This is a genomic window from [Clostridium] celerecrescens 18A (genome assembly GCF_002797975.1).
GTDB lineage: Bacteria > Bacillota > Clostridia > Lachnospirales > Lachnospiraceae > Lacrimispora > Lacrimispora celerecrescens.
Genome location: NZ_PGET01000001.1, coordinates 1095758 through 1153428 on the forward strand (window position 1 = coordinate 1095758; position 57671 = coordinate 1153428).

Annotated in this window: 51 protein-coding genes and 1 pseudogene (2 of these 52 running past the window's edge); 50 read left to right on the forward strand and 2 right to left on the reverse strand. The window is 44.6% G+C overall.

Annotated features, from left to right (window positions below):
- From H171_RS05125 to H171_RS05295, 36 genes are all read left to right on the forward strand, one after another.
- Nucleotides 1–568, forward strand: the 3' portion of a protein-coding gene (locus tag H171_RS05125; protein ID WP_100304185.1) for a DUF1700 domain-containing protein. It extends 176 nt beyond the left edge of the window; the window shows 568 of its 744 coding nt (coding positions 177–744); the start codon falls outside the window, past its left edge; the stop codon is at nucleotides 566–568.
- Complete coding sequence (locus tag H171_RS05130) at nucleotides 565–1473, forward strand: DUF4097 family beta strand repeat-containing protein (protein ID WP_100304186.1); 909 nt, start codon at nucleotides 565–567, stop codon at nucleotides 1471–1473. Before H171_RS05125 ends, H171_RS05130 begins: the two co-directional genes overlap by 4 nt.
- A gap of 94 nt (nucleotides 1474–1567) precedes the next feature.
- Nucleotides 1568–1756, forward strand: coding sequence for a PspC domain-containing protein (locus H171_RS05135; protein WP_025233585.1), 189 nt, complete (start codon nucleotides 1568–1570; stop codon nucleotides 1754–1756).
- A 153-nt stretch (nucleotides 1757–1909) separates the two neighbouring features.
- Complete coding sequence (locus tag H171_RS05140; protein WP_025233584.1) at nucleotides 1910–2131, forward strand: small, acid-soluble spore protein, alpha/beta type; 222 nt, start codon at nucleotides 1910–1912, stop codon at nucleotides 2129–2131.
- Between the two features lie 246 nt (nucleotides 2132–2377).
- Nucleotides 2378–3571, forward strand: coding sequence for a cobalt-precorrin-5B (C(1))-methyltransferase CbiD (gene cbiD / locus H171_RS05145; RefSeq protein ID WP_242976867.1), 1194 nt, complete (start codon nucleotides 2378–2380; stop codon nucleotides 3569–3571).
- A 3-nt stretch (nucleotides 3572–3574) separates the two neighbouring features.
- A complete protein-coding gene (gene cobI, locus H171_RS05150; protein ID WP_100304188.1) occupies nucleotides 3575–4252 on the forward strand; it encodes a precorrin-2 C(20)-methyltransferase in 678 nt (225 codons plus the stop codon).
- A gap of 2 nt (nucleotides 4253–4254) precedes the next feature.
- The gene (gene cobM / locus H171_RS05155; RefSeq protein ID WP_100304189.1) at nucleotides 4255–5019 is read left to right on the forward strand and encodes a precorrin-4 C(11)-methyltransferase; all 765 of its coding nucleotides are present in this window, start codon (nucleotides 4255–4257) and stop codon (nucleotides 5017–5019) included.
- Nucleotides 5016–6113 (forward strand): cobalt-precorrin 5A hydrolase, encoded by a 1098-nt coding sequence (locus tag H171_RS05160; protein ID WP_242976868.1) that lies wholly within the window; start codon nucleotides 5016–5018, stop codon nucleotides 6111–6113. Before cobM ends, H171_RS05160 begins: the two co-directional genes overlap by 4 nt.
- Nucleotides 6110–6850, forward strand: coding sequence for a precorrin-3B C(17)-methyltransferase (gene cobJ / locus H171_RS05165; RefSeq protein ID WP_100304191.1), 741 nt, complete (start codon nucleotides 6110–6112; stop codon nucleotides 6848–6850). Before H171_RS05160 ends, cobJ begins: the two co-directional genes overlap by 4 nt.
- On the forward strand, nucleotides 6843–8303 hold the full coding sequence (gene cobK, locus H171_RS05170; RefSeq protein WP_100304192.1) for a precorrin-6A reductase: 1461 nt from the start codon (nucleotides 6843–6845) through the stop codon (nucleotides 8301–8303). Before cobJ ends, cobK begins: the two co-directional genes overlap by 8 nt.
- A 50-nt stretch (nucleotides 8304–8353) precedes the next feature.
- The gene (cbiT, locus tag H171_RS05175; RefSeq protein ID WP_100304193.1) at nucleotides 8354–8926 is read left to right on the forward strand and encodes a precorrin-6Y C5,15-methyltransferase (decarboxylating) subunit CbiT; all 573 of its coding nucleotides are present in this window, start codon (nucleotides 8354–8356) and stop codon (nucleotides 8924–8926) included.
- Nucleotides 8919–10307 carry a cobyrinate a,c-diamide synthase gene (locus tag H171_RS05180; RefSeq protein WP_242976869.1) on the forward strand — a complete coding sequence of 463 codons (1389 nt, stop codon included), beginning with the start codon at nucleotides 8919–8921 and terminating at the stop codon, nucleotides 10305–10307. The genes cbiT and H171_RS05180 overlap by 8 nt, the downstream gene beginning before the upstream one ends.
- A 37-nt stretch (nucleotides 10308–10344) precedes the next feature.
- Nucleotides 10345–11424, forward strand: coding sequence for a nicotinate-nucleotide--dimethylbenzimidazole phosphoribosyltransferase (cobT, locus tag H171_RS05185; protein WP_100304194.1), 1080 nt, complete (start codon nucleotides 10345–10347; stop codon nucleotides 11422–11424).
- Nucleotides 11424–11981, forward strand: coding sequence for a bifunctional adenosylcobinamide kinase/adenosylcobinamide-phosphate guanylyltransferase (locus H171_RS05190; protein ID WP_100304195.1), 558 nt, complete (start codon nucleotides 11424–11426; stop codon nucleotides 11979–11981). Before cobT ends, H171_RS05190 begins: the two co-directional genes overlap by 1 nt.
- A gap of 99 nt (nucleotides 11982–12080) precedes the next feature.
- Nucleotides 12081–12539 carry a GNAT family N-acetyltransferase gene (locus tag H171_RS05195; RefSeq protein WP_100304196.1) on the forward strand — a complete coding sequence of 153 codons (459 nt, stop codon included), beginning with the start codon at nucleotides 12081–12083 and terminating at the stop codon, nucleotides 12537–12539.
- Between the two features lie 218 nt (nucleotides 12540–12757).
- Entirely contained in the window at nucleotides 12758–14395 is a 1638-nt protein-coding gene (locus H171_RS05200) for a response regulator transcription factor (protein WP_100304197.1), read from the forward strand.
- Nucleotides 14382–16259: a sensor histidine kinase gene (locus H171_RS24535; protein WP_242976871.1), complete on the forward strand. Its 1878-nt coding sequence runs from the start codon at nucleotides 14382–14384 to the stop codon at nucleotides 16257–16259. Before H171_RS05200 ends, H171_RS24535 begins: the two co-directional genes overlap by 14 nt.
- 146 nt (nucleotides 16260–16405) lie before the next feature.
- A complete protein-coding gene (locus H171_RS05210) occupies nucleotides 16406–17329 on the forward strand; it encodes a carbohydrate ABC transporter permease (protein WP_100304198.1) in 924 nt (307 codons plus the stop codon).
- Between the two features lie 13 nt (nucleotides 17330–17342).
- Complete coding sequence (locus H171_RS05215) at nucleotides 17343–18176, forward strand: carbohydrate ABC transporter permease (RefSeq protein WP_100304199.1); 834 nt, start codon at nucleotides 17343–17345, stop codon at nucleotides 18174–18176.
- A 138-nt stretch (nucleotides 18177–18314) separates the two neighbouring features.
- A complete protein-coding gene (gene gnpA / locus H171_RS05220) occupies nucleotides 18315–20480 on the forward strand; it encodes a 1,3-beta-galactosyl-N-acetylhexosamine phosphorylase (protein ID WP_100304200.1) in 2166 nt (721 codons plus the stop codon).
- A 92-nt stretch (nucleotides 20481–20572) separates the two neighbouring features.
- Complete coding sequence (locus H171_RS05225) at nucleotides 20573–21748, forward strand: glycoside hydrolase family 88 protein (RefSeq protein WP_100304201.1); 1176 nt, start codon at nucleotides 20573–20575, stop codon at nucleotides 21746–21748.
- Nucleotides 21749–21762: 14 nt separating this feature from the next.
- The gene (locus H171_RS05230; RefSeq protein WP_100304202.1) at nucleotides 21763–23172 is read left to right on the forward strand and encodes an alpha-L-fucosidase; all 1410 of its coding nucleotides are present in this window, start codon (nucleotides 21763–21765) and stop codon (nucleotides 23170–23172) included.
- A 129-nt stretch (nucleotides 23173–23301) separates the two neighbouring features.
- Nucleotides 23302–24681 (forward strand): ABC transporter substrate-binding protein, encoded by a 1380-nt coding sequence (locus H171_RS05235; protein WP_100304203.1) that lies wholly within the window; start codon nucleotides 23302–23304, stop codon nucleotides 24679–24681.
- A 78-nt stretch (nucleotides 24682–24759) separates the two neighbouring features.
- Nucleotides 24760–25758: a PHP domain-containing protein gene (locus H171_RS05240; RefSeq protein WP_100304204.1), complete on the forward strand. Its 999-nt coding sequence runs from the start codon at nucleotides 24760–24762 to the stop codon at nucleotides 25756–25758.
- An 11-nt stretch (nucleotides 25759–25769) separates the two neighbouring features.
- On the forward strand, nucleotides 25770–27029 hold the full coding sequence (locus H171_RS05245) for an MFS transporter (protein ID WP_242977074.1): 1260 nt from the start codon (nucleotides 25770–25772) through the stop codon (nucleotides 27027–27029).
- Nucleotides 27030–27048: 19 nt separating this feature from the next.
- Entirely contained in the window at nucleotides 27049–28020 is a 972-nt protein-coding gene (locus H171_RS05250) for a PHP domain-containing protein (protein ID WP_100304206.1), read from the forward strand.
- Nucleotides 28021–28339: 319 nt separating this feature from the next.
- Nucleotides 28340–28780, forward strand: a complete 441-nt coding sequence (locus tag H171_RS05255) for an OsmC family protein (RefSeq protein WP_100304207.1) — start codon at nucleotides 28340–28342, stop codon at nucleotides 28778–28780.
- 69 nt (nucleotides 28781–28849) lie between these two features.
- Nucleotides 28850–30532, forward strand: coding sequence for a dihydrolipoyl dehydrogenase (gene lpdA, locus H171_RS05260; protein ID WP_100304208.1), 1683 nt, complete (start codon nucleotides 28850–28852; stop codon nucleotides 30530–30532).
- Nucleotides 30532–31431, forward strand: a complete 900-nt coding sequence (locus H171_RS05265) for a lipoate--protein ligase (RefSeq protein WP_100304209.1) — start codon at nucleotides 30532–30534, stop codon at nucleotides 31429–31431. Before lpdA ends, H171_RS05265 begins: the two co-directional genes overlap by 1 nt.
- Before the next feature lie 105 nt (nucleotides 31432–31536).
- Nucleotides 31537–31971 (forward strand): MarR family winged helix-turn-helix transcriptional regulator, encoded by a 435-nt coding sequence (locus H171_RS05270; protein WP_157803118.1) that lies wholly within the window; start codon nucleotides 31537–31539, stop codon nucleotides 31969–31971.
- 245 nt (nucleotides 31972–32216) lie between these two features.
- Nucleotides 32217–32468 (forward strand): TM1266 family iron-only hydrogenase system putative regulator, encoded by a 252-nt coding sequence (locus H171_RS05275; RefSeq protein WP_025233559.1) that lies wholly within the window; start codon nucleotides 32217–32219, stop codon nucleotides 32466–32468.
- Nucleotides 32469–32569: 101 nt separating this feature from the next.
- On the forward strand, nucleotides 32570–33985 hold the full coding sequence (hydG, locus tag H171_RS05280) for a [FeFe] hydrogenase H-cluster radical SAM maturase HydG (RefSeq protein WP_100304211.1): 1416 nt from the start codon (nucleotides 32570–32572) through the stop codon (nucleotides 33983–33985).
- Nucleotides 33986–34070: 85 nt separating this feature from the next.
- Nucleotides 34071–35267, forward strand: coding sequence for a [FeFe] hydrogenase H-cluster maturation GTPase HydF (gene hydF, locus H171_RS05285; protein WP_100304212.1), 1197 nt, complete (start codon nucleotides 34071–34073; stop codon nucleotides 35265–35267).
- Between the two features lie 313 nt (nucleotides 35268–35580).
- Nucleotides 35581–36717, forward strand: coding sequence for a sodium ion-translocating decarboxylase subunit beta (locus H171_RS05290; RefSeq protein WP_100304213.1), 1137 nt, complete (start codon nucleotides 35581–35583; stop codon nucleotides 36715–36717).
- A 49-nt stretch (nucleotides 36718–36766) separates the two neighbouring features.
- Nucleotides 36767–36919, forward strand: coding sequence for a hypothetical protein (locus H171_RS24065; RefSeq protein ID WP_157803119.1), 153 nt, complete (start codon nucleotides 36767–36769; stop codon nucleotides 36917–36919).
- Nucleotides 36920–37114: 195 nt separating this feature from the next.
- Nucleotides 37115–38440 (forward strand): MATE family efflux transporter, encoded by a 1326-nt coding sequence (locus tag H171_RS05295; protein ID WP_100304214.1) that lies wholly within the window; start codon nucleotides 37115–37117, stop codon nucleotides 38438–38440.
- Here the strand turns inward: H171_RS05295 and H171_RS05300 are convergent.
- Entirely contained in the window at nucleotides 38422–39954 is a 1533-nt protein-coding gene (locus H171_RS05300; RefSeq protein ID WP_100304215.1) for a response regulator transcription factor, read from the reverse strand. The genes H171_RS05295 and H171_RS05300 overlap by 19 nt on opposite strands.
- Nucleotides 39955–39986: 32 nt before the next feature.
- The gene (locus H171_RS05305) at nucleotides 39987–41618 is read right to left on the reverse strand and encodes a sensor histidine kinase (RefSeq protein ID WP_100304216.1); all 1632 of its coding nucleotides are present in this window, start codon (nucleotides 41616–41618) and stop codon (nucleotides 39987–39989) included.
- A 230-nt stretch (nucleotides 41619–41848) separates the two neighbouring features.
- Between H171_RS05305 and H171_RS05310 the strand changes: the two genes are divergently transcribed.
- From H171_RS05310 to H171_RS05375, 14 genes and pseudogenes are all read left to right on the forward strand, one after another.
- Entirely contained in the window at nucleotides 41849–43162 is a 1314-nt protein-coding gene (locus H171_RS05310) for an ABC transporter substrate-binding protein (protein WP_100304217.1), read from the forward strand.
- A 106-nt stretch (nucleotides 43163–43268) separates the two neighbouring features.
- Nucleotides 43269–44165: a carbohydrate ABC transporter permease gene (locus tag H171_RS05315; protein WP_100304218.1), complete on the forward strand. Its 897-nt coding sequence runs from the start codon at nucleotides 43269–43271 to the stop codon at nucleotides 44163–44165.
- Nucleotides 44162–44992 (forward strand): carbohydrate ABC transporter permease, encoded by an 831-nt coding sequence (locus tag H171_RS05320; RefSeq protein ID WP_100304219.1) that lies wholly within the window; start codon nucleotides 44162–44164, stop codon nucleotides 44990–44992. The genes H171_RS05315 and H171_RS05320 overlap by 4 nt, the downstream gene beginning before the upstream one ends.
- 26 nt (nucleotides 44993–45018) lie before the next feature.
- Nucleotides 45019–46317: an MFS transporter gene (locus H171_RS05325; RefSeq protein ID WP_100304220.1), complete on the forward strand. Its 1299-nt coding sequence runs from the start codon at nucleotides 45019–45021 to the stop codon at nucleotides 46315–46317.
- Entirely contained in the window at nucleotides 46314–47225 is a 912-nt protein-coding gene (locus tag H171_RS05330; RefSeq protein WP_100304221.1) for a sugar phosphate isomerase/epimerase family protein, read from the forward strand. The genes H171_RS05325 and H171_RS05330 overlap by 4 nt, the downstream gene beginning before the upstream one ends.
- A 206-nt stretch (nucleotides 47226–47431) precedes the next feature.
- Nucleotides 47432–48199: an adenosylcobinamide-GDP ribazoletransferase gene (locus tag H171_RS05335; RefSeq protein WP_100304222.1), complete on the forward strand. Its 768-nt coding sequence runs from the start codon at nucleotides 47432–47434 to the stop codon at nucleotides 48197–48199.
- A gap of 47 nt (nucleotides 48200–48246) precedes the next feature.
- Nucleotides 48247–48681, forward strand: coding sequence for a bifunctional adenosylcobinamide kinase/adenosylcobinamide-phosphate guanylyltransferase (locus H171_RS05340; RefSeq protein ID WP_100304223.1), 435 nt, complete (start codon nucleotides 48247–48249; stop codon nucleotides 48679–48681).
- Between the two features lie 23 nt (nucleotides 48682–48704).
- Entirely contained in the window at nucleotides 48705–49700 is a 996-nt protein-coding gene (cbiB, locus tag H171_RS05345) for an adenosylcobinamide-phosphate synthase CbiB (RefSeq protein WP_100304224.1), read from the forward strand.
- Between the two features lie 31 nt (nucleotides 49701–49731).
- Nucleotides 49732–50820, forward strand: coding sequence for a pyridoxal phosphate-dependent aminotransferase (locus tag H171_RS05350; protein ID WP_100304225.1), 1089 nt, complete (start codon nucleotides 49732–49734; stop codon nucleotides 50818–50820).
- Between the two features lie 4 nt (nucleotides 50821–50824).
- Entirely contained in the window at nucleotides 50825–52363 is a 1539-nt protein-coding gene (locus tag H171_RS05355) for a cobyric acid synthase (protein ID WP_100304226.1), read from the forward strand.
- A gap of 182 nt (nucleotides 52364–52545) precedes the next feature.
- Nucleotides 52546–53187, forward strand: a complete 642-nt coding sequence (locus H171_RS05360; RefSeq protein WP_100304227.1) for a precorrin-8X methylmutase — start codon at nucleotides 52546–52548, stop codon at nucleotides 53185–53187.
- A 68-nt stretch (nucleotides 53188–53255) separates the two neighbouring features.
- Nucleotides 53256–54872, forward strand: a pseudogene (locus tag H171_RS05365) (response regulator).
- Nucleotides 54873–54970: 98 nt separating this feature from the next.
- Nucleotides 54971–56746: a sensor histidine kinase gene (locus H171_RS05370; protein ID WP_100304228.1), complete on the forward strand. Its 1776-nt coding sequence runs from the start codon at nucleotides 54971–54973 to the stop codon at nucleotides 56744–56746.
- Between the two features lie 67 nt (nucleotides 56747–56813).
- Nucleotides 56814–57671 carry the 5' portion of a substrate-binding domain-containing protein gene (locus H171_RS05375; protein WP_186802577.1) on the forward strand. 114 nt of this gene lie beyond the right edge of the window, so 858 of the gene's 972 nt are visible here — the first part of the coding sequence; its start codon is at nucleotides 56814–56816; its stop codon lies off the right edge, out of view.

The following is a 57671-nucleotide window of genomic DNA, read 5'->3' on the forward strand; positions in this document are numbered from 1 at the left end:
CTCGGATATATCAGGGAATTTAGATGACGGAGGAGAATTTACGGAGACCGGCTATCGGGATGAGCGGTTTAAAGATCCGAATTACCAGATGGCTAAGCGGTATGATCTTCCGGAAGTATCCGATGACGGCCGATACGGACACGAAGGACAGGAGAAAAAACATAACAGGCGAAGAAGAGGCATGGATGGAAACCGTACCGTAAAAACTGTTTTATGGATCATATTAATTATTGCAGCTTCGCCTATCCTTATGGGAATCGGAGGAGGTATTGCTGGCTTGCTAGGAGGAATTTTAGGATGCCTTGTGGCAGCAGTTGTTGGAGTCGGGGCCTTGACCTTCGCCCTTTTAGCGGCTGGGGTCGGTATGATTTTGGGCAGTGTCGTCTCCATGGTGATTCATCCATTAAGCGGAGCCCTGCTTTTAGGACTGGGAATCCTGTTCCTTGGCTTAGGAATGATTGCTCTGGCCCTCTGCGGTGCTTTTTATGGGAGATTTCTTCCGTTTCTTTTCAGAAGCTGTGTCAACGTCCTTAGCAGGTTATTTCATGGAAGGAGAGGCCGTTTATGAAAAGGTTTATAAAGATATGTTTGATTGCAGGAAGTGTCTGCGCCCTGATCGGCGGGGGGATATCAGCCGTGGCCGCTGTGTTGGGAGGAAACTTATGGGATATCGCCCCTCAAAGAGCCCTTGAGTGGAGAAGGGATATTTCAGGCGTCACTCTGGATGGTTTCTGGGATGAGGTAGATTTTGTAAATTTTGATCTTAGCATTCCAGAGGTTTTTAATAAAGGAGAAAAAGGGCAGGAAATATTTTCTTCTGCGAAAGTTAAAAAAATGGATATAGTAATACGTACAGGAAACGTGGTTTTTGAGGAAGATCCCCAGGGAAGTGAGGTTAAAATTTTCTGCAACAGGGACCAATCCTGTTATACTCTGTACGCAGAAGATGATGATTTAGAGCTTCAGGAATATGATGGCTGGAAAAGAAAGGATGGCCCGGAGCTGCTATTTACGGTCCAGGTGCCAAAGAATTACCGATTTTCCGAAGTTGACTTACAATCAGTACATTCAAACCTTTTTTCAGGAAGTGAGGATTTCGGCCCGGCTATGACATCCCAGGCTCTTTCTGCGGATGAACTGACAATTGAAACAAAGGCCGGCGTCATAAAGATCAATGGCGGCAGCGTAGGAAATCTTCAGGTGAAAAGCAGTGCAGGTGCTGTGGAATTTTTAGGAAGAACTACCGGAGACATTGAGGCAATATGCCAGGCCGGCACCATAAGGCTTGAACTTGCCGGGAAAAAGGAAGATTACAATTACGATATCCAGTGCAAGATGGGAGCTGTCAAGGTTGGAGACGAAGGCACTGCGGCCCTGCAGGGAAAGAAGCAGACGGATAACGGGGCTGGAAAAGATATGGATCTGGATTGTAAGACAGGAGCGATCCAGGTAGATTTTATGAATGAATTATAATGTAACTCCGTCTAACCGATTATCGGAAAGACTTTTGTTTCCGATAATATAATTATAGTATTTACAGGTCAAATAGCAGAAAGGAGATAAACAAATGGAAGACAATCAGAAAAAACTATACCGTTCCGATACAGACAAAATGCTTTGCGGGGTATGCGGCGGAATTGCGGAGTACTTTAACGTGGATTCTACCCTCATCCGGCTTTTGTGGGCAGTGCTGGCCTGCACAGGCACGGGGATTGTGGCCTATTTTATTGCGGCCATTATCATCCCCAGAAGATAAAAGGGCTTTTAAAAGCAGGAAACAAAAAAGCAGGCTGCCGCGGACCAGAGTTCCGCAGCAGCCTGCTTTTTTTAATACTGGAAGAAATTTACGTTTAATTCTCCTGGTAGGGGGCATACTCTCTTTAGATTTAAGAAAAGGAGATTTGAAAATATGTCAAAGGGAAAGAAAAACGAACCATTTGATCCTCGTAATATGAAGCCGGAGGAAATACTTAAATTTGAAATTGCAACAGAGCTTGGCCTTGGTGATAAGGTAATAGAGAGCGGCTGGCGCAGTCTGAGTGCAAAGGAAAGCGGACGTATCGGAGGCCTGATTACAAAAAGAAAAAGAGAAATGAAAAATGAAGCTCTTTTAAAGGGTGAAGAAGTATAGAAAATACCCTGCGGGTATCCCTTGATGTCCGTAAAGCATGGGCAGAAGAAGAAAACTGAGGAATTTTCTTGCACCGTAAGGGAATATATTTTATAATGGACCTCAAAGAGGAAATATCCTGCGGGTATCCCTTTACGTCCGGTAAAGCGGGACAGGCTCTGCACAGAAAGCATTGGCGGGAAAGAGGAGATACGTTTCGGATATTCCGTGATGCCTGGAAAGAATGGGCAGGAAAGATGCAGGACGATGGAAAAACAGGAATTAAGAAGCGGATTCACAACAGGAACCTGTGCCGCTGTTGCTGCCAAGGCAGCAGCGGTCATGCTGTTAACCGGGTGTGAATTACAACATATGACACTTATGACGCCAAAAGGAAGGTCGGCTGATCTTCCTCTTTTTCATGTTATCCTGAGACAGGAAAAGGCGGTATGCGCAGTTAAAAAGGACGCTGGAGATGACCCTGATGTAACACATCAGGCCATGGTGTTTGCCAGTGTTCAATATTCTGATGAAAAGAAAGAAAGGCAGGCCGCGGGAATCTATCACAGAGAGGGGGAGGAGGGAAAAGGCCCTCTTTTTCTCACTGCCGGAGAAGGGATCGGCTGGGTGACAAAACCCGGATTATCCTGTCCCGTAGGCATGCCGGCCATTAATCCTGTTCCCCGTGACATGATCTTTTGCGGGGTGGAGGAAGCCAGAAGGGAAGCAGGCTTTGATGGTTCCTTAACAGTCACCATATGGATGCCGGAAGGAAAAAAACTGGCGGAGAAAACCTTTAATTCCAGGCTGGGAATTGAAGGCGGGCTTTCAATTTTGGGAACAACAGGAATCGTAAAGCCTATGAGTGAAGAGGCGCTGATTGCCACCATACGTCTGGAATTACATATGAAGGCGGTGTCAGGAAAGAAACAGGTGATTCTTGTTCCGGGAAATTATGGTGAAGCTTTTATACAGGAAACACTTGGCCTTGACTTAAAGGATGGTGTGATCTGCAGCAATTTTATCGGGGAAGCTTTACAATCGGCAGGTGAGGAGGGATTTCACCAGATCCTGTTTGCAGGGCATATCGGGAAGCTGATCAAGACTGCAGGGGGTGTACCAAATACCCATTCCAAATATGGGGACCGCCGTATGGAAATATTGTGGGACTGTACTGCCCCTTTCACTGAGGGCAGGGCTGGATTAAAAGATAAGATTCTGACAGCCAACACCATGGAGGAGGCAGCGGGAATCCTTAAAAGCTGTGGGATTCTGGAGCCTGTCATGGAAGAGGTGATGGACAGGATCCAGAGGTATATGACTCTCTGGTCAGGAGGGAGAAAGGTGGAAGTGGTGACATTTTCCACGATGTACGGTATACTGGGAACGAGCCGGGGAGCGATGAAGCTCATCGGGTTGTTTTCCGGTGCAGAGTCTGGACGGAAAGAACAGGAGGAATAAACAATGGCTGGAATCATGTACGGGATCGGTGTAGGGCCGGGAGATCCGGAGCTTATGACTTTAAAAGCGGTAAAAAGGATCAGGGAATTAAAGGTCATTGCCATTCCCCATATAAATAAAGAACAGTGTACGGCATATCAGATTGTAAAACAGGCGGTGCCGGAAATAGAAGAAAAAGAATGCATTCATCTCCACATGCCTATGACAAAAGACGAAAATGTACTTAAGGAAAGCCATGATCTGGCAGCCAGGACAGTAATGGAGTATTTAAACAGGGGGGAAGATGTGGGATTTATCACCCTGGGTGATGTTAGCATTTATTCAACCTTCACCTATCTGATGGAACGGCTTTGGAAGGAAGGCTATGACACCCGCTTAGAAAGCGGAATCCCCTCCTTTTGTGCCGTGGCGGCAAGGCTTGGAATCCCTCTTGCATCAGGAGCAGAGGAGCTTCATATCATACCAGCCTCTTACCAGGTAAGAGATGCCATAAAGCTTCCTGGAGTAAAAGTGCTTATGAAGGCCGGCCGGCAGATGGAAGCGGTGAAGAGAGAACTGAAAGACTGTGGGGCCAGCGCCATGATGGTGGAAAACTGCGGAATGCCGGAGGAACGGATCTATCGTTCTCTGGATGAGATTCCGGAAGATGCCGGCTATTATTCTTTGGTGATTGTGAGGTAAATATGGTACATATTGTAGGAGCAGGTCCGGGAGCGCCGGACTTAATAACAATGAGAGGCAAAGAACTACTTGAGAGGGCGGATGTGATCATTTACGCAGGCTCTTTGGTTAACCCAGCCCTTTTGGAATACAGAAAAACCCAGTGCCAGGTTTATGACAGTGCCAATATGACCCTTGAGGAAGTAATTGCGGTTATGGCTTTAGCGGAACGGGAAGGAAAGATGACGGTAAGGCTCCATACCGGCGATCCATGTATTTATGGCGCTATCAGAGAGCAGATGGATCAACTGGAGGAACGAGGAATCCCTTATGATGTATGTCCGGGAGTCAGCTCTTTTTGCGGTGCAGCCTCCTCCCTTAAAATGGAATATACCCTTCCGAAGGTCACCCAAAGCGTGATCATTACCCGCATGGCAGGCCGGACACCGGTGCCGGAGCGGGAATCCATCGCTTCCTTTGCGGCACATGGAGCTACTATGGTAATCTTTTTAAGCACCGGCATGCTGGATCAGCTGTCAGAGGAATTGATAAAGGGCGGTTATCTTCCGGATACTCCTGCCGCTATCGTCTATAAGGCCACCTGGGAGGACGAGAAAACCATAAACTGTACGGTGGAAAGCTTAGGTGCAAGTGCCAGACGGGAGGACATAAAGAAGACATCCCTGATTCTTGTGGGCAATGCGGTAGCCCAGAACGGCTACGAACGTTCCAAGCTTTATGACCCGGTTTTTACGACGGAATACCGGAAGGGAACGGGGGACGAATGATGAAGCTTTCGATCATCTGCTTTACGGAAGCAGGAGCAAGGCTGAGCGTAAAGCTTTCAAAAGAACTTTTAAAAGCAGGACAGCCTTGTGAAGCTTATGGATCAGAAGGACTTCTTAAGTCCTGCCCTGACGGGGATCTCATGATCCCTGTTTCTACATCCCTTTCAGAATGGACCAGGAAGCAGTTTTTACAAAAGGATGGAATTGTGTTTATTGGAGCTGCCGGCATTGCAGTCCGGGCAATTGCACCCTTTTTAAAAAGTAAGGCAGAAGATCCGGCCGTGGTGGTCATGGATGATATGGGGAGATTTTCCATTTCCCTTTTATCCGGTCATTTGGGAGGAGCCAATGAACTGGCAGAACGGCTGGCAGGATTGGTCGGCGGTCAGGCAGTTATTACCACTGCTACAGACATCCATGGAAGATTTGCAGTAGACCTATTTGCCAAGGAGCAGGGACTGGTCATTACAGATTTAAAAAAGATAAAAATGATTTCCTCCGCTATACTTAAGGGGGAAAATGTAGGATTTCACAGCGATTTTTTGGTTTCAGGAAAGCTCCCGTCCGGGCTTATCCCAGGGGAGGCCTTCGGTGCAAATCTTTGGATCACCATAAAGGAAAGCGGGAACGAGGGGCCCCTTAAAGAATCCTTAAAGCTGGTTCCAAGGCTTCTGGTTCTGGGAATCGGATGCAGAAAAGGGGTTCCCGCCAAAACAATAGAAAAGGTTCTTGACCGGGTTTTTAAGGAATGGGACTTATCCCAGGAAGCACTGGCTGCGTGTGCCAGCATCGATTTAAAGAAGGAAGAAGAGGGTATCTGCCAGTTTGCTGCTTCTAAAGGAATCCCGTTTTACACATATCCGGCGGCCGTGCTTGAAGAAACAGAAGGGGAATTTTCTTCCTCAACCTTTGTCAAGCAGATCACAGGAGTTGATAATGTATGCGAACGGGCGGCCCTTGCCTGTGTTAAGGAATTGGGAGGCGGCAAGCTGCTGGTAAAAAAACAGGCGGCAGACGGGGTGACGGCAGCTGTGGCTGTCCGGGATTGGAAGGTGCAGCTGAAGGCCTGTGATTCTTTAGGAGGTAATTTATGACAAAGTCAGGAAAACTTTACGTAGTAGGAATCGGACCAGGTTCCTATGAGGATATGACCATAAGGGCCATTAAGGCCCTGGAAGAGAGTGCGGTCATTGTTGGGTATACTGTATACATAGACTTGATCAAGAAACATTTTCCGGATAAGGAGATGCTTGCAACGCCGATGCGCAGGGAACAGGAGCGCTGTTTGCTTGCCATCCAGGAAGCAAAAAAGGGTAAAATCGCAGCCATGGTATGCAGCGGAGATTCAGGTGTTTACGGCATGAGCGGATTGATCCTTGAAATGGCCCGGTCAGAAGAAGATCTTGAGATTGAAATCATACCAGGAGTGACTGCGGCATTAAGCGGGGGTGCCGTCTTAGGCGCTCCTCTGGGACATGATTTTTCGGTCATCAGCTTAAGTGATCTGCTCACTCCCATGGAATTAATTGAAGACAGACTCAGGGCTTCCGCCCAGGCTGACATGGTCATCTGTCTTTATAATCCGTCCAGTAAAAAAAGGGCCGGTTATTTGAAAAGGGCCTGTGAGATCGTAATGGAATACAAAAACCGGGAAACAATCTGCGGTCTTGTAAAAAACATTGGCAGGGAAGAGGAAGAAATGGTGGTCATGACTCTGGAAGAACTAAGAGATACCCAGACTGATATGTTTACCACCGTTTATATAGGAAATTCCATGACGAAATTAATCAATGGCAGGATGGTAACACCACGAGGATATAAAAATGTGTAGAGTTCTGATTTTTGGAGGCACCACGGAGGGCCGGATTCTGGCGGAATACTGCCATGAAAAGAAAATAAACGCATGGGTCAGTGTGGCTACCGGATATGGAAGGTCAGTACTTCTGGAAAGTCAGTATCTCCACATTCATGAGAAACCCATGGCTGCCCATGAGATGGAAGGTTTTATCGGGCAAAACGGCATCACTCTTGTACTTGATGCCACTCACCCCTATGCCACGCTGGCAAGTGAAAACATTCGCACCGCCTGCAAACGGGCAGGTACTTCCTGCATAAGGATTGTAAGAGAATCTTCCGGAAATTTAAAGCCGGGAGATCAGGGGGAAGGAAAGATTCTATGGGTCAGTGACTTAGAGGAAGCGGTCCTTGCCTTACACAAAATACCTGGTAATATTCTTGTCACAACAGGAAGCAAGGAGCTTTCCTCCTTTACCAAGCTGGACTCCTGGGAAGAACGGGTTTTTGCCAGAGTCCTTCCTGGCATGTCTGTAATCTCTGCCTGCGAGCAGCTGGGGTTTAAGGGGAAACATTTGATTGCCATGCAAGGCCCTTTTACCGCAGAGATGAACCGGGCTATGATAAGGCAGTATGACATTAGCTGTCTGGTGACAAAAGAAGCCGGGCCGGCGGGGGGCTTCCCGGAAAAGATGGAGGCAGCGGCTGAATGCGGGATAACGGCAGTGGTCATCGGACGACCTGGCAAGGAAGAAGGTATGACTGTCAGGGAGGCTAAGAAGCTTTTAACCGATTATAAAGAGGAGAAGGCCCGGTCTCAGGTAATGCCAGAGCTTCAGGTCCGTACTGAGAAGAGAAAGGTATCCCTGATCGGAACCGGTATGGGCGGAGAGGATCAGATGACCGTTAAGGCATGGAAAGAATTGCAGCAATGCGATGTGATCTTCGGTGCAGAGCGGATGCTCTCCGGCATATCTCCTGCAATTTCCCGTGCCGTTAAAATTCCCTTTTATATGAGTAAGGACATTCTGCCCTGGCTTGAGGAGCATGAGGAGTTTGTCAGAATCGGAATCCTGTATTCCGGTGATACAGGCTTTTACAGCGGGACCAAAAGGATGGCGGAAGCATTGGCCCAGGAACCATATTGCCAAAGATATGACACGGTGGTTCTGCCGGGAATATCATCGGTTTCTTATTTGTGCTCCCGGTTGAAAACGGACTGGGAGGATGTGCGGCTTGTGAGCCTTCATGGGCGGACCTGCGACATTATAAAGGAATTAACTCTTAATCCCAGGGTATTTGCCTTATTGGATGGAATCAATACGGTAAAAAGTCTGTGTCGCCTTCTTAAGGAACAGGGATTTCATGATGTCAGGCTTTCCGTAGGAGAGCGGCTTTCCTATCCGGATGAACGGATAACCGTTGGAACGCCAAAGGAACTGGAAGTGCAGGACTTTGATATGCTGTCAGCTGTATTGATAGAAAGATAAGGTTAACTGGATATGCAGGCATATCCGTATGATTCATTAGGAGGCAATTTATGAGAGATGAACTGTTTATCCGGGGAGATGTGCCCATGACAAAAAGTGAGGTCAGGGCTGTCTCCATATCAAAGCTGGAACTGGAACCGGATTCCGTCCTGTATGATATTGGGGCTGGAACCGGCTCTGTATCCATAGAAGCGTCCCGGTATCTTACAGAGGGCCGGGTTTATGCAATTGAAAAGAAGGCGGAAGCCATAGATCTTATAAAGGCCAATAAGGAAAAATTTGGAGCGAGCCGTCTGGAAATCGTTGAAGGAACCGCACCTGAGATATTAGAAGCTCTTGAAGCCCCTACTCACGTATTCATTGGAGGAACTTCCGGCACCATGGATAGAGTACTATCCCTGGTTTTAAAAAAGAATCCAGGAATCAGGATTGTAATCAATGCAATTGCTTTGGAATCCCTTTCAGAAATTCTTTCCTGGCTGAAACAGCATTCTATTACGGCTGAAATCGTGCAGGTTCAGATATCCAAAGGAAGGGAAGCAGGGGACTATCATCTGATGATGGGACAGAATCCGGTTTATGTGATCTCCTTTGGCGGGGAAGGGAGGAACGGCATTGGATAATTCCTATCCCAGACTGATGCTTGCGGCCCCCAGAAGCGGAAGCGGAAAGACTATGATGACCTGTGGGCTATTAAATGCGTTTCTTTTAAGAAAGCTGTCCTGCCGGTCTTTTAAATGCGGTCCGGATTATATTGATCCCATGTTTCATAAATATGTGCTTGGTATTGACGGTGGAAATCTGGATACATATTTCCTGGATAAAGAGCAGGTAAGGGAACAGTTTTTGGACCAGGCAAGGGGAGCAGGGATTTCCGTCATTGAAGGCGTTATGGGGTATTACGACGGGGTGGGAGGAGACACTACCCAGGCGAGCTCCTATGAGGTGGCATGCACCCTTGATGCGCCGGTGGTCCTGGTATTAGACTGCAAAGGAGCCAGCCTGTCCCTGTCCGCAGTGGTGAAAGGCTTCCTGGAATATAAGGAAGACAGCCACATAAAGGGCGTGATCTTAAACCGGACATCATCTGTCATGGCAGAACGGCTGAAACCGGCCATGGAAGAGCTGGGAGTGCATGTTTACGGATATCTGCCGGAATGTGCGGAAGGGACTTTGGACAGCCGCCACTTAGGTTTGGTTCTGCCAGGAGAACAAAAGGATCTGAAAGATCAGCTTAATCAGCTGGCTATGAAGCTGGAAACCACGATAGACATCAATGGACTGATAAAGCTGGCCCTGGATTCCAGGCCTCTGCCGTCTCTTCAAGGTGGATTAAAAAATCAGGATTCCCAGGCAGCCCAGGGAAAAGAAGTGCTTATAGGACTTGCCTTAGATGAGGCTTTCTGCTTTTATTATCAGGAGAACTTAAGGCTTTTTAATGAGATGGGGGCAAAGCTCATACCCTTTAGCCCGATCCACGATAAGAAACTGCCTCCAGGGGTTTGCGGCCTTTTGCTTGGCGGCGGATATCCGGAGCTTTATTGCCGGGAACTTTCGGAGAATGAATCCATGCTCCGGGAAATAAGGCAGGCATCAGAACGCGGCCTTCCCATACTGGCTGAGTGCGGAGGTTTCCTGTATCTCCATGAACAGCTGGAAACAAAGGACCAAATAGCATATCCCCTGGCCGGTATTATAAAAGGAAAGGCATACCCTACAGAACGGTTGTTAAGATTTGGTTATTTTGAGGCATTTCCCAATGCGGATACCCCATTTTTGAAAAAGGGTGAGTCCATCCGGGGGCATGAATTCCATTATTGGGACAGCACGAATAACGGAGCCTGTATGGAAGCTAAGAAACCAGGCGGGAAAAAAAGCTGGGACTGCGTTCATGGGGACGGAAATCTCCTGGCAGGCTTTCCCCATTTTTATTATCCTTCTAACCCTGCACTGCCAAAGCGTTTTGTGGAGGCCTGCAAAGGATTAAGGGAAGGGGAAGAATAAACGATGGAAAATCTTTGACTAGGAAAGGTTTCAAACAATGAATGATGAATTAAGTACATATCTTACACAGATCCGGCCTCCCAGCGCTTCCTCCATGGAAATGGCCCGTAAACGGTGGTCGCAGGTGGCGAAGCCACTTAACAGCTTAGGCGTTCTGGAAGATGATATTATAAAGATTGCAGGGATAAGAGAAACGTCAAAGGTAGAAATGGAGAAACGGGCCCTGGTCATCCTTTGTGCAGACAATGGGATCGTGGAGGAAGGAGTCACCCAGACCGGCAGGGAAGTGACCGCCCTTGTGGCCGAGAACATGACAAATGGAAACAGCAGTGTCTGCATTATGGCAGACCGGGCAGGAGTGGATGTATTTCCTGTGGATATAGGGGTTGCCAGGGATTTGATTCCCGGCTCCCGTCACCCTCTCCTTTGCAGAAAGGTCGCTTACGGGACAAAGAATTTCCGGAATGAGCCTGCCATGACACGGGAGGAGGCAATCCGGTCCATAGAAACCGGTATCAAACTGGTAGGGGAATTGGCGGAAAAAGGCTATCAGCTCATTGCTACCGGAGAGATGGGCATCGGGAATACCACCACCAGCAGTGCAGTCGCTTCCATGCTTCTTAAAAAAGCACCGGAAGTACTGACCGGAAGAGGGGCTGGATTAAATGACGAAGGCTTAAAAAGGAAGCTTGAAGTGATAAAAGAGGCTGTTAAACAATATAGCCCGGCATGTCATGATGCAGTGGAGGTTCTCGCCTGCGTGGGAGGATTTGATCTGGCAGGACTTACCGGCGTGTTTTTAGGCGGTGCTATTTACAAGATCCCGGTACTGGTGGATGGATTTATTTCCGCTGTTGCCGCTCTTTCGGCTGACCATATTTATCCTGGTTGCCGGAACTTTATGCTGGCTTCCCATGTTTCTGCGGAACCTGCCGGAAGGCTGATCCTTGATGAGCTGGGGCTTAAACCCCTCATACAGGCAGGTATGTGTCTGGGAGAGGGGACCGGAGCAGTGGCAGCAGTCCCCCTTCTTCTTATGGCGGCAGACGTTTATGGATCAATGAGTTCCTTTGAAGACATCCAGATCGAGGCGTACAAGCCCATGGGAGGCGTATAATGGTCACTCTGGTGATAGGCGGAAGCGGAAGTGGAAAGTCAGAATATTCAGAAAATCTTGTCATGAGCCTGGGACAGGGACGGCGGATTTACATTGCCACCATGAAACCATGGGATGAGGAATGCAGGCGAAGGATTGAACGCCACAGGCAGATGCGGGAAAAAAAGCAGTTTGAAACTGTAGAATGTTACCGCAATTTAAAGGGACTTAAGCTGGATATAGGCGTACAGACCTCGGTGGTTCTTTTAGAATGCATGTCAAATCTGGTATCCAATGAGCTTTTTGGTCTGGGGGAAGAGGGAGAAACCCCATGCTTAGAAGGAACCTTGGCTGCAGCGGAGATTTTGGAAGGAATCGGGAAGCTGAAGGAGGTAGCCGAACATATTGTCATCGTGACAAATGAGGTTTTCTCCGATGGAGACAGCTACAGTATGGAGACTATGGCGTACCGCAAGGTTCTTGGGGAAATCAACCAGAGAATAGCAGAAATGTCCGATGAAGTGATTGAGGTAGCTGCCGGAATTCCGATTATGATAAAAAAGAGAAGGGACCTTTAAGAAGCCAGGTAAGTAGTAAGGTAAAAAATAAGGCAAAAAGAGGTGGAGATGAAAGGGCCTTGGTTGTGTGGCAGAATAATTAATTACTGGAGGATACGTATGAACATAAGGCAGGCTGAAATAAAAGATTTAGAAACTGTTAAAAGTATAACAAACAGCACAATATATACGATATATCCGCGTTATTATCCTTCCGGTGCGGTGGATTTTTTTCTGTCTCATCATAATGAGGATCACATATTGGCTGACATTGATTCCCGAAGAGTATATGTACTGGAGAACGAGGAAAAAGCGTTAGGTACTGTAACAATAAAGGACTTTGAAATATGCCGGTTGTTCGTACTGCCTCTTTATCACGGAAAAGGATATGGAAGGCTGCTACTGGAATTTTCCGAACAATTGATTGCAGGCCAATTTAATAAAATCCAGCTGGATTCCTCGCTTCCGGCAAAAGAGATATACCTGAAGCGAGGTTACAAAGAGATAGCTTCACACCATATTATTACTGAAAATGGAGATTATCTTTGCTATGATGTAATGGAAAAAGAGTTACTATAATGATTTCCCATAGAGGCCTTGGCAGTTGCTGAATGGAGATACATCAGCTGGCTCTTCAATGGAACAAAATCGTTATGCGATTGCTTGCTATAGCATTAGCATAACGATTTTTATTTGACGATGAAAACAGCTGGAAGGTTTATCCGGCAGGGAAACGGAAAAGAAGCTTGAGAAAATTACAGAGTTTGTTATATAATATGGCAGGATGGAGGGATGAGATGTATAAACTACTGGTGGTGGAAGATGAAAAGTCGATTGCATATGGAATCGCAAACAGCATTGAATGGGAAAAGTGGGGATTTGTTATCAGCGGTGTCTGCGGCAATGGAATTGAAGCGCTGGAGCAAATAGAAAAAGATAAGCCCCATGTGGTACTTTCCGATATCCGGATGCCGGAAATGGATGGGATGGAGCTGATGCAGCATTTAAATCAGCATTACCCGGAAATCAAGATCATTATCTTAAGCGGATACAATGATTTTGAATATTTGCAGATGTCCATTAAAAACCGGGTCATGGAATACTTACTGAAGCCCACGGATCTTGATGAGTTCGAAGTGACCTTCCGGAAAATAAAAGAACGCCTTGATGAGGAACGAAAAAAGGAATTAGAAGAAAAAGAATTAAAATCAGCCTATGAAGAGAGCAGGAATTTAAAGTTAAGAAGGAAATACAATGCTTTGATCAAGGGGTATGGCTATCATGAAGAAGAGATGGAAGAAGAATTCTTCCGCCAGGGAGAACACTGGTATGGTGTGATACTGATCCATCTGGATGTGCCGAATACGGAAGATAAAAACGCCTATTATCAGGATCAGATGAAGGTGGAAAAGATATTAAATGAATGGGATTCCCAGGAAGGGATCGCCGGAACCTATATCTGGAACTTTGAGGAGAAGATAACCGGGATCTTAAGCGCCGGTGAAGAACCTCAGGAAGAGGAACTGCATTCTTATGTAAAGAACATGGCAGAAGTGGTCTTGCAGGTGAGCGGCATACCCATATATGCCGGTATCAGCAACTTTTATACGGATTTTCAAATGCTTCCCCAGTGCTATGAACAGGCCAAATGCTGTGCCAGCCAGAAAATCTACATTGAGGGAAAGAATCTGTTCATATCCTATAAGGAAATACAGGAAGCTGATTTCGATTACTACGCGATTTCCTTTGATACGGGCCAGATTTTAAAGGAAATTATGGAGCAGGAGGAAAATAAGGCTGAGGACATTCTGAATGGGATTTTTTCAGTATTCAGGGGAAAGGTGATTCTAGATTATGATTACATTAACCGCCTAAGCCTTGAGCTGCTGTTTAATCTGTCACGGGCATTATTGCGTTATGGCGTCCGTCTGGAAAAAGTAATGAAAAAGCTGGATTGCACCTATACCGATATCTATCCCTTAAAAAGTCTTCAGGAGAAAAAGGAATTTGTATCCCGGATCCTTCGGGAGGTTTCCAGGGAAATGGCCGGTATGAAGGGAGAATGGAAGAGCCAGAGCAGCCTTGCCCAGAAGATTCGGGAGATTGTGGATGAGGAGTATGATTCCAATCAGATATCCTTAGAGTATGTAGGGACAAAGGTGCATAAGAATTCTGCTTATATCTCCAAAATATTTAAAAATGAATTCGGATGCAATTTCAGCGATTACATCATTACAAAGAGACTGGAAAAAAGCAAAGAGCTTCTTGCGGATCCAGGGAGAAAGATTTATGAAATTTCCGAGGAAATGGGCTGGGCAGACGTATCCAACTACATAAAGCTGTTTAAGAAAAAGTATGGGATAAGTCCGAAGGAGTACCGGAACATTCTCCAGCCGGAGGGAGGAAATACAGAGAAAAACAATGAAGATGAATAAGGGTAAGGGGCAGGCAAAGAAAAGGAATATCGGATTAAAGCGCAGGATGCTGTATGGCATTCTTCAGGTGCTGATTCCGGTTGTGGTAATCATCACCATACTGTTCTGGCATACGCGAAAGGTTATGAAACAGGAGTATATGAGGTCGGCTCAGAGCCGGATCACGGACATTGCCAATAAGATTGATGCTAAGATTCAGGACATCTACAGTGTTTCCGATAATTTTGCGGCCAATGACCAGTTGAATAAATACATTGAAAAAGAATATTCTCCAACAGAGCCGATGTATAAGAAGCTTGATATTGTGAGGATTTACAGCAACATTTTCGGCGCTTATGATATGTTAAACCAGCGGGCGAGGATCAGCGCCATGTATACTTATAAAGGAGAGTTATTTAATTTTCTGGACCCCAATAACGATACGGAAGAAGTGATCGGGAAGTTGCAGGCGATGAACATCGAGGATCCTGACCTCTTAATGAAATTCCGCTGGTATCCCCTTCAGGATAATTTCCTTCTCAGCGATCAGCCCGAGGAGGCCAGGGACAGAAAGGCCGTTATGGGCATCCGGAGGATCTATTCCTGGGAAAAGGGAAGATACGAATGTGTGCAGGTGTTTGCCTTAAAAGAGCGGGCTGTCTATGAACAATATAAGGAACTGGCAGAATCCATACCAGGCGATATCTATGTAATCACCGGAGACGGCAGTCTGATTTCCTCCAGTGATGAAAAGGCTGTGGAGGCAGGCACCATATCCGATAAGCTGAAAGATGAGTTTCTGAAACAGACAGGCGATTTAAAAGATGGATGGGATGCTATGGGAAATCAAATGATTCAGGTAAAATCCTCCGACGTAAATGACTGGAAGATCGTTATGGTGGTTCCTGTAAAAGCAGTTACAAAGGAAGTGGATGTGCTGTACTACAGGATTTTCCTGGTCATGGTGGCCTGTGTGGGCTTTTGCGCCATGATGATATTGTACTTATACAAAAGCTTCATGGATCCCATTGGAAAGCTAAACATCTCTATGAAAGAGGTGTATGGCGGAAATTTAAACGCTTATGTTGATGTGAAACAGAAAAATGAAGTGGGAGATATGATCCGCTATTACAATTCCATGCTGGAGCGGATCAACACCAATATCATTGAAAAACTGCAGTCTGACCGGAAGAAAAAAGAGCTGGAGCTGGAAGTGCTCATGAGCCAGATCAATCCCCATTTTCTCTATAATACCCTGGAGAACATCGTATGGATGTCCAATGATGCGGGACGGCCGGACATTGGGCGTACGGCCGCTTCACTTGGACGGATGTACCGCTTATCCATAAGCGGAGGGCAGGTGATCGTCCCTATGGAACATGAAATCGAGCATCTTATGGCTTACGTAAAGATCCAGAAAAACCGTTATAAGGATGAGTTTGAATTCGACCTTCGGACGGACATGCGGCAGATTCATGAACTGTTTTCCTTAAAGATAATTTTGCAGCCGGTAGTGGAAAATTCCTTCCTGTACGGCATGGCAGGCCTAAAGCATCCCATGACGATCCACCTTACGGTCAAGGAAAAAGGCCAATGGGTCATGATTAAAGTTATGGATAACGGCCGTGGAATGGACCGGGAGAAGTTAAAGGAAATACGGGATCAGATCCGTTTTGGAAAAGCAGGGAAGGAAGAGGATGAGAAAAACCGGCGCAGCAGCGGAATCGGGCTTCACAGCGTAGAATCCAGGATCAAGTTGTATTTTGGAGTAGACCGGGCTGTTTCCATCTACAGCAAAAAGGATGCAGGAACCCTGACTGTCATACGGATCCCCAGAATTACCGGTGAGGATATTGATGAGGATGGCAATTTAAAGGAAAAATAAATAAAACAGGATAAAAAGCGAAAATAACCAACAAATACAAAAATCGGCCTATGTTTATCGGGAAAAAATCCGTTAGAATATAAGTAGGAGAAAGGTTATATTCCCATAAGCCTTTCTCCCTAATATAAAAAGCGAGAGGCAGGCCTATGAACAAGGAAAAAACACCAATATCCAAAGCAAAAGAAAAGACATCGATAGCCCAGAAAAAAGAAGACAGGTATGGGTGGCTGTTTATTTCTCCCTACCTGATTTTTTTTACTGTTTTCACCGGCATTCCTTTTGTCATTGCAGTTGTAATGTCATTTTTAAACGTGAAATATATTACAAGGTTGGATAACCTTAAATTTGTAGGGTTACAGAACTTTATAAAAATATTCACTAACAAGGAGATCTTAAATTCCCTGTTAAGAACCTTTCAATACTCCCTGGTTTATGTGCCGGTTATCATGATCCTTGGGTTTGTGCTGGCATTTATGCTGAACAATGGAATCTATATGAAAAAGGCAATGCGTTCCATGGTATTTATGCCTTATGTTTCCAACATGGTGGCAGTAGCCGTAATTTTTAAGGTTTTGCTTGGGAATAACAGTCCCATGATCATTGCTTTAAGAAATATGGGATTTAACCCGCCGCTGCTTTTACAGAGCTTAAAGCTGGCTCTTCCCACAGTAGCCATGATATCTGTATGGAAAAGCGTGGGCCTTAACATGGTGGTATATCTTGGGGCTTTGCAGGAGGTGCCCTCCGAGCTCTTAGAGGCGGCGCAGATCGACGGAGCAACAAAATGGCAGAGAATTCACAACATTATTATACCGATGATTTCTCCTACCACCTTTTTCCTCTTAATAAGTTCCATTATTGGTTCCTTCCAGAACTTTACCTGCATACAGGCCCTTACCGAGGGTGGTCCGGGACAGGCGACCACGGTTATGGCCGTAAATATTGTCCGTACTGCATTTACGAAATATGAGACAAGCCTGGCAAGTGCAATGGCTTTCGTCATGTTTGTGATTGTTATGATCGTAACACTGATCCAGTGGCGCGGACAGAAAAAATGGGTTAATTATTAAGGGAGGATATTCAATGAAAAGCAAAAAGAAAAGTTTAAAGATAGCACTTACCGTATTTATCCTGTTGATCGGGCTGGCGTCAAATTTTCCGTTTCTGTTCATGATCTCCTCTTCCTTTAAGGTCAGCGGAGAGGTCATGAGGTTTCCATGGCATTTGATTCCGGATAACCCTACCATGATGAACTTTAAAGCATTGTTTACAAACGGCATTTATAACTTTCAGAAATGGTATTTTAATACGGTGGTCATGACGGCACTTACCATTGCGATCAAGATATTTTTTGTCAGCTTTACGGCATATGGATTTGCAAGAATTAAATTCAGGGGAAAAGACGTAATCTTTCTCATACTCCTGTCAGCCATGATGATCCCCAGCGACATTATGATCATACCAAGATATATGATCTTTAAAAATCTTCATATACTGGATAGCATGTGGGCGCTGATCCTGCCAAGCTGTGTGGATGTGTATTTTGTATTTCTGCTGCGTCAGTCCTTTATTTCGATTCCGGACTCCATCAGTGAAGCGGCAAAAATTGACGGATGCAGCCATTTGCGGATTTACTGGAAAATCATTTTCCCATTGGCAAAACCAGCCATTGCAACCATGGCTCTGTTTTCTTTTACCTGGTCCTGGAATGACTATATGGGGCCGTATCTGTACATATCAACGATGGATAAGCAGATGCTTTCCGTTGGAGTGAAGCTGTTCTCCTCCGGACTGATCCAGGATTACGGCGCTCAGATGGCAGCAGCAACGGTAGTTCTTTTGCCGATTTTGGTTGCTTTCCTGTTCTGCCAGAAATTTTTCATCGAAGGTGTTGCTTCCTCCGGTGTAAAGGGATAATATGGCTTATCTGAACCTGCAACGCAAGTGAGGATAAAAGGGGCATTTTTTGCCTTTTTACTTTCAATCATATGGATTTTCAAGGTGTATGAAAATGACCAGAAAATGAAAAAAGGATAAATAGAAAGGGGATATAAGATGGAAAAAAAACTTACCGGAAGAGTCACTGTTCCCACGGATGTGGATATGATTCAGGAGACAAAGGAGATTGCTAAACGATGGGGAGCCGATGCTCTGCGGGATTGTGACGGAACGAATATGCCGGATGAGCTTAAGAAAATGCCCGTTAAGATCTACTCCACCTATTATACCACCAGAAAGGACAACGAATGGGCAAATGAAAACCCGGATGAGGTCCAGCAGGTATATTTGATGACGGAGTTTTATACGGCAATGGAAGAGGGAGAGCTTCGCATCCCGCTAATGAAGCATCTGTATAAAGATCAGTTAAAGCCAAACACCCTACATGACATCAAACGCTGGTGGGAGGCAGTGGACCGTACAACAGGAGAGCCTTTAGCTGCAAGTGCATGGGGATATGATGAAAACACCCAGGAAGTCATAATTTCCGATCCGGAGAGGTATCACGATTATACGGTAAGTTTCCTGGCATTTATCATCTGGGATCCAGTTCATATGTATAATTTTATTACCAACGACTGGCAGGATGTGGAGCATCAGATCACCTTTGACGTGCGCCAGCCAAAGACCCAGGGCCATGTAATTGAAAAATTAAAACTCTGGATGGAGGAAAACCCGGACAGCAATGTAGTGCGTTTCACAACGTTTTTCCATCAGTTTACTCTTGTATTTAATGAATATGCAAAAGAAAAATTCGTTGACTGGTTTGGTTACAGTGCCAGTGTCAGTCCTTATATTTTAGAGCAGTTTGAACAAGAGGCGGGCTATCCCTTCCGTCCGGAATATATCATTGACCAGGGCTATCATAACAATACCAACCGGGTGCCCTCTAAAGAGTTCCGTGATTTTCAGGAGTTCCAGCAGAGAGAGGTATCAAAGCTCATGAAGGTTCTTGTGGATATCTGTCACGATTGCGGCAAGGAAGCCATAATGTTCTTAGGAGATCACTGGATCGGTACGGAACCATTTGGAGAGTACTTTAAAAACGTAGGACTGGATGCAGTCGTTGGAAGCGTTGGTAACGGCACCACCCTTCGCCTGATTTCCGATATTCCAGGAGTAACATATACAGAAGGCCGCTTTTTACCGTATTTCTTCCCGGATGTATTCTGTGAAGGCGGCGATCCGATCAAGGAGGCAAAGGTAAACTGGGTGACAGCAAGGCGGGCCATCTTAAGGAAACCCGTAGACCGGATCGGCTATGGCGGATACTTAAAGCTGGCATTGGAATTCCCTGATTTTATCCAGTATATAGAAGAGGTCTGCGATGAATTCCGCCTTCTTTATGAAAATGTGGGGGGACAAAGCCCGTACAGCCACTTTAAGGTGGGAGTGCTGAATTCCTGGGGTAAGATCCGTTCCTGGGGAACTCATATGGTAGCCCATGCCATTGATTATAAACAGACCTATTCCTATGCCGGAGTGCTGGAAGCCTTAAGCGGAATGCCCTTTGATGTGGAATTCTTAAGCTTTGAGGATGTGATCGAAGATCCGGATGTATTAAAGAAATGCAAGGTAGTCATCAATGTTGGCGATGCCTATACGGCTCCAAGCGGCGGAACCTATTGGACCAATCCTAAGGTTACCAGCGCTGTAAAGGCCTTTGTTGCCCAGGGCGGCGGATTGATCGGAGTGGGAGAGCCGTCTGCCTGTGAATATCAGGGCCGGTATTTTACCCTGGCAAATGTGCTGGGCGTAAATAAAGAAGTGGGCTTTTCTATGTCAACCGATAAATACAACTGGGAAGAACACAGCCATTTTATTACAGAGGAATCCTCCGAAGCCATTGATTTCGGGGAGGGGAAGAAGAACATCTATGCTCTTTCCGGTGCAGAGATCTTAAAAAAGGCTGGGGAAGATGTCCAGATGGCTGTTAACCAGTTCGGAGACGGAAGAAGCGTATATATCAGCGGAATCCCCTATTCCTTTGAGAATTCCAGGATGCTTTACCGGGCAATCTTCTGGGCTGCAGGCATGGAACTGGAGATGAAGAAATGGTACAGCAGCAACTATCATGTGGAAGTCAATTATTATCCGGCTACCGGCAAATATTGTATCGTGAACAATACGTATGAGCCTCAGGATACCGTGATTTATGACGGAAATGGCCAGGCTTGTTCCATGCAGTTAAAGGCAAATGATATTTTGTGGTTTTCATTTTAACCTCATCAAGCAGCGAAGCGGATTGCGAATATCCGTTTGACGTACGAATGAATCAATCGGATATACAAGACTAGAAAGGGCCCGTTATCATTATGCAGACAAAGGAAACACTTGAAACATATGAGGCAATTACCATAGAGGAAGCGCATCATGCGCTGGATCATGTGGTCGCCGGCATTAGAAATAATATTTCAACATTTTATGACAGTTTCCCGGGGGCAAGCAGTATAAACCAGATATATCCTGCCACAGAAAATAATGACTGGACCAACGGATTTTGGACCGGACAGCTGTGGCTTTCATATGAACAGACAAAGGAGGCGGCTTTTAAGGAAGCCGCCCTTTATCAAGTCCCAGGCTTTCAGGAACGGCTGATTAAAAGAATTGTAGTAGACCATCATGATATGGGCTTTTTATATACCCCCTCCTGTGTGGCTGCTTATAAACTTACTGGCGACAATCTGGCAAGGGAAACTGCTCTGATGGCAGCAGATAACCTGATGGGGCGGTTTCAGGAGAAAGGAGAATTCTTTCAGGCCTGGGGAACGCTTGGGGATCCTAAGGAATACCGGTTAATTATTGATTGTCTTTTAAATATGCCGCTGTTATTTTGGGCGTCTGAGGAAACGAAGGATTCAAAATACCGTGAAACTGCACTACGCCATATTCGAACCAGCATGAACTGTGTAGTCCGTGATGACTCTTCTACATACCATACCTATTATTTTGACCCGGAGACAGGAAATCCGGTCCGCGGAGTAACGGCTCAAGGGTATAGAGACGGTTCCATATGGGCCAGAGGCCAGGCGTGGGGAATCTATGGCTCAGCAATCGCTTATAAATATTGCCCCGATCCAATGTATATTGAAAGCTTTCGAAAGATAACCGCGTGTTTTCTGGAGCATTTACCAAAGGATCTGGTTCCTTATTGGGATTTTGATTTTACCGATGGCAGTGGGGAACCGAGAGATTCTTCTTCCGCAGCAATAGCAGCATGCGGTATGCTTGAGATGGCAAAATATCTGGAACCAGAGGAAGCAAAGGATCTATTGCAGCAGGCGAAACGTTTAGTAAAGGCACTGACAAAGCACTGCTTATTCCATTCCGGCGAAAATACCAACGGAATATTGCTTCATTCCACCTATGCCAAAAGTTCTCCCTATAACACGGTAAAGGATAGCGGAGTTGATGAATGTACCCTGTGGGGGGATTACTTTTATACAGAAGCACTTGTACGGATCATAGGACAGTGGAAGGTCTACTGGTAGAAAAGAGAGTAAAAATGAGATTAGATGAAAGACTTATAACCATTGTACCGTCTGACAGGCAGGTCATGCTGCAGAAAACAGAATTTTATGCATTTTTTCATTTTACGGTGAATACGTTTACCGGAACGGAATGGGGATACGGAACAGAATCACCAGAAGTTTTTAATCCGGATCAAATGGATGCAGATCAATGGATACAAGCGATTAAGGCGGCAGGTATGAAAGGTACAATCCTTACCTGTAAGCACCATGACGGATTTTGTTTATGGCCCAGTAAATATACCGATCATTCCGTAAAGTACAGTCCTTATGGGGATGGAAAGGGCGATATTGTTAAAGAAGTATCAGATGCTTGTAAAAAAGCCGGTCTGAAATTTGGTATTTACCTTTCTCCATGGGACCGGAATCAGGAAACTTATGGACAGGGAAAGGCATATGATGATTATTTCGTAGCACAGCTTACAGAACTGCTTACGGGATATGGAGATATTTTTAGCGTTTGGTTTGACGGTGCCTGCGGAGAAGGTCCCAATGGTAAAAAACAGGTCTATGACTGGCAGCGTTATTACGATACCGTAAGAAACTATATGCCGGACGCCTGTATTTCCGTAAGCGGGCCTGATGTCCGATGGTGCGGCAATGAGGCAGGTGATACCCGCCCCAGTGAATGGAGTGTTGTACCGGCAGATTTATCTGTAGCAGAGCGGATAGCGGCTTTCAGCCAGCATACGGATGATCCGTCTTTCCGGCAAAGAGTCATAAGCAGTATGGAAGAGGATCTAGGAAGCAGGGAACGTTTGGCAGAAGAGCAGCACTTAATCTGGTATCCGGCAGAAGTGGATGTATCCATAAGGCCAGGCTGGTTTTATCATCCGGAAGAGGATGACAAAGTCCGGTCTCTGGAAAACTTAATTGATATTTATGAAAAATCCGTTGGGGGAAATACAACACTTCTTTTAAATATTCCACCGATGCCAAACGGACTGCTTCATGAGGAAGATGTAAACAGGCTGCAGGAGCTGGGTAAGGAAATACAAAAAAGATATGGGACTAACCTGGCAGAAGAAGCTGAAATTCTGGTCAAAGAAGAAAATGAATGGAATTCAGTGAAAAGCGTATATACGGATGATTATGAAACCTGTTACCATGGAAACGGTCCAAAGACAGAATTTAAGATTTCCTGGAATACGCCCCAAAAGATTTCAGCCGTTATTTTAAAAGAGAACATATTAAAAAGCCAGAGAATTGAGGCTTTTGAAATATTATCTATGAGGAATGGAAGCCCTGTCAGCATATTTAAGGGAACTACCGTCGGCTATAAAAAAATTGCCCGCTTTCCTCAGATAGAGTCGGATATACTGATTATACAAATTTTAGATTCAAGGATTGAACCCGTCCTTTCGTTTATTGGTATATATGAATAAAAAAATCGGTTTTCTGTTGAAAATACCGATAGAATGATAAAAATAGCATATAAAGTTAAAATTCAACCTATATAAACCAGATAAAAGGTTAGCTATAATAGGGTTATAAACAAAAGGAGGGTAACAGATATGAAATTTAGAAGTGCATTAAGACGAGGCGTTGCGTTCAGCCTGGCTGCAATGATGGTTTTAGGTACTGCCGGATGTGGAGCTTCCGATAATACTAAGGCCAGTGCGGACAGTAATAAAGCGGATACCACTCAAAAAGCTGACAGCGACAAGCCATACGATGGTGTAACGGTAAAATGGGCACTGACAGATAACGCTGCAACTGGCGCTGAAACAAAAGAGATGGTAGACTTAATCAAAGAAAAAACAGGCATTAATGTAGAGTTTTTCATTACACCTACTTCAAAAGCCGGTGAAATGGACAAGGTGCTTGTAAGCTTAATGGCTGGCGAAGAAATGGACATTGTAAACAGAACTCCGCTTCAATTAGAAGAATTCTACAAAGCTGCCGTTTTAGAGCCAATGGATGAGTTTGCAAAAGCAGATAATTATGATATGGAGACCGTATATGGTGGTCAAACCGTAAAATTTGAAGATCAGACATATGCAATTCCAGCAGAAAAAGATATCTGGCTGACCTATTATAACAAGAAGATTTTTGATGAAGCAAACATTCCATATCCTACCGCAGAAGGCTGGACATGGGAAAAATATGTGGAGACTGCCGAAAAGCTTAACAATCCTGATAACAATGTCTGGGGCTCCTTTATGAGCGATGATGTTGCATGCAACTATTTGCAGGCAAACCAGAAGGGCGTATCCCCTTATAAGGCAGATGGAACTGCTAATTTTGATGATCCGGCATATGCGGATGCTATGAAGTGGTTCTATAGCCTGGGCAATGAATTAAAGATCCAGCCTAACTGCCTGGATCTGGCTTCCGGTACATATCCATATAACTCCTTTATGGTAAACGGAAACATCGGTATGTACGTATACGGCGGCTGGGTAGCAAGCGCCTTATCTGATAAGGAAAAATACCCAAGAGACTGGGAACTGGGAATTCTTCCAATGCCTTATCCGGAAGGCTCCGAACCATCTTCCCTGACAATTACTAACTGCTATGCGATTCCTAAGACCTCTAAGAACAAAGAAGCAGCATTTGAAGCAATTAAAACAATCTGCGAAAACAAATATACTTTAGGTTATGGACGCGTTCCTGCAAAGATCTTAACAGAGGACGAAGCAAAATCCTATATTGAAAGCAGCCTGCTTCCTAAATTTAAAGATGACAACTTAACCGTAGAAGATTTTATGGCAGGCTGGTTTGACAACAGCAGACTGTATTTAAATGAAAAAATCATGGGTACCGCTGATACAACCATCGGACAGATCTACACCGAGGAAGGTCAGTTATACGGACAGGGACAAAAGTCACTGGAAGACACCATGAAGTCCATTCAGGAAAGAGCGAATGAGGCAATAAAAGAAGCAGAGTAATAATAGGAAAGTGCTGCCATATATTATGGCAGTACTTTCTTTCCAATGTAGAAAGAACCGGCAGGAAAGGGAAGAGCAATGGAAGGACGGATTTATCTTCTCCCCAGGGAGGGGGATTTTTATAAAGCGAATATGCACTGCCATACAACAGTTTCCGATGGAAAGCTGACACCTGAAGAAGTGAAAGAGGAGTATCAGAAAAGGGGATACCAGATCGTAGCCTATACGGATCACGGGAAATATTGCCCTCACCCGGAATTGAACTCAAAGGATTTTCTGGCCCTGACAGGCTTTGGGGCAGATATAAAGAATGATCCTATGAACGGAGTTCGGGCAGAAGAAAGAACGTTTCATATGAATTTCTATGACGGCAGCCCGGAAGAGATGCAGGAAGAGAAGGCAGGAGCCTGTGGACCGGAAAGCCAGAAGGATGGCGGCTTGGGCGCCAATGCTTACATAAAGAAAATGAAGCAGCTGGGCTTTCTGGCTTGTGACTGCCACCCATACCGTTCTATGCAGAATTATGATGATTATACAGGACTTGAAGGACTTTTTGCCATGGAAATTTACCATTACCACAGCGACCTTGAGGGATTGAATGGCTATAATCCCCAGGCTTACGATGAGATGCTGCGCTGTCATAAGGAAATTTATTGCCTGGCATCAGACGGCAACCAGAATGAATATTCCATGGGACATCCGCTCAGTGATTCTTTCGGAGGCTTTATAAAGATCAGGGCAAGGGAGCTTACTTATCCGGCGGTGATGCAGGCCTTAAAAAGAGGAGAGTTCTACAGCTCCATGGGCCCTGAGATTCATTCCCTCTACATCGAAGGCAAGGACCTGGTTGTAAAGACCAGCCCTGTAGAGAAGATTTATATGAAAATGGAAGGCAAGAACTGCCGCATGAAAATTGCGCTTAAAGGAGAATCATTGGAGGAAGCAAGGTTTCCTCTAACGGGAAGGGAAGGCTACATCCGTGTAGTCTGCCGCAGTGAAGACGGACTGTATGCAAATTCCAATGCATATTTTCTGAAAGATCTTCCTTTAAAATCTATCACAGAGCAGGAGACATAAGGTTGGACACAATGATACAACAGAAAAAGATCGGGTCAGAAAAAATGCAGTCCATGCTGTTCTGGTTATGCTGGGCAGCCTATTTTTCTACCTATCTGGGAAGGCTGAATTATTCGGCCTGCTTAACGGAAATTATCAGAGCAGAAGGTTTTGAAAAGGGAGCGGCAGGGTTTATAGGAACCGCATTCTTTTTTTCCTATGGAGTTGGGCAGCTTTTCAGCGGAATACTGGGAGATAAGAAAAAACCTTATCAGATGATCTTTGCAGGGGTTCTGGGTTCAGGAATCTGCAATGGAATCATGGGACTATCGGGAACCGTCTGGCAGATGGCGGTGGTATGGTGTGTGAATGGACTGTTTCAGTCGCTGATCTGGTCACCGATCATCAAACTGTTTTCCGACTGGATTCCTACAGGCAGCCAGAAAAAGTTCTGCGTGAACATTAACAGCAGCGTTCCCATCGGTACGTTTGCAGCCTATGGGCTGACGGCACTCATTGTATGGAAATTCCATTGGAGAACGGTTTTTTTCTTCTCTTCCCTGTGTCTGGCGGCCATCAGCCTGATCTGGTTTATAGGCAGCCGAAAGATAAGAAGGGATTTGGAAGAAAACGGGATTTTAGAAGACCAGGTCCTTGTTTCACAGAATAAAAAACAGGCAGACGTTTCCATGTGGGAATTAGTTCTGGTTTCCGGAATGATTTTCTTTTGCTTTGGACTGATGTTTCAGGGAGTATTAAAGGATGGAGTGACCACCTGGATTCCCACCTATATCCGCGAAGAATATCATATGGAATCTGTAATTTCCATTATCAGCACCACGGTCATACCGATTTTTAACTTAAGCGGTGTATACCTGGCAGCCATTGCAAACAGGAAGATTTTCAAAAGTGAGACTGCCACATCCGCTTCATTTTTTGTCCTGTGCGCGGGTGCGCTGATTCTGTTACGGCTTTATAATGGAGGATCCGTGGTAGCGGTGCTGGTCTTATTTGGCCTTGCAACCACGGCGATGATGGCGGTGAATACCATGCTGGTCAGCATGGTGCCTATCTATTTTGCTCCTTACGGAAAATCCTCCACTGCTTCCGGGATTTTGAATTCCTCCGCATATGCGGGAGGAGCAATCTCCGCTTATGGAATCGGAGTATTGTCTGAACGAGTGGGCTGGGATGCTACCATTTTTATCTGGTTCATCATCGCCCTTTTGGGAGCAGTGGCCTGCACGGCCGGAAAAGCCCGGTGGAAGCGATTTTTGCAAAACGGTATATAAGGGATGGGAGGAAAACAGGTTGAATAACAGAACTTATTTATTACCAGAGTCCGGAAGGTTTTATAAAGCAAATCTTCACAGCCATACAGTCATATCAGATGGAAGATTGACGCCGGAAGAGGCCAAGGAACACTATAAGAAGCATGGGTATCAGATTATGGCGTTTACGGATCACATGATCTATCGGAACCATGAAGAATTAAACGATGAGGAATTCCTGGCACTTGCTGCCACAGAAGTGGATATCAACGAGGTGAGTCCGGACAGACTGCGTCCGGAGGACAAGACGTATCACATTAATTTGTACGATACTGCCCCCGGATATGAGCGGGTCAGAAAGGAACAGGGAATATGTCCGGAACGCAGGTACGGAGACTTTGATTATATTAACAGATATTTAGAGGAGATGAAGGAGCTGGGATTCCTCGCCTGTTATAACCATCCTTACTGGTCCCTGCAGAACTATGACGATTACAAAGGCTTAAACGGGCTGTTTGCCATGGAAATCTACAATTACGGATGCGAGCTTGACGGACTGTATGGTTATAATCCCCAGTCTTATGATGAGATGCTTCGTTTGGGAAAACGGCTGTGGTGCCTGGCAACGGACGATAATCACAACAGTCATCCGTTTGACGATCCCCTGTGCGATTCTTTCGGAGGCTTTACCATGATTAAGGCAGAAGGTTTAAGCTATAATTCTGTTATCAATGCGCTGGTGAAAGGCCATTTCTACTGCTCCATGGGACCGGAGATAAAAGAGATTTATATGGAGGGCAGGGAGCTTGTGGTAAGGACCGGGCCGGTTCAGGCTATCTGCGGGATCACGGACAGTACCAGATTCTGCCAAAGAGCGGCTGTGGAGGGAGAACCCCTTATAGAAGCAAGGTTTCTCCTTGAAGGAAACGAAACCTATATCCGGGTGGAATGCAAGGATGAAAAGGGGCTTTTTGCTAACAGCAATGCTTACTTTCTTTCCGATCTGGAGTGAATCCGGGTACTATAGAGACAGCCTGGCTGATCATGCGCCCGTTGTCGCAGTCAATTGGGGATTAGCAATCCGCTTCGCTGCTTGATGAGATTAAAAAGTTCTTTTCTGATATTTATCGGAAAAGAACTTTTTTTTTGAGTGACAGGCTATAGTATGAAGAATTTATCAGTCTTAATCTGACTTATTACCGCGAAGTATGGATAGCAGTTAAAAATAATAATATATGCTTAGCTAACTATTGATTTTCTTGTTCATCTGTGTTATATTATTAACAAATAGAAGTTACTATTTCAATACATTAAAAAAAGGAGATGGTATTATGTTGACTACATTTAAAGCAACAGCAAAAGCACTGCCTGAGGGGTTACAGGTTGAAACAAATTCAAGAGGTTTTAAAATCCTTTTTGATGAACCCGAAGATCTGGGTGGTACAGATACTGCTATGAACCCTGTGGAGGGCTTGTTATGTGCATTGGGTGCATGCCAGTCCATCGTGGCGAAAGCATTTGCAGCAGCTCATAATATTACTTTTGAGGAATTCCATGTTGAGTTGGAAGGGGACCTTGATCCAGACGGATTTATGGGACTTGCTGATGTAAGAAATGGTTTTCAGGAGATTCGTTTTGTAATGCATTTCAAAACAAACGAACCAAAAGAAAAAATTGAGGAATTTGCAAAGTTTATCGAGAATACCTGCCCTGTAGGTGATTGTTTATCAAACGGTGTAAAATTAGTGTTATCCGGTGTGGCAATTGATTAAATAGTATGAAAAGCAAAAAGAGCCTATATTATAAAATTGGCTCTTTTTCTATAGAAAAGGAGAAAATTTATGCTTATTAAAATGTCAATAATTCCTGGCGGAAAAACGGGCAAGGTAGGTAAAATAAATGTTAAAACGGGCGATAAGGTCGCTGCCGGCGATATCCTTGTACAAATAGAAACGGCGAAAGGAAACCGCCAGATTAGAGCCACATCAGATGGAACAGTTAGTAAAATATTATGTGAAGAGGGCATGGATATAGCATCGAATGCCGAGATGTTTGAAATCACCGGGGTACCTGAAGCCATAGAGGCTGCGATAACAAATTGTGATTGTGCTTCACAGGAAACCGCTAAGGAAGCAACTGCCGATTTACTTATCATAGGAGCTGGTCCCGGCGGATATGTAGCCGCTATTTATGCCGCTAAAAGTGGCCTGAAAGTAACTCTGGTTGAGCAATCAGCATTAGGCGGAACCTGTCTTAATGTCGGCTGTATTCCCACAAAAGCACTTGTTAAATCTGCGGAAGTCTGCCACACGGTAAGGAATGCGTCAGTCTTTGGAATTGAATCAGACTGCCCGGTTACAGTAAATATGAAACAGGTCATTGACCGTAAGGATAAGATCAAGGACAGGCTCGTTTCCGGAATTGACTTTCTTATGAAAAAAAATGAAATCAATGTAATCTCCGGTCAAGCATCATTTATGGATAAAAATACAGTAACAATAAAAGGCGAAGAAAATTATATCGTTAAGGCACAGAATATTATTATTGCAACAGGCTCAAAAATCTCTAATATTGCCATTCCGGGTATAGAACTTCCGTTTGTCTTAAACAGCACAAAAGCGTTGTCTGATCAAAAGCTTCCCAAATCCATCACCATTATTGGCGGTGGTGTGATCGGAATGGAATTTGCATTTATCTATAAAAATTTCGGCGTTGATGTCCATGTGATTGAATTTATGGATCGATTACTGACCATGGTAGACAGTGATATTTCAAAAGAGATACAGGATATGGCAGAAGAAAATAACATTCACATTCACACCGGTTCAAAGGTTAAGAAAATTCAAAGTTCCGTAGATGGTATGGCAGTTATTACCTATGAAAACAATGCAGGGGAACACTTAGTGGTAAGTGAAAAAGTATTGGTGGCTATAGGCAGGGAGCCGAATCTGGATGGATTATCCATTGAAAAGAGCGGTGTCTTGTTAAACAGCAACGGGAGAGGGATTCAAGTAGATCATTCCATGCATACCAATGTTGACAATATTTATGCAATTGGAGATGTAACAAATATCATTCAACTGGCCCACGTAGCTTCCCATCAGGGGATTTCAGCCATAGAAAATATATTAGGAAAGCATAAAGAAATGAATTATTCAGCAGTCCCTAATGTAATATTTACTTCACCGGAAATCGCAAGTGTCGGTATCGGTGAAGACGAAGCAAAAAGCAAAGGCATTGATATTGATGTAAGTAAATTTTCCTTTGCCGGAAACGGAAAAGCTTTGACGATGAATGAGGCGAGAGGCTTTTTAAAACTGATTAAAAACAATAACACAGGAAAAATAATAGGCGGGTCAATAATAGGTGCCGATGCATCCTCTTTAATCAGCTCATTAACCTTAGCAATTGCCAATGGATTTACTGAAAAAGAAATCGCTGAAACCATATTCCCACACCCTACTACCAGTGAAACGATTCATGAAGCCGCACTGGATTTTGGAATTGGAGCCTTACATCAATAATGAAAAAAATAGTGATATCCGAAGAATTTGATCCCTATTTTAATATAGCAGCAGAGCATCAGCTGTTTTTATCCTCCGAGGAAGATCTGCATCTGTTCCTGTGGCAGAACGATTCTTCTGTGATTATAGGAAGGAACCAGAACCTGTACGCAGAATGCGATTTAAATTACTTAAGGGAACATGACATAAAAGCAGTCCGCAGGTTTTCCGGGGGCGGAGCAGTGTATCATGACAAGGGCAATGTTAATTTTACCTTTATTACAAAAGAGGCATCAGCCAGTCAGGATTACTTTGTTAAGCTCATACAATCTGCAATGCAGCGGCTTGGGATCGACTGTGAATTTAGCGGCAGAAATGATTTATTATTCAAAAACCGGAAATTTTCCGGTCACGCTTATTATACGGACGGTGATAATTACATGTATCATGGTACGGTACTGGTCAACGTAAATTTTGAACAGCTGGAAAATGCCCTTACACCGTCTAAAATAAAGTTGGAGTCCAAAGGAGTCGAATCTGTAAGGAGCAGAGTTATCAATCTATCTGAAATAAACAGTGAAATCACTGCCCAGTCAGTGATCCAGGCTTTTATTGAAACCTTTGAATGCAATCATATAGAATCTATTAATAAAATGAATTTTCATCCACCATTAGAGAAAATCCTCTCGTCTGATAATTGGATGTTTGCCCAATCGCCTAAATTTGATGTTGAATTGGAACGCAGATATTCATTTGGAACTATGTCTGTTTCTATCTCTATCGCAGATGACCTGATTCAGAATATAAAAATAAATACGGATAGTTTGAAGATTTATGATTTTAATGCCTGTGAAAAGGAACTATATCATACTCGCTTTAATGAACAGGAGATTTGGGATCATATCGAGCGGTATCTCTAGAATCATCTTGATTTTTCTTAATATCAGGAAAAGACCTTGAAAAATATTGTACACTAGGTCGTTTTATGTTAATATATGAAATAAAAAAATCAAATGGTGAGTACTATGTTTAATTTAGATGATTGCATTGCTTTTGTCACTTGCAAAGGGGCAAAGGATTTAGCGGATACCTTGGAAAAAAGGCTGAATAATTTTAATATAACAAGAAGCCAATGGATTGCACTTTATTATATTAAAAATAATAATATGATTACGCAAAAGCAGTTGGCCGATAAAATGTCTTTAAAAGAGCCTAGTGTCGTCAGGTTATTAGATAAGATGGAACTATACGGCTGGGTGAATCGTATCAGCAGTAACGACGACAAAAGAATGAAGTTTTTAATATTAACCGAAAGCGGCAAAGATATTGAGACAGCTATGCTTGATGTTGCAGAAAAGTTTAAATCGGATGTACTTGACGGCATATCTCCTGAAGACCTCGATGTATTTAAATCAACGCTCAACAAAATGCTGATAAATATTGAGGACGGCAGCAAATAGGAAAGTCAATGTGATATTCCCAATCCGCGGCCCTGCTTAATGATGTTAAAATATACAATAAAACCAAATTGAAAAAATTTCTCATGTATGTTATGATACAAACATAGCAGCATCCTGACACGAAAAACGCAGTTTGAAGTAGAAGGTTCGGCATATGAGGAGTCTTTGATTTGCCGCGCCTTAATGGCGCGGTTTTTTGCTTTTATACGTATTTACTGCCAGGGCAATAGAACGGAGGAAGAAGCATGGAAACGAGAATCGCCGTTATCGGAATCGTAGTGGAAGAGGAAGAATCTGTGGAACTGCTGAATGAAATTCTACATGAATACCGGAAGTGTATCATTGGCCGTATGGGGATCCCCTATCCGAAAAAGCAGGTAAGCATCATAAGCATTGCTGTGGATGCACCTCAGAGCACCATTTCCGCACTGACCGGTAAGATCGGGAAATTAAAGGGAGTCAGCTCCAAGACGGCCTATCAGGGTGTGAAAGGTTAATAAGATTAGAAAAAAACAGTTTTTTCCAGGGCAACACCTGTGAAATTAATAAACCACTGACGGAAAAGCAATTGCTGACCCTAAAGAAAGGAAGTATTACAATGTATGATCCAAAATCGCTGAAAGCGGAAGAATTCATTTCCCACGAAGAAATTCTTGAAACTCTTGATTATGCGGAGAAAAACAAAGCCAATGCAGAACTGATCGACCAGATCATTGCAAAAGCAAGGCTGGCAAAAGGCCTGACCCACCGGGAGGCGTCTGTCCTCCTTGCCTGTGACATTCCGGAGAAAATACAGGAAGTCTATGATCTGGCAGAACAGATCAAAAAGGATTTCTACGGAAGCCGCATCGTCATGTTTGCCCCTCTTTATCTTTCTAATTACTGCGTAAATGGCTGTACCTACTGTCCTTACCACTTAAAGAATAAGCACATTGCCAGGAAGAAACTGACCCTGGATGAAGTGGAGAAGGAAGTCATTGCCCTTCAGGATATGGGACATAAACGCCTTGCCATTGAAGCAGGTGAGGATCCTGTGAATAATCCTATCGAGTACATCCTGGATTGCGTCAAAACCATTTATTCCATCAAGCACAAAAACGGCGCCATCCGCCGGGTCAATATAAATATCGCGGCAACTACGGTAGAGAATTACCGGAAGTTAAAAGAGGCAGAGATCGGGACCTATATTCTCTTCCAGGAAACCTACCACAAGGAAAGCTATGAAAAGCTTCATCCAACAGGCCCCAAGCATAACTATTCCTACCATACAGAGGCCATGGACCGGGCCATGGAGGGCGGGATTGATGATGTAGGCCTTGGGGTTCTTTTTGGCCTTGAGCTGTATCAGTATGAATTTGCAGGACTTCTGATGCACGCGGAGCATCTGGAGGCAGTTCATGGAGTAGGACCTCATACCATTAGCGTTCCCCGTATCAAGAAAGCCGATGATATTGACCCAGGTGCTTTTGATAATGGGATCGATGATGAGATATTTGCAAAGATCTGTGCTTTGATCCGGATTTCGGTTCCTTATACCGGAATGATTATATCAACCAGAGAAAGTCAGAAGGTAAGAGAGAAGGTGATTCGTTTGGGGGTATCCCAGATCAGCGGCGGTTCCAGAACCAGCGTTGGCGGCTACCAGGAGGACATCCGCCCCACAGATACGGAGCAGTTTGACGTATCGGACCAGCGTTCCCTTGATGAAGTGGTCCATTGGCTCATGGATATGGGCTATATTCCTTCCTTCTGTACCGCATGTTACAGGGAGGGGCGTACGGGAGACCGTTTTATGAGTCTTTGCAAAAGCGGCCAGATCCAAAACTGCTGCCAGCCCAATGCTCTGATGACATTAAAAGAATATTTGATGGATTATGCTTCTGAGGATACAAAAAAAGTTGGCGAGGCCCTGATTGCAGCGGAGCTGAACCATATTCCAAAGGAAAAGGTACGTTCGATCTGTGAAGATCATTTGCAGAAAATAGAAAATGGTATCAGGGATTTCCGTTTCTGATCCGGCAGGCAGCTGCCAGGGGCAAGTAAGCTTGGCTTTGGCTCGCTGCCATCGCGGAAATTGACAGTAGGAAGAGGTGACAGGCATGGGACTTAATGAAACACCATCCTCTGAGCGGGTGCATATCGGATTTTTTGGCCGCCGCAATGCAGGAAAATCAAGCGTTGTCAATGCAGTGACAGGGCAGGAGCTTTCCGTTGTATCGGAAGTGAAAGGGACTACCACGGACCCTGTTTACAAATCCATGGAGCTTCTCCCCATGGGACCGGTGGTCATCATTGATACGCCGGGGTTTGACGATGAAGGCGCTCTGGGTGAGATGCGGGTAAGGAAGACAAAGCAGATTTTAAACCGGGCTGATTGTGCAGTCTTAGTTGTAGATGGGGCCCTTGGAAAGACAAAAACCGATGAAGAATTGATCCTTTTGTTTAAGGAAAAGAAGATCCCCTATGTGGTTGCTTATAATAAGTGTGATCTGACGGGACTACAGGCTTACGATGACGGACTTTCTGTCAGTGCGTCTGAGGGCCTGTTCATCCACGAGCTAAAGGAAAGGATCGGAAGCCTTGTAAATACCGGGGATACAAAAATGAGGATCGTAGGAGATTTGCTGAATCCATTCGACTTGGTGGTACTGGTGATCCCCATTGACAAAGCGGCGCCAAAAGGCCGTCTCATCCTGCCCCAGCAGCAGGTGATCCGGGATATTCTGGAGGCTGGTGCCATATCGGTGGCAGTGCGTGATACGGAATTAAAGGAAACTCTGGAAAGGCTGGGATCCAGACCGGCCCTTGTCATTACGGACAGCCAGGTTTTTGAGAAGGTGAGCAAGGATACGCCGGAAGAGATTCTTCTCACCTCGTTTTCTATCCTTATGGCCAGGTATAAAGGCTTTTTAGAGGATGCGGTAAAGGGAGTGGCGGCTATCGGGGATCTAACAGATGGGGACAGGATCCTGATCTCGGAAGGCTGTACCCATCACAGGCAGTGTGATGATATCGGTACCGTAAAGCTTCCCCGCTGGCTACGGCAGTATACAGGGAAAGAGCTTGCCATAGAAACGTCCTCCGGACGGGAATTTCCGGAAGACTTGTCGGCCTATAAGCTGATCATTCACTGCGGCGGCTGCATGTTAAATGAAAGGGAGATAGAATACCGAAGAAAGTGTACGTCAGATGCCGGTGTGCCATTTACCAATTATGGAATTGCAATCGCTTATATGAAGGGAATTTTAAAAAGAAGCTTAAAAGTGCTTCCTGATTTGGAAGAGCTGCTGCTTTAACAGGAGATGGCCCTCATTTCCCGTAGTTTATAGGTGTTAAGAGATCATAAAAGTTCCTGACAACATTGACTTACGGCTATATTTATGATATGGTAAAGTTAATCAGATATGGGGGAGTAGTCAGCATGCGCAGGCTAAAAAAGGCCTTCTAATTTATCAGCATGCAGTTAAATCAACATCCTGAACAGCAATGTTCTGGTTTAATTTGAAAAGACAAGACCTGTGTCCTAATTTAGGGCCGAGTCTTGTCTTTTTGGTTGTATATGATGACCTCACCGATACAAAAGAGTACTAGCATGAAGGGAGATTTAATATGAATTTTTTGCTGTCAGGTCTTACCTCTGTAACCGTTCCTCAGTTAATCATGTATCTCGTCGGATTTTTGCTGATCTATCTTGCTATTAAAAAAGGGTACGAGCCTTCGCTCCTTCTTCCCATGGGATTTGGGGCGATACTGGTCAACCTGCCTCTGTCCGGCGTGATCGATCAGACGCTGACCGGCATAGGAGATACTCACGGTATTATCCAGTGGCTGTTTGAATCCGGGATCGAAGCCTCGGAAGCGCTGCCTCTTCTTTTGTTTATCGGGATCGGGGCCATGATCGATTTTGGGCCTTTGTTATCCAATCCCATCATGATGCTGTTTGGTGCAGCGGCCCAATTTGGTATCTTTTTAACGATTTCTGTAGCTGTTTTACTTGGATTTAACCTTACTGACGCGGCTTCTATCGGAATTATCGGTGCTGCTGACGGACCGACTTCTATTTTGGTATCCCAGATACTCAAATCAAATTACATCGGGCCAATTGCGGTGGCGGCTTATTCCTATATGGCTCTGGTTCCTTTGGTCCAGCCCTTTGCTATCCGGCTGGTTACCACCAAAAAGGAGCGCATGATCCGGATGCCTTATAATCCAGTATCTGTATCCAAAAGGATCCGAATTATTTTCCCAATTGCAGTTACCATGATTGCTGGATTTGTAGCACCCCAGTCCGTTTCCCTGGTGGGCTTTCTGATGTTCGGAAATCTGTTAAGAGAATGCGGCGTTCTCCACAGTTTATCAGATGCGGCACAGAATATTCTTGCCAATCTGGTCACCCTGCTGCTGGGCATTACTGTTTCCTTCAGTATGAGAGCGGAAGCCTTTGTAACCTGGCAGACCCTTGTTATTCTCGCCCTTGGCCTTGTCGCATTTGTATTCGATACCATAGGAGGAGTGCTGTTTGCCAAGTTCATTAATTTATTCCGTAAGAACAAGATCAATCCTATGATAGGCGCAGCCGGTATTTCCGCTTTCCCTATGTCAGCCCGCGTCGTTCAGAAGATGTCCATTAAAGAAGATCCCACCAATCACTTGCTGATGCATGCCATCGGGGCAAATGTTTCCGGCCAGATTGCTTCTGTTTTGGCAGGCGGAATTGTCTTAAACCTTTTGACCACCTTATTATGACCAGCAACCGCAAACGGGAATTCAGCTGTCGGATAGAAAGGAGCCAGCTATGCTTGATAAATTTCTTTTGTCCCTGGACATCATGTGGAAGGGAATGTTCAGTATATTTATAGTTATCATCATTATCACTCTGCTTATTATGGGATTCCAGTGGTTTGAAAAAAACCTTTTGGATAAAAAGGATGAGCAAAGTAATTTATGAAATATCATAAAGATCGGATTAAAATCACAAAGGATTGACAAACAGTCAAAACTATATTATGATAATTCTGGTTTTAAATAAATAACCTGTTCTTTGCCACCGGGTAAAGAATTTTAAGGTGTTCTGAAATATTCCGTTAGGTCGTTGAAGGAATATTTTAAGAACACCTTTTTTATGTTCAAAGGAGGATAAGAGATGGAACAATCAGTATTAAAAAATTACACCAAATATGTGAGCCTTAATATCTTGGGGATGATCGGGCTCTCCTGCTATATACTGGCAGACACCTTTTTTGTATCAAAGGCCCTGGGCGCTGCAGGCCTGGCAGCACTGAATTTTTCAATTGGCATTTACAGCCTGATTAACGGTACTGGATTGATGATCGGCATAGGAGGTGCTACCCGCTACAGCATTCTGAAATCCCAGAATGGGGGAAAACTGATAAATACCGTTTTTACCACCAGTTTAAAGCTGGGGATTCTGGCGGGAGTGCTGTTCGCAATCACAGGAGTCCTGGGCACCGGGACTCTGGCTGTATTATTGGGAGCCGATGAGGCCACACTGCCTCTGACTAAGTCATATTTAAGCACCATACTCTACTTTGCACCGTTTTTTATCCTGAACAATATCATGCTTGCATTTGTGAGAAATGACAATAATCCTAAGTTGTCAATGATTGCAATGATGACAGGAAGCCTATCCAATATAATTCTGGACTATATATTTATGTTTCCGCTGGGGATGGGGATGTTTGGTGCAGCCTTTGCCACCGGTCTGGCACCCGTCATCAGTCTTGTGGTTTTATCTTCCTACTTTATACAGGGGAAAAGCAGTCTCCGGTGGTTACAAAGCAGATTTCAGTGGAAGGCTGTCCGCGATATTTTTGGTCTGGGACTGGCCGCATTTATTACGGAGGTGTCTTCGGCGATTGTTTTGATCACCTTTAATCTGGTCATCCTGGGTCTGGAGGGAAACTTAGGGGTTGCATCCTACGGGATTGTGGCCAATATAGCACTGGTAGGAATCTCGGTATTTACGGGAATTGCACAGGGTATACAGCCGTTAATCAGCAAGGCTTATGGCTCAGGGAATGGTATTATTATAAAGAAACTGCTTCAATATGCAGTTATCACCTCTCTGGCGATATCGTCAGTAATTTATACACTGGTATTTTTCTGTTCGGATCAAATGATCAATGTGTTCAACAGTGAGCAGAATTCAGCAATTGCACTTCTTGCCAGGGTGGGGCTTAGGGTCTACTTCGCCGGTTTTTTCTTTGCGGGAATCAATATTATTGTATGCATGTATTTAAGTGCTGCCGAGCGTGGGATGAATGCCTTTATTATTTCTATGGCGCGGGGGTGCGTGGTTCTTGTTCCCATGGTGCTCATGCTGAGCCGGATTTGGGGAATGACAGGGGTATGGCTGGCATTTGTTATGACAGAAGGATTGGTGAGTGTTCTTGGTATGATATTAGTATTTTGGAAAAAGAGGACGGATGTTTATAAGGACACCTTATAATCACCGGGACTTTTTCCGGTTACCTCCTTGAAGGCACGGATAAAATGTGCGGAATCATTATAACCAACCGCCTGGGCTATCTCATAGATTTTCATATTGCTTTCTACAATGAGGCAAATGGATTTTTCTATGCGGTAATTGCGAAGATAATCACGGTAAGTGAGGCCGGCCTTGTTTTTAAAAAAGGAGGAAAAATAGCTTTTATTCATATAAACATGAGCTGCCACATCTTCCAGGCTGATGCATTCATTGTAGTTTCTTTCGATGTAGGATTTTGCCTTTTCAATGATGCAGTCTTCCTTATTTTGAAGGGAATGCAAAACTATTTCAACCAGATGATTCAGGGAGCAGTATAATTCTTTCTCCAGAATTGAAAGGGAAGGAGCATTCTCGATTTGGCTGAACAGATCATGTTCACTGAATTTAAGTCCGCTGACTGGCTCAATAAATTTTGGATTCAGCCGGATCAATGAATAGATGGTGTTATTTAGTGTTTTTTTAGTCTCTTTTACCGGCGGCTTCAGATGATTGATGGCAGCAAAGAAAAGGCGGAGATAATGAAGGGTACTCTTCATGTCATAAACAGCCAGGGAATTTGTTGCCTGATGGATAAACTTTAAGATATCCTCAGCAGTACAACCTTCATAAGCAGGGGTATAGGGAAGGTCATAATAGCCGAATTCAAACCAGGTGAGGCAATCCTTAAACCCATCGGAGCACTGGTGGAAGGTGACATATCGTTTACTGAACTTAAACTTATAGCCCTGGTCAGCCAGATACTCCCCAAAAGAATGCAGGCTGTCCAGGCAGTTGGGGATTTCCGTATCGGGAAACAGCATAAATACAAAGCAGGAGGCCATTTCCCCTGTTACGATAGTTCGGTATTGGATATGGGACCGGTTAAGACAGTGATAAAGGTCCTCGCGCAGACCTTCCTGAAGCTGAAAAAGCTTTCCGGAATAAACCGCATTCAGCTTAATGCATCCGACGATACAGGCCGAGTCGGGAATCAAGGAATACTTTTCTTCAAATGCAAGCATATTCGCGGTCTTTTGCAAGGGCTTCTGAAGATAAGACTCCAGTAATTGCTGCATATTAATGGGATAGTTGCGTCCGGAAGAGCTGCTCTGTTCTGACATGACCTGAGCCAGCAAACGGTACAAGAGCTGATACAGCACCGGAAAATCAACTGGTTTTAAAAGATAATCGGCTGCACCCAGACGAAGGACATCCCTTACCAGATTAAAATGATCATAGCTGCTTAAGACAACACTTTTGCAGGTGATATGATGCTGCTTAATAAAGTCCAGTAATTCAATCCCGTTCATAACCGGCATCTTTATGTCGGTAATCAGGATATCAATGGTATTGCATCTTAAGATATCAGCCGCGATAACCCCGTTTCTGCAGCTTAGTACGTTTAACTTGTTTTCAAATTCCTTTTCTACCGCATGGGTAAGTCCCTCCAGAATATCCGGATCATCATCTACGATTAAAATATAATTGCTTGTCATTTGCGCCTCCTATCACTTTCTGCTCAAACAATTTATTCTTTTACAACTGGAATTTTAATTGTTACGGTTGTGCCCTGGTGAAGCCGGCTTTCAATGTATAAATCATACTCTTTTCCGTAATAGAGCTGAATTCGTTTTCGGATATTTTTTAAACCGATGCTGTGAAAAGCGGTATTCTTATCCTCCAGATAATCCCTTAGCAGGGCAAGGTGTTCTTCATCCATTCCATTTCCATTATCTGAAACGGTGAAAATCAATTCTCCGTCTTTTTCATATCCCCATATTTGAATTGAACCATTGGAAGCATCATCAATAATGCCGTGGTTAATGCTGTTTTCTACCAACGGCTGCAGTAACAGCTTAAGCATTCGGCAGGAAAGGATTTCAGGATCCAGGCTGGTGCTGATGGACACATTGGCATAGCTTAACTTGATTAAATGGATGTATTCCTCTAAATGGGCATGTTCCTCTTCTACGGTCACCAGTTTATTAGCTTCAGAGACGCCAAAGCGGAGAATCTTTGCCAGAAGTTCACACATAGTCGCCAAATGGGGGTAGTTGGCATTGAGGGAGGCCATCCGCATCCGGTCCAGAGTATTGTACAAAAAATGGGGATTGATCTGCGATCGCAGCATCTGCAGATTTAAATCCTTTTCTGCCAGGTTCTTTTGGTATACCTGTTTTGTCATTTCCCCGTAGGATTTTATGACCCGCTTAGTTATCATCCAGGACAGCAGAAGATTGGACAAGAAAATAACCAGGATGATCATCAAAAAGACAGGACGCAGGAAGGAAGAAGACTGGGTGATATCCTTTTTATCCGTAGCAATGACGCTGTATAAAGTATGATTATCATTGGCAGTCAGGTAATATGCATAGGGATCTTCGACCCTCGGGGACTGTATATCCTGCCAGGTAATATCCTCAAATCCGTCGGAGGAAAATAGCAGCTTTTTGTTGGCATCAAAGCAGGCAAACTGTTGGGAATCAAATAATTTATTGTATTTGAAATCATACTGAAGGTCTGAGATGTTAATGCCGGCTAAAATAATGGCTACCGGTCTGGAAGCGCTGATGTTATTCAAAACCCGTCCGGCAAACAAGAGCCTGTTATTCACCTGGTATCCCAAGTCCTCTGCTTCCTTTTGGGTGATAAAAGAAAGGGCTCCCCTGTTTTCCTTCAGGGTGGTGACCCAGTCGCTTTCGGGTAATTCCTGCAGCAGGTGGTATTTCTGGTCGTTGTATTTGTAGCTCATCAGATCCCCTTCCGGACGAAACAGGAAGAGGCAGTTTAACTGAGGAAATAAGATGGTCAGCTGATAATATTTTTCTATAAATAGTCCATCCACCCTCCCTGGATTTTCTTTTTGTCTTGCACGGGATTTTAAATAGCTCCAAAGAGAAGGGGACACCTCGTAGGCTTCACTGCTGATCAGGGATTTGGTAAGTGTGTCCAAGGCATTGGCGGTATGTTCGATATTGGTCATCAAGGTACCGTTTAGCTGCCTTACCGCTTCTTCGGTCTTATGCCGTTCCAGATTCTGGTACGCACCTGTGATAATGATGTATGCGCCCATGAGTACGATCGCTTCCAGAATCAGCATCAGCTTCAGCTGATTGTTCATCTTCGGGAAAGAAAGTTGAAAATCCGATTTTTTCATCATGGCGGTGTCCTTTCTTCTTTGGTTTCCTAAGGAGCAGATTATCCGGGAAGGTCTGGGAATCTGCCTTTTTTGTATATTTATTATATCATAGAAAGGCCGGGAAGCAGAGCGCACTTTAATAGTTCAGAAGATATGGCAATAAGTTCAGAAGATATGGCAAGCATATTATGTAAGAATCCTCTATAATGAACACACAAACGAAAATACCAAGAGTTTAAAGGAGGTTTCTTATGAAAAAGAAAGTATTGGGTGTCGGGCTGGGGACTATGCTAATGGTGCTGACTCTGGTCGGATGCGGTCTGGCCAGCCAGACCGCGGAACAAAGCAATAAGGTTGAGGGAGGAGCTGCCGGTACCATTGGGGGAAATGGAAAAGCGGCATCAGCTGATGGAAAGGTGGAACTGGAATTTTTCAATTGTAAGGTCGAAGGAGAAGCGGTATTTAATAAAGTAATTGAAAAATTTGAAGAGGAATACCCTAATGTGGTAATAAAGCAGACAGCACCTGCAGATGCAGAGACGGTATTATTCACCAGAGTTTCTACTGGGGATGTTCCTGATATCATGTCCGTATACCCGGCAGAGACAGCCTATCACACCATGATGGATGATGGGGTGTATACAGAATTGACCAATGAGGAGTGGTTGAACAGGGCATCGGACAGTGCGCTGCAATTCTCTACCTGGAACGGTAAGATATATGCAATGCCCTTTGCTTTGAATTCGTTCGGCATTTATTGCAACAAGACCATGTTTGAAGAAGCAGGTTTGAAATTGCCTGCCACTTGGAGTGAATTGATGGCTGTATGTGAAGCCTTTCAGTCAAAAGGAATCACGCCTTTTACTTTTGTAGATAAAGATCCCGGCTATCTGGCACAGGAAGGAGAAAGAATCGTCGGTATTATTAAAAATGATGTATATGCAGACACAGAGAATGTAGGGACGACCCAGGCCTCCTTCAGCGATGAGGATAAGCCCTATTTTAAGGAGCTTGCAAAGGCAATGCTTAAAACCAGGGAATATGCGGGAGATACCCTGTCTTATGGCATTGAACAGTGTGTTGCTGATTTTGCAAACGGGAAGATTCCAATGTTTATTGCAATAACGGCCAAATACACCGTAATTCAACAAAACAACCCAGATTTGAACTTCACCTTAATTCCCTATCCCAGTCCGGTAAGTGATGACTATAAAACTCCAATCAATGTGGATATTGCTTATGGCGTATCCAGCAAGACCTCTCATCAGAAAGAGGCAAAAGCATTCATTGAATTCTTATCAAGGCCGGAAATCTATCAAATGGTAGCGGATGAAGAAGGAACCCCTCCAGTAATTAAAGGCGTAAATTATAATATAGAACCTTTAAAGGGCATCAAGGAAGTCATTGACAGCGGGAATACCTTCCTTACCATGGTGAACTTCTGGCCATCGGGATGGCGTTCTGAATGGTCTGTATACGTGCAGCAGCTTATCTCAGACAAGAATACAGACAATTTCCTTAAGGAGACGGATCGAATCTGTAAGGAAAAATATGCAGGCCAATAACAGCAGATAGAAGCGGGTATCGACAGGCCGGATGCTTGCCAAAAATAAAATGGCTATTGTAGCGGAGTACTTACAGTAGCCATTTTTTAGAAAGGTAGAAGGATATATGAAAAAAAGGAAAAGGATGACTGAGAGAAATATTACAATGTTTGCATTTTCTGTTCCGGCAACGGTATTATACATTCTCTTTTTTATCTATCCAGTAGGTGCGGGAATCTATTATAGCTTAACCGATTGGAACGGATTGACCAGTAATTATCAGTTTGTTGGAATAAAGAATTATATCAGAGTGCTGTTAAGCAGCCGCTTTCAGAATGCAATTTGGTTTAATTTCAAATATACGATTTTGTTAGTCGTAAGTATCGTTGGACTCAGCCTGGCCATGGCTCTTATCTTAAACAGTAAAATCAAGGCAAAGGATTTCTTTCGAGGAGCATACTTTTTTCCTGCGGTTGTCAGTATGCTGACGGTAGGCCTTATATTTAACGAGGTATTTTTCCAGGTTCTGCCCCAGATCGGACAGCTGCTTCATTGTGAATGGCTGAGCAGGAGTCTGCTGTCCAGTTCTAAATTGGCAATTTTTGCGGTCCTGATCACCAATGTATGGCAAGGAATTGCGATCCCCACAGTTTTATTAATGGCAGGCTTGCAGAATGTTCCTCAGGAGCTTGTAGAATCAGCTTCCCTTGACGGTGCCAGAAAATGGGATATATTCAAATTCATTACCTTTCCTTTTTTGCTTCCCGTACTTACCGTAGTTATGGTATTGGTGATCAAGGACGGTTTGACAATATATGATTATATTGTTGCTTTAACAAACGGAGGACCCGGCGGTGCAACGGAAAGTACAGCGCTGCTGATCTATAATCATGGCTTTAAGGAGGTTAACTTCTCCCTGGGTATTGCAGAAGCTGTGGTAGTGACCGTAATTATTTGTTTCATTTCATTTTTACAGATCGCTTTCAGCAATAAGAAAAGTGTATATCAGGAGGAAGAGGGATGAGCAGGAAATTGAAAAGTACGGCATTGTATCTCTTTCTGATCATGGGTGTTATTATAATCGCATATCCGGTCTATCTAACGGTAATAACCTCCATGAAGACGCCTCAGGAATTGAGCCAAAGTTTTTTTGCTTTACCAAAGCGGTTTAATTTTGATAATTTTAAAGCAATTGTTACGAATTCTGGCTATCCCAGGACTGTCTTAAATACCTTGGCGATTACGGTGTTTGCTTCCCTTGGGACTATAGCTGTTATACCCATGGTATCCTATGCAATTGCCAGGAACATGTGGGAAAAAGGATATTATAAATATCTATATTTCTTTTTACTGGCAGGTATTTTCGTACCGTTTACGGTAAAAATGCTTCCGTTAATTAAAGTTATGTCAGTGATGGATATGCTGAATATCCCCGGACTGATCATTGTATACATATCAAGCGCGGTATGTGAAGGTGTTTTCCTTTATGTGGCCTTCATACAAGGCATCCCCATGGAACTGGAAGAAGCGGCGTATATTGATGGAGCGTCGACCTGGAAGATTTATGTCCATATAGTCTTCCCCCTTCTAAGCCCCATGACGGCAACGGTATTGATCAAAAACGGACTTTGGTACTGGAATGACTTCCTCCTCCCTCTGCTTACCTTAAATAAATCGCCAGATTACTGGACTCTTACTCTGTTCCAATATAACTTCAAGATGACACATGCTATTAACTATCCAATGATTTTTGCGGCTTTTTTACTGTCCATGCTGCCGATTATGGTATTTTATGTGTTTATGCAGAAAAAGATCATTGGTGGCTTGACTAACGGTGCGGTGAAAGGCTAGAGGCCGCCGGTAATGAAGGAGTGGAAATGGATAGAGAAAAGGTATTGTGTAAAATCAGGGAGAGAAAGTATGTCAGAAGATTATTCCTGTTATGCTGGCTGGTATATTGTGTATCGTATATCGGAAGGCTGAATTATTCTTCTGCCATGGCTCAAATCATCTCAGAGCGGTTCCTGACCGCGTCCCAGGCCGGATTCATCAGCATGGTTTATTTTTTTGCCTACGGAACGGGGCAGATGATCAATGGGTTTCTGGGGGACCGGGTTAATCCCAAGCGGATGATATTTGTGGGGCTGTTTTGCTCCGGTCTTGCCAATGCGGCTATGGGCATCAGCCATAGCGCCCTATGTATGGCATTGTCCTGGGGAGCCAACGGATATTTTCAGGCAATGATCTGGGCGCCTATTATACGCATTTTCGCAGAAATGCTTCAGGGTGAAGATCGGGTGAACTGTAGTGTGAATATCGTTTCGTCACAGATTATAGGAACCCTGATTGCTTATCTGCTGTCTGCTGGAGTGCTGGCTGTTGCTGCCTGGCCTGGAGTATTTATTGCAGCAGCAATCCTGTTGGCAGCAGCCTCCATCTTGTGGAGTATCGGTTTTTGGGATGTTTGCCGCCATGCTGAAAACGATTCTCCACAAGATGGGGGAATTAAAGAAAAGTACAAACAAGAGGAAGCACCGGTTCAACTCTCCTTTGGAAAACTGATGACAACTTCCGGTATCCTTACACTTCTGATACCAATTATGGTGCATGGCATGTTAAAGGATGGTGTGACTTCCTGGGTGCCCACTTATATCAGTGACTCCTTTGGAATAACAGCTTCCTTTTCCGTTTTGCTTACCTCCATACTGCCGGTCATCAATTTATCGGGGGCATACCTGGCAAGATTTGTCTACCAAAAGACAGGGGAGAGGATAGGAGTATCCATATTTTTCTTTTTTACATGGGCTGCAGCAGGATTGCTTCTGTTATGTACGGCAGGAAAACTCTTTCCGGTTATAACGGCATGCATCCTGGCAATGATTACGGCTTCCATGATGGCTGTGAATACGCTCGTGGTCAATATTTACCCATTACGGTTCCTGCGGTACGGACGTGTGTCTGGGGTATCCGGTTTCCTGAATGCGATGGCATATTTGGGAACGGCAATTTCAACTTTTACCATTGGACTTATGGTAGAGTACCGGGGGTGGCAGACTACCATATATATATGGCTGGTTGTGACGGTTTTGGCAGGCCTGCTCTGCTTAATATTTATAAAAACGGAAAGTAAAGGATCAATATGTGCCGTATCAGGCGATGGAAAGGAGAGAATATGAGTACCTTACAGTTGGCGATTGCAACAGATTTTGCTGGAGAATTTTCCAGAATTGAAAAAATTAATGATATATTATATAAAATATCACAAGCAGGATTTACCCATATCCACTGGTGTTTTGAATGGGATGGAGATTATATTTATTCCTCTTATGAGATGGAGCAGATTAAGGAATGGCTGGATCAATACGGGATGAAGGCAAAAGCCCTCCATGCATCCAAGGGGTCTAAGCGGAATGTAAATCTGATTGATGGGCATTACCGCAAGGATTATACTTCTGATGTGGAGTATAATAGAAAAGCAGGAGTAGAGTTGATTAAGAACCGGGTTGATTTGGCGGCGTGCATGGGCGCAGAAGAGATCGTTCTCCATTTGTATGTCCCTCATTTTACGATACAGGAGAAGCCAGAGGCAGAAGAGCATTTTTATCAACAAGTATTCCGGTCCTTTGATGAGCTTCAGCCTTATTGTACTCATAAGGGAGTACGCATCTGTATTGAGAATCTGTTTGATATGCCGGAGCGGTATGAGCTGGATCAGCTGGACAGACTCTTTGCCAGGTATCCATCGCAGTTTATGGGCTTTTGCCTGGATACAGGGCATGCGAACATGGTATGGGGCAGGAAGATGACCGACATAATTCATCGGTACAAAGACCATCTGTATGCAATCCACATTCATGATAACAGCGGTTCCGCTGATTTCCATCAGGTTCCAGGGGACGGTAATATTAATTGGCAGGAGGTCATGACAGCAGTTGCCACAACAACGTATGAGCTGCCCCTGGTTCTGGAATTAATGTGCTATGATGAAAATATGGAAGGGTTCCTGAAGAAAGCATATGAAGCGGGAGATAAGCTTACCGGCATGTATTGGAAAGCGAAAGGAAATCGGAATACCGGAATATAATTAATATGTGTACATATATTAAAACTTAAAGAGAAACGCTGTTTTATTTTGCAGCGTTTCTCTTTAAGTGTAGGATGTCCCTTTAAATATTTTGTAAAAACAAAGATTGTACTTTTGAATGGAAATGACATTTTTTCTATTCTGTGATATGATAATTTTATGTTTCAGGCGTGTTGCCTGGTTCAAACATTATGAGGAGGAGGAATATGAATTTATTTGGCAGTTTAGTAATTGCGTTTTCTATGTATTCCCGTATTCCAATGCCCCAGATGGAATGGACAAAGGAGCGGATGAAATATGTCATGTGTTTTTTTCCCCTTATCGGGATAGTCATCGGTTTGCTGGAATTTGCAGTTTTTCAGGGCTGCGATGCCCTTGGCTTTCGTCATTTTGGGCAGATTCTCCCGGTAGTAATTCCGATCCTGGTTACAGGAGGCATTCATATGGATGGATTTTTGGATGTGATTGATGCAAAATCCTCTCATGGGGATAGGAAGAAAAAGCTTGAGATATTAAAGGATCCCCATACAGGCGCTTTTGCCATCATCGGATGCTGCGTCTATCTGATACTCTATCTGGCCGCCTTTTTAGAAATGAGTCCGGCCATGATCCCGGCCTATTCCATAATATTCGTAGTTACAAGGGCATTAAGCGGCCTGTCAGTCGTTACATTCCCAATGGCTAAGGAGAGCGGACTGGCGGCTTCTTTTTCCGGAGCTGCACAGAAACGGACCGTGGCAATTACTATGATTTTGTATCTGGCTGCGGCAGTATGGGGGATTTGGTATTTGGGAGGAACGATGCCTGTCGTCATGACTCTTTTCGTTTCCGTTCTTGTTTATTGGTATTACTATGCTATGGCAAAGAAGGAATTCGGTGGAATTACCGGCGATTTGGCAGGATATTTTCTGCAGATATGTGAATTGGCTCTTGTGGCGGGGCTGGCTGTGGCTTCTCATCTGGTGTCTTTATAAAATCTGGATGTGCATTGCCTATAAAAAGTGGGCAGGAAAGAGGAGATATGATATTAATTATTGGCGGAGCATGGCAAGGGAAGCTGGCATATGCCTTGGAGCTGGCAAAGAGTGCTGATAAAATAACGAATCCCCTTGATTCATTCATGTATAAAAAAGAAAAAACGAAAGTGTATGAGATTGCAGAAGGCAACAGGGACAGCTTTGAAGCTGCCATGAAATGCCCAATCATCCACGGTTTTCATGAGTATATAAGGCGGCTTTTAAAAGAAGGAAAAAGCGTTGAAGCATTTATTGATGCGATTGAGGAACAAAATCCCAATGTCATTATTACCTCTGATGAACTGGGCTGCGGCATTGTGCCCTTTGATCCGGCAGACAGGGAATGGAGAGAAGCATCAGGAAGGGCATCCGTAAGATTAGCGCGGATATCCAGAGCAGTCTACCGTATGGTATGTGGAATTGCGAATCAGATTAAATAGAAAAAAGGTCAGGAAATAAAAGAATGATACGATTACATTTAGCAGCAGTACTGACAGGATGCTTTCTGGATCTGTGCTTTGGAGATCCCCACTGGCTTTGGCATCCGGTCTGCGGCATAGGCTCCCTCATAAGCTGGCTGGAGAAAAAGCTAAGGGAAAGGTTTCCTAAGGGAGATGCGGGGGAAAGAAGAGCCGGTTTATGGCTGGTGATCCTTGTGCTTTTAATCACTGGTACCGTATCCGGGGCAATTCTCTGGACTTCCTATTTCTTTTCCCCCTATGTAGGGTTTCTTATAGAAAGTATAATGTGCGGCCAGATGATGGCATGGCGTTCCCTGCGGGAAGAGAGCATGAAGGTCTATAAGGCCTTTTCCAACGGAGATGTGGAAGGAGCCAGACAGGCCGTATCCATGATCGTAGGCCGCGATACGAAAGAATTGCCGGAAGAAGGGATCACAAAAGCAGCGGTGGAAACCGTAGCGGAAAACACTTCGGATGGAATCATTGCCCCTCTGCTCTACATGGCTCTTTTTGGAGGAGTGGGAGCATTTTTATATAAAGCAGTAAACACCATGGATTCCATGGTGGGCTATAAAAACGAACGGTATCTCTGGTTCGGACGGGCAGCAGCGAAGCTTGATGATATCTGTAATTTCATACCGGCCCGGCTATCCGCAGCCCTAATGATAGGAGCAGGATATGTATGTCAGTTTTTTTATGGAATCAGGAAAAAGAGGAACCCATACAGCGGCAGAAATGGACTTGTAATATTTAAGAGGGACCGCTTCAATCACAAAAGTCCTAATTCAGCCCAGACGGAGGCGGTCTGTGCAGGAGCGCTGCAGATCCAGCTGGCGGGAAATGCCTGTTATTTTGGAAAGCTATATGAAAAGCCTACCATAGGAGATGCGGTAAGACCGGTGGAATACGAGGATATCCCCAGAGCTAATTGCCTCATGACAGTTGCCTATGTGTTAGCCCTGATCCCTGTATTCCTGCTGTTCCTTATGGCATTTTAACACATTCAATCGATAACCAGGAGAAAATAATATGGAATATCAGCATGGCGGAGATATTTACACCAACAACGTGACAATAGACTATTCAGCCAACATAAATCCCCTGGGGCTTCCCCATGGGGTAAAAGAGGCTCTATATAAAGCAGCAGACAATTGTTCCTGCTACCCCGACAGCCAATCCATGAGTCTTCGGAAGGAGCTGGCAAGATTCCACGGCGTTTCTGCAGAGCACATTATCTGCGGAAACGGAGCCGCAGATTTAATCTTTCAGGTCGTACAGGCATTAAAACCAAAGAGTGCCCTGCTGATCGCCCCTTCTTTTCTGGAATATGAACAGGCCCTTAAGGCCTCTTCCTGCAGCATCGTGCGCTATTGCTTAAAAAAAGAAAACGGGTTTCGTCTATCTGAAAAAGAACTGATCGGCTGGCTGGAAAAAAACAGGATTGATGTCCAAATGCTGTTTTTATGCAATCCCAATAATCCTACCGGGTATGCAGTAGAGAAGGAAGCGATGAAAGGGATTCTCAAATACTCCAAAAACCATGGGATTTTTTGTGTAGTAGATGAATGCTTCAATGAATTTTTACAGGAGCCTGAGAGATATTCAGTCCTTGATCTCATTGGGAACGGCGGTTATGAGAACGCCTTCCTTTTAAAGGCGTTTACAAAGCTGTACGCGATGGCCGGTCTGCGACTGGGCTATGGGATATGCACAGGAATAGAGGTTCTGGACCAGATGAATCTCATACGTCAGCCCTGGAGCGTTTCCAGCCTTGCCCAGAAGGCAGGAGAGGCGGCTCTTTTGGAGACAGAATACGTAAAGAGAACAAGGCAGGAGATTACCTGTGAAAGGGAGTATTTAAAGTCAGTCCTTTCTTCCCTTGGTTTTCTGGTTTTTGATTCTATGGCCAACTATATTTTTTTCCGGGATTTAAGACCAGAGGCTCTTACGAAAGAGAAGCTTCTTTATAAACAGCTTCTGAACCGGAAAGTTCTGATACGTTCCTGTTCCAATTACAGAGGACTTGATGATACCTATTACCGCATCTGTGTAAAGCAGAGGAAAGAAAATGAAGAGTTTCTTTCCATATTAAAATCCATAGTGACAGAAGGGAAATAACCGTATGGCAAAGACGATCATGATACAGGGAACCATGTCCAATGCAGGGAAAAGCCTGATTGCAGCCGGTTTATGCCGGATCTTTAAACAGGATGGTTACCGGGTGGCCCCTTTTAAATCCCAGAACATGGCCTTAAATTCCTATATTACGGAGGAAGGACTTGAGATGGGCAGGGCCCAGGCGGTTCAGGCGGAAGCAGCAGGAGTAAAGCCAGAGGCAGCCATGAATCCCATCCTGTTAAAACCGACCAATGATATTGGGTCCCAGGTAATTGTAAACGGCATATCCATTGGCAATATGCCTGCCAGGGAGTATTTTGCATACAAAAAAGAGCTGGTGCCAGAGGTAGAGCGGGCATTCCAAAAGCTGTCAGAGGAATACGATATCATTGTCATAGAAGGAGCAGGTAGCCCGGCGGAGATTAATTTAAAGCAGGATGACATCGTAAATATGGGAATGGCAAAAATGGCGGATGCGCCGGTGCTTTTAGTAGGAGATATCGACCGGGGAGGAGTGTTTGCACAGCTTTACGGAACCGTAATGCTTTTGGAGCCAGATGAAAGAACCCGGATCAAAGGCCTGATCGTCAATAAATTTCGGGGAGACAAGACAATTCTGGACCCAGGGTTAGAAATGATTGAAAAACAACTTTCCATCCCGGTTGCCGGTGTAGTTCCATATATGGATGTGGATCTGGAAGAGGAGGATAGTCTTGGAAATCATCTGGCAGGAACCGTCAGACCGGACCGGACCGCAGTGGAAATCGCCGTGATCCGTATGCCAAGGATCTCTAATTTCACGGATTTTCAGGTTTTTTCTACGATACCAGGGGTAAGTCTGCAATACGTGGACCGAGTTGCTGATCTTGGAAATCCGGATCTGGTCATTCTGCCTGGCAGTAAAAATACCATTGAAGATCTGCTCTGGATGCGGGAGAGCGGCTTAGAGGCGGCAATCCTTAAGCTTCAGGCCAGAGAGGTTCCGGTATTTGGCATCTGCGGCGGCTTTCAGATGCTTGGAGAAAGCATATCCGACCCCTTTCAGGTGGAAACGGATGGGGCTGTCCTGCCGGTAAGAGGTATGGGACTTCTGCCGGTCCGTACTGTGTTTGGAAAGGAAAAGACAAGAACAAGAGTGGCAGGCGCCTGTACCAGCGTAGGAGGGATATTTGAGGAGCTGTCTGGTATCGAGGTGGAAGGGTATGAAATCCACATGGGAGAAACCACCAGATCCGTACCACCTCTTACCTATGTCATGGAATGCCAGTCCGGTTCCCACTTAGCGAAAATGGACGGATGCCAGAGGGGAAATGTATACGGCACCTATATCCATGGATTCTTTGATAAGGAAGGAATCGCAATGACCATTGTAGAAGCTCTTGCAAAGAAGAAGGGCATCACCCTGGATCTGGATGGCGGTTTTAACTACCAGGAATATAAGGAAGAGCAATATGAACGGCTGGCCTCCCTGTTAAGGAACAGCCTTGACATGGAACAGATCTATGGGATAATGTTCACGAAAGCAATGAGCAGTGTGAAATAGGACAGGAGAAGATTTTCGTTGTGCTTGCACATAAGAAAATCTTGTCATGGCCTATTTCAAAGGGCGAATGCCCGTGAGCTAGCAAAACCGCAGGTTTTGCTAGCGGCACTGCGGACTTATAAGGAGAAACAAGGAGAAACAAGGAGAAACAAGGAGAAACAAGGAGAAACAAGGAGAAACAGATGGAGCTTAAAGAGCTGGAGCGGGTACTTCCCGAGGAAATAGAGAAGAGAAGTTTTGAACTGATCACCATGGAGCTTGGAGAAAAAATCCTTGATCCGGAATGCGAATTGGTGATCAAACGGGTGATTCATACCACTGCCGATTTTGAATATGCGGATAATCTGGTATTTTCGCCCCACGCTGTACAGGAAGGGATCCGCGCATTAAAGGAAGGCGTGCGGATCATTACGGATACGAATATGGGAATGGCCGGCATTAATAAGGGTGCCTTAAAACGCAACGGATGCAGCGTCAGCTGCTTTATGGCCGATGAGGATGTTGCAGATTACGCAAAGCTTCACCATACCACCCGTGCCTGTGCCAGCATGGATAAGGCATCAGAGCTTTCGGAGAATTGTATTTTTGCAGTAGGAAACGCCCCCACAGCCTTAGTACGCCTTTATGAATTAATAAAAGAAGGGAAAATCCATCCCCGGCTGATCATCGGCGTTCCGGTGGGCTTTGTCAACGTGGTACAATCAAAGGAAATGATCATGTCCCTTGCTGATATCCCCTATATTGTGGCCAGGGGAAGAAAGGGCGGAAGCAATGTTGCAGCGGCAATCGTTAATGCCCTGCTTTATCAGATACAGCAGCAGTAACCCGGTTTATTGCCCGTGTTTTTGGGTTTAAGGTATACCCGACAGGATTATTAGAGGGGAAGAACAGCATGGACTTATACAGCATAATTTTAGTAGATGACGAAGAAGAAGTACGTAAAAGCATTATAAAAAAGATCGAATGGCAGGCAGCCGGATTCCGGGTGGTGGGAGATGCGGAAAACGGGGAAGATGCCATGGAAAAGATCGAGATTCTGGAACCTGATGTGGTTTTAACGGATATCCGGATGCCATACATGGATGGCCTGGCACTTGCAGAAAAGGTACGGCAGCGGTACCCTTCCATGAAGGTGGTGATCTTTTCCGGCTATGATGATTTTGAATATGCCCAGAGGGCGATCAAGCTGAATGTGACGGAGTACATCTTAAAGCCGGTCAACGTGGAAGAACTGACCTCCATATTAAAAAGGATCAAAGGGAATCTGGATTAGGAAATAGAAGAAAAAAGGAATTTAAGCCGTCTTCGGGAAAATTACCGGAAAAGCCTTCCCATCATCAGGGAGCAGTTCTTCAATGATCTGGTACACAAAAACCTTCCGGAAGAGCTGGTAGAACAGAAGCTTAGGGAGTATGGCGTGCCTGTCATGGGGGCAAGGAAATGGATTATCGTAGCCATTGATGTGGAAAAGGGGGAGGTCAGGGAAACTCTGTCCCTTCATAATGAGGAAGAACTCATCCCCATATCCGTCATGCAGATCGTAAGGGAAAAGCTAGAGGGATATTGCCGGTTTGCTCTTTTCCAGTCCGTTTCAGAGGCGGAGATGGTGGTGATCGTTGCTCTTGACGATGACAACTCCACCACAGGGCTGATCGATGTACTGGGTGATATCTGCAAGGAAACAAAGCGGATTCTGGAGGTCCCGGTCACCATGGGAATTGGCAAAAGCTTCCGGGAGCTGACTGGTTTCCGGGAAGCCTACCAGTCGTCCATTGATGCTCTGGGATATAAAGCGATAGCCGGAAGAGGGACTACCATTTACATCAATGATATGGAGCCGGTGGGAGTAGGAAAGCTGGAATTTGACAGTGTAACAGAAGCAGATTTAATCTCAGCCATAAAATTCGGCCCCGATGAAAAGATCGAAGCAGCGGTTACCAGGATCGTTGAAAAGATGGAATCCGCAAAAGTCCATTACCGCCAGCAGCAGGTTTATATGTTCGGCGTATTAAACAGCGTCCTCCAGATGATGCAGCAGTATGACCTGGCCCTTGAGGATATTATGGGCGGAGAGCTGAAGGGAATGGAAATCTTTGATAGGATAAAGAGGAATGAGGAATTTGGCCAGTGGCTTTTTAAAATTGCAGGGAAAATGAACCAGTTCATTAACCAGGAGCGTGATTTCACTACACGCCAGGTAATCCAGGAAGCAAAGCAGTATATTATGGACCACTACCAGAACCCTGATTTGTCTGTGGAAATGATTTGCCGCCACCTTCATATGAGCCCGGCATATTTCTCCACCATGTTTAAAAAAGAAACCGGACAGGCTTACATCGCCTATTTAACAGATATTCGTCTGAATAAGGCAGTAGAACTGCTCAACAAAACAGACGATAAGACCTATGTGGTGGCTGCGAAGGTGGGATATCAGGAGCAAAACTATTTCAGCTATGTATTTAAGAAAAAATTTGGAGTATCCCCGACTAAATTCCGCGGAGCCAGGTAATGGGAATACCCTCCGGGTATCCCTTTACACCTGGTGCCCGATAAAGCGGGGCAGGCTCTAAAGCGGGGTGGGCCCTGTCTAAAAGGATAGACGATAATATGGAAAGAAAGAATATAAGCATTCGTTATACTATTTTTGTATATTTTACCGTGACTGCTTTGGCAGCCAGTCTTTTGATCACCTTTTCCTTATATCAGCGCCTTTCCACCCAGGTGGGAGAAATGGTGCAGGAGGAAAACCAGAGCCTTATTCATCAAGTAGCCAGGTCTGTGGAATCCTATCTGCTTACGGTCATGAAGCTGTCGGATTCCCTGTATTATGGCGCCGTGAAAAATGCGGATCTTTCTTCGGAATCCATTAATAACGAGATCACGCTCCTATATGATAACAACAAGGATAATGTGGACAACATCGCGCTCTTTTCCCAATCAGGCACCATGGTGGAAGCAGTTCCTGCCGCAAGGCTTAAAAGCGGCCTTGACGTGACAAGGGAAAATTGGTTTTTAAATGCTTTGGAGAAGACGGAAAACCAACATTTCTCTTATCCCCACGTACAGTATATTTTTGACAGCAATGAAAACCAGTACCGGTGGGTGATATCTTTATCAAGGGCCGTGGAGCTGACAGAAGGAACTTCTACCACTCAGGGCGTGCTTTTGGTGGATTTAAGCTATTCCAGCCTGGAACATCTTTTTGACGGAGTGACTACAGGTAAGGGCGGCTATGTGTATCTGATCAGCAATGACGGGCAGATCCTGTACCATCCCAAGATCCAGCTCATCGATTCCGGCCGGATGCAGGAGAACAATCTGGTGGCAGCCGGCTATAAAGATGGAAACCACCGGGAGGAATTTCAGGGGGAGACCCGGATCATTACGGTAAAATCCATTGGTTATACAGGTTGGAAGATCATTGGAGTGACGCCTAAAAATGTGGTTTCTTTAAATTCCATTAAGACCAGGCTTTTTATCGTGTTCCTCATAACCCTGATCCTGTTTATACTCGCCCTGATTAACTCTTATATATCATCTCGTATCACCAATCCAATTAAGGAGCTGGAAAAATCCGTGGGAATTCTGGAAGAGGGAAATCTGCAGGCGGCAATATCCATCGGAGGGTCCTATGAAATCCAGCATCTGGGAAATTCCATCAAAAATATGGCAAAGCAGATCCGGGTCCTGATGGATGACATCGTAGCGGAGCATGAGGCTAAAAGAAAACAGGAATTTGATACCTTACAGTCACAGATCAATCCCCATTTCCTTTATAATACCCTTGATATCATCGTGTGGATGATTGAAAACGAGCAAAAGGCGGAGGCGGTCAAGGCGGTGACAGCCCTGGCCCGGTTTTTCCGGATCAGCTTAAGCAAGGGAAGGAGCATTATTACGGTCAGGGATGAATTGGAGCATGTCCGGAATTATTTGATGATCCAGCACATGCGTTTTAAGAATAAATTCTCCTACGAAATTGATGCATCTGAGGAATGTATGGAGCTTTCCTGTTTAAAGCTGGTTTTACAGCCGCTTGTGGAAAATGCCATCTATCACGGAATGGAGTTTATGGATGGGGATGGAGAAATTATTTTAAAGGTCTGGAAGGAGGGAGATGACTTAATCTTTATGGTGAAGGACAATGGCCTTGGAATGACAGAGGACCAGGTGGCGGGCTTATTTTCCGATCAGGTCCATGTCACTTCAAAGAAGGGTTCGGGGATTGGTGTGAAAAACGTCAATGAGAGGATCAAGCTGTATTTTGGGGAAAAGTACGGCCTGACCATTGAGTCAGAGCCTGATGAAGGAACGGTGATCACCATCTGCCTTCCCGCTGTTCCCTATAGTTATGCCTCTATGCCTGAAGAGCATGGGCGATGAAAAGGAATCACCCTTCGGGTATCCCTATATGTCCAAAAAGCATGGGCAATGAAAAGGAAAATAGATTATGACAAAACAGGAGAAAATTTTATGGACTCTGCTGGCGGGAGTGCTTGTGTTCCTGTTTCTTTTATCCTCTACGGATTTGATCATTAAGGAGAAGAAAACAGAAATATATCCGGTTTCCGTCATCATCGGCGATACTTCCGATGACTATTACGTGAATTTCAGAAAGGGTGCTGATAAGGCGGCAGAGGAGTACAATGTAGATATCAGCTTTATTACACTCTATGAGAAAGGGGATGCCAATCAGCAGATAGAACTGGTTCAGAGGGAGATTAACGACGGCGCATCAGCTGTGGTCCTGATCCCCGTAAAGCCGGTGGAATGTGTAAAAAAGATGGATGATATGGTTTTAAACAGTCCTGCCGTTATGTTGGGGAACTTACCTCCCAATGATCAGGTAAAAAGCGGCATATCTCCGGATTATGAGGAGGAGGGAGGATTGCTGGGACAGGCAATTGCAGCGGAGAATTCCCCGGATATCCCTGTATGGATTTTTACGGAAGGACTTGAGTATGGGTATAACAGGGAGATATATGACGGATTGGTATCCGCTCTTTCAAAATCCGGATTTTCCATGAAGCTTTTTGAGAATAAGACGGAGGGCACCATCCGGGAGGCCATCGAGGGCATGGTCTATCCTGGAAGCGGAAAAGCAGTTATTGCAGCGATTGATGTAAGGAGCCTTGATGAGTCCGCGGATATCATTTCAGGGAGCCCGGTATATGGCAATGTCATTGAAGGACTTTACGGAATCGGCAGTACGACCAAACTTTTAAAGGAACTGGACATTGGGATTATTAAGGGACTGGTGGTAAGTGACCAGTTTGATGCGGGTTATATGAGCATCGAAAAGGCTGTG

Coding starts and splice junctions, on each gene's coding strand:
- H171_RS05195 (WP_100304196.1), top strand. CDS start 12,081: ATGAACATAAGGCAGGCTGAAATAAAAGATTTAGAAACTGTTAAAAGT.
- H171_RS05135 (WP_025233585.1), top strand. CDS start 1,568: ATGGAAGACAATCAGAAAAAACTATACCGTTCCGATACAGACAAAATG.
- H171_RS05305 (WP_100304216.1), bottom strand. CDS start 41,618: ATGATGAAAAAATCGGATTTTCAACTTTCTTTCCCGAAGATGAACAAT.
- H171_RS05355 (WP_100304226.1), top strand. CDS start 50,825: ATGGCAAAGACGATCATGATACAGGGAACCATGTCCAATGCAGGGAAA.
- H171_RS05300 (WP_100304215.1), bottom strand. CDS start 39,954: ATGACAAGCAATTATATTTTAATCGTAGATGATGATCCGGATATTCTG.
- H171_RS05270 (WP_157803118.1), top strand. CDS start 31,537: ATGTTTAATTTAGATGATTGCATTGCTTTTGTCACTTGCAAAGGGGCA.
- H171_RS05350 (WP_100304225.1), top strand. CDS start 49,732: ATGGAATATCAGCATGGCGGAGATATTTACACCAACAACGTGACAATA.
- H171_RS05265 (WP_100304209.1), top strand. CDS start 30,532: ATGAAAAAAATAGTGATATCCGAAGAATTTGATCCCTATTTTAATATA.
- cobJ (WP_100304191.1), top strand. CDS start 6,110: ATGACAAAGTCAGGAAAACTTTACGTAGTAGGAATCGGACCAGGTTCC.
- H171_RS05310 (WP_100304217.1), top strand. CDS start 41,849: ATGAAAAAGAAAGTATTGGGTGTCGGGCTGGGGACTATGCTAATGGTG.
- H171_RS05230 (WP_100304202.1), top strand. CDS start 21,763: ATGAGATTAGATGAAAGACTTATAACCATTGTACCGTCTGACAGGCAG.
- cobM (WP_100304189.1), top strand. CDS start 4,255: ATGGTACATATTGTAGGAGCAGGTCCGGGAGCGCCGGACTTAATAACA.
- H171_RS05335 (WP_100304222.1), top strand. CDS start 47,432: ATGAATTTATTTGGCAGTTTAGTAATTGCGTTTTCTATGTATTCCCGT.
- H171_RS05255 (WP_100304207.1), top strand. CDS start 28,340: ATGTTGACTACATTTAAAGCAACAGCAAAAGCACTGCCTGAGGGGTTA.
- H171_RS05340 (WP_100304223.1), top strand. CDS start 48,247: ATGATATTAATTATTGGCGGAGCATGGCAAGGGAAGCTGGCATATGCC.
- H171_RS05290 (WP_100304213.1), top strand. CDS start 35,581: ATGAATTTTTTGCTGTCAGGTCTTACCTCTGTAACCGTTCCTCAGTTA.
- cbiD (WP_242976867.1), top strand. CDS start 2,378: ATGGAAAAACAGGAATTAAGAAGCGGATTCACAACAGGAACCTGTGCC.
- H171_RS05200 (WP_100304197.1), top strand. CDS start 12,758: ATGTATAAACTACTGGTGGTGGAAGATGAAAAGTCGATTGCATATGGA.
- H171_RS05245 (WP_242977074.1), top strand. CDS start 25,770: ATGATACAACAGAAAAAGATCGGGTCAGAAAAAATGCAGTCCATGCTG.
- H171_RS05275 (WP_025233559.1), top strand. CDS start 32,217: ATGGAAACGAGAATCGCCGTTATCGGAATCGTAGTGGAAGAGGAAGAA.
- H171_RS05325 (WP_100304220.1), top strand. CDS start 45,019: ATGGATAGAGAAAAGGTATTGTGTAAAATCAGGGAGAGAAAGTATGTC.
- cobI (WP_100304188.1), top strand. CDS start 3,575: ATGGCTGGAATCATGTACGGGATCGGTGTAGGGCCGGGAGATCCGGAG.
- H171_RS05225 (WP_100304201.1), top strand. CDS start 20,573: ATGCAGACAAAGGAAACACTTGAAACATATGAGGCAATTACCATAGAG.
- cobT (WP_100304194.1), top strand. CDS start 10,345: ATGAATGATGAATTAAGTACATATCTTACACAGATCCGGCCTCCCAGC.
- H171_RS05315 (WP_100304218.1), top strand. CDS start 43,269: ATGAAAAAAAGGAAAAGGATGACTGAGAGAAATATTACAATGTTTGCA.
- gnpA (WP_100304200.1), top strand. CDS start 18,315: ATGGAAAAAAAACTTACCGGAAGAGTCACTGTTCCCACGGATGTGGAT.
- H171_RS05140 (WP_025233584.1), top strand. CDS start 1,910: ATGTCAAAGGGAAAGAAAAACGAACCATTTGATCCTCGTAATATGAAG.
- H171_RS05330 (WP_100304221.1), top strand. CDS start 46,314: ATGAGTACCTTACAGTTGGCGATTGCAACAGATTTTGCTGGAGAATTT.
- H171_RS05160 (WP_242976868.1), top strand. CDS start 5,016: ATGATGAAGCTTTCGATCATCTGCTTTACGGAAGCAGGAGCAAGGCTG.
- lpdA (WP_100304208.1), top strand. CDS start 28,850: ATGCTTATTAAAATGTCAATAATTCCTGGCGGAAAAACGGGCAAGGTA.
- H171_RS05210 (WP_100304198.1), top strand. CDS start 16,406: ATGAACAAGGAAAAAACACCAATATCCAAAGCAAAAGAAAAGACATCG.
- cbiB (WP_100304224.1), top strand. CDS start 48,705: ATGATACGATTACATTTAGCAGCAGTACTGACAGGATGCTTTCTGGAT.
- H171_RS05130 (WP_100304186.1), top strand. CDS start 565: ATGAAAAGGTTTATAAAGATATGTTTGATTGCAGGAAGTGTCTGCGCC.
- hydF (WP_100304212.1), top strand. CDS start 34,071: ATGGGACTTAATGAAACACCATCCTCTGAGCGGGTGCATATCGGATTT.
- H171_RS24535 (WP_242976871.1), top strand. CDS start 14,382: ATGAAGATGAATAAGGGTAAGGGGCAGGCAAAGAAAAGGAATATCGGA.
- H171_RS05370 (WP_100304228.1), top strand. CDS start 54,971: ATGGAAAGAAAGAATATAAGCATTCGTTATACTATTTTTGTATATTTT.
- H171_RS05235 (WP_100304203.1), top strand. CDS start 23,302: ATGAAATTTAGAAGTGCATTAAGACGAGGCGTTGCGTTCAGCCTGGCT.
- H171_RS05360 (WP_100304227.1), top strand. CDS start 52,546: ATGGAGCTTAAAGAGCTGGAGCGGGTACTTCCCGAGGAAATAGAGAAG.
- H171_RS05320 (WP_100304219.1), top strand. CDS start 44,162: ATGAGCAGGAAATTGAAAAGTACGGCATTGTATCTCTTTCTGATCATG.
- H171_RS24065 (WP_157803119.1), top strand. CDS start 36,767: ATGCTTGATAAATTTCTTTTGTCCCTGGACATCATGTGGAAGGGAATG.
- H171_RS05190 (WP_100304195.1), top strand. CDS start 11,424: ATGGTCACTCTGGTGATAGGCGGAAGCGGAAGTGGAAAGTCAGAATAT.
- hydG (WP_100304211.1), top strand. CDS start 32,570: ATGTATGATCCAAAATCGCTGAAAGCGGAAGAATTCATTTCCCACGAA.
- cbiT (WP_100304193.1), top strand. CDS start 8,354: ATGAGAGATGAACTGTTTATCCGGGGAGATGTGCCCATGACAAAAAGT.
- H171_RS05240 (WP_100304204.1), top strand. CDS start 24,760: ATGGAAGGACGGATTTATCTTCTCCCCAGGGAGGGGGATTTTTATAAA.
- H171_RS05295 (WP_100304214.1), top strand. CDS start 37,115: ATGGAACAATCAGTATTAAAAAATTACACCAAATATGTGAGCCTTAAT.
- cobK (WP_100304192.1), top strand. CDS start 6,843: ATGTGTAGAGTTCTGATTTTTGGAGGCACCACGGAGGGCCGGATTCTG.
- H171_RS05215 (WP_100304199.1), top strand. CDS start 17,343: ATGAAAAGCAAAAAGAAAAGTTTAAAGATAGCACTTACCGTATTTATC.